The following is a 57671-nucleotide window of genomic DNA, read 5'->3' as shown; positions in this document are numbered from 1 at the left end:
AAATTCAGAAATATATTTATCGAAAAAGTTGAAGACGTTTCGATCATTGTTCTTTTACCATTATTCTTCGTATTTACAGGTTTGCGTACACAAATCGGATTATTGAACGATCCTGAATTATGGAAAATTACAGGTTTGATTATTTTGGTTGCCGTAGTTGGTAAATTCTTCGGAAGTGCTTTGGCTGCCAAATTTATGGGACAAAACTGGAAAGACAGTTTAGCCATTGGAGCTTTAATGAACACGAGAGGTTTAATGGAACTCGTAGTTTTAAATATTGGTTATGATCTTGGAGTATTGTCAACCGAAATCTTTACTATGATGGTAATTATGGCATTGGTAACTACTTTTATGACTGGCCCGGCATTAGATTTTATTGGATTTATTTTCAAAGATAAAATTACAGCAGTTCAGCAAGAAATTGGAAGTAAAAGCAAATACAAGATTCTGCTTTCGTTTGCAACTCCAGAAAAAGGAAAAAAATTACTTCAAATCGCCAATAGTTTAGTTAAGAAACAAGGAGATAATTCTATCGTAACGGCAATGCATTTGTCTTTAAGTACCGAGGTGCATTCTTTTGATGTAAAAGAACATGAGCGCAAAATGCTGCTTCCGGTTGTGGAAGAATCGCAACGGTTAAATCAAAATATACTCAGTCTATTTAAGGTTTCGAATGATATAGATTCTGATATAATTGATACGGCAAATCAAGGAGAATATGATTTATTGCTGGTTGGTTTAGGACAATCTATTTTTGATGGGACTTTGCTTGGAAAAATTCTTGGATTTACCACTAGAATTGTAAATCCAGATCGTTTGATTGATAAGTTTACAGGAAAAGAAGGATTGTTTGAAAATTCTCCTTTTGATGAAAGAACGCGTCATATTATTACAAAATCTAAAATGCCGGTCGGAATTTTTATTGATAAAAATTTTGAAGAAGTCAATCAAGTTTTAATGCCTGTTTTTAGCAAAGAAGATGCTTTTTTAATTGAGTATGCTAAAAAACTAATCAATAATAATGGCTCTCAGATTACGGTTTTAGATGCCGGTGGAGAAGTGAAAAACAATCGTGAAATTCAGGAAACGATTCGTTCTATTGAGCAAATTGCACCAAATCACATTATGATTATGAATGATCGGACTCTGAAAAAAGAATTTTTAGAGAGTCAAGATTTAATGATTATCAGCTTAGATAGCTGGAAAAAATTGATAGAATCTCAAAGCATTTGGTTGAATAATTCGCCTTCAGTTTTGATTCTTAAACCATAAAGATTTAAAATTTCAATAAAAATAAAATCCCAAATTCCAATTGATTGTTGGAGTTTGGGATTTTTCTTTAAGGTAATAGTGAGTTTATTTTGCCATTCCGAGGAACGAGGAATCTTCGTAAGTAATTTAGAATTTAAATCTAAAGTCCCAAATCAAGCATATAAGAAATCTTAACTGCAATATTGTCTTCAAATCTTAATAACTGATTTGGTCCATATCTGTAGAATCCACCTAAACCAATACCTTTAAAAATTCGGTTCAACTCAATTCCTGATTCAAAAAAACCTTTATCGAGCGTTTTGTAAGTTGGGCCAACATGCTGTTCTGGATTTTCCATGCTTCCCCAAGCCATTCTGGTAACTAAAACCAATGACGGGCGAACTTTCTTCATGATTCTAATTCTATCAAAACCATGCTTAATTTGAAACATCAAATATTGGCTTGAAAAGAACTCGTTAAAAAACATCGTTTCAAAAGAGTTTCTACCTGCAAAAGTGATACGCTGAATTACCGTTTCCTTTGTTAAGTTATTCGGAGCTGTGTTGTACAAATGCGTAATAGGAACGTCGCCCATGGCATAACCTGCTTGTAAAAGCAAACTTGTTTTCTGACGGTTTAAATACTGTTTTTCGTATTCGGCTTTAAAATCTATTTTACTAAAAGTGAAATCATTATCAAAAACATTTGGAAGAGACTGCGTGTATTGAAGAGTAAATCTCGGGAACTTTTTATCGCTTTCTGTTCTTCCAGAAGGAGTCTGCATATAATTGCTAAAAGGAGCCCAAACAATAGAAAGCATTGCCGTGGTCATGATGTAGTTCGAATATAATTTTCCGTTTAAGTTGTAGAGGTAATCAAATTTCGGCTCGATATTATTTCTAGAAAGCTCTAAAACGGCTTCAGTTTTAGGAATTACTTTGGTTTGCACATTGGCACGCCATCCTGTATATTCATAAAATGTACTAATATTGATCGGACGTGGATCATAGATTTTAAAAACACGTTTGTCAACTGCAAAAACGGTACTCGCAATTTCTCGGACATCATCTGCATAATAAGCATTGAACCAAGTGTTGGTGTGTTTATCTAATAAAACCCCGCCGCCAGTACTGTATTTGAAAACACCATCTTTTGTTCCGTAAGCAGTATAAGCTTCTAATCGGAAGTTTTTAGAGAAATGATCGTTTGTAATTCCGCCTACGCCAAGACGAAAACCTTCATAATTATTATAACTTATAATCTTTTTCAAATCCAAATCGATAGGGCCAATCGGGTAGAAGCCATTAATGATTTTTCGTCCAATTCCTAAGCGTTTTTCGATTCGATTTCGAATAGAAAGACTGTCTAGCAATTGATATGTTTTTTGGCTTTTTAAATCAAGATTTTCCTTTCGGTAAGCTTCCCAGAAACTTTCTGGTTTTTTGGCCGCATCGTCTTTAATTTCGATATAAAGCGAAGGATCTTTTATCGGGTTATTGGTATTCACGCGAACATCAAAACTATTGCTTTCAGAAAGTAAATAAGTGAAATCTGAAGCCACTTTTTTTCTTTGTTCGAAATTCTCCTCAATATCTCCATCAAATTGAATTGTACCACCTAAAATTCGAATATCATCTTCATTTTTACCTTTTACAATTTTAAAAGTGGTATTACTCTGAAACCATATTTTTTCTTTCGGAATATATTCAAACTCGTGAATTCCGCTAATGTCCAAAACGCCTTTTATACGCATTACAGCTTTCGCGATAGCAAAATTTTCTTTATCGATATATAAAACCCCTTCTAAACCAGAAGCTCTATGGTTTGATTTATTTTTAAAGTAAATCATGTAAGTGTCGCGACCTTTTACGCTAACAGTGTCTAAGAGTTTGTAATTATAATTTAAAGGCGCATTTTTCGAAATCGGATTTTCGTATTTAGTTTCGAATAATTCATATTTAGAATCGTAAATCGAAATGGATTGAAGGTTGAAAGCCAGAACTTCATAAATAGGCTGTTTGAAACCTGCTATTTTGGTTCCCAGAACTGTTTCTTTTAGCTTATTGTTTCCAAACTGATATTGAGAAACTTTCTCCGTTTGAAACAAATGCTGTTTGCTTACAATTTCTTTAAACTTATAATCGGAAGAATCGATGTTTATGATTTTCTTTTTTAAGTCTTTATAAGCGCCAGAAGTATCAATTCGGCCGTCAATAGAATCGGGATTGGCAGTTACAATAAGTTTGTTGTAGGTTTTATATTCAAAATTATTGAGCTTTTTCTGCGGATCGTTTGTCAATTTATTAGCAATAACTTTTTTGATAATTGTTAAAGCAGGATTTTCATTAGAAACAACAACTTCTTTTAAGTCATCTGTCTGTTGCAAAAGCGAAACAGCATAATAGGTTTTGCTATTCAGCAAAGCCATTGTTTTGGTTTTAAAACCAATATAAGAAACCGTTAGTGTTGTTGCAGAAGAACTAATTTTGAAAATAAATTTCCCATCAATATCTGTAATCGTGTTATTGTTTTCTGAGGTAGTAATGGTGGCAAACGGAAGAGGTTTGTTGTTTGAATCGGTTACGATTCCGTTTATTTGAATTTGCGCTTGAAGAGTAAGCGTAAAAAACAAAGTCAAAAAACAAAATAGCTTCATACAGAATGATATAGTTTCAGAAACGAAAAGAATTTAATTTTCGTATGCAAAAATAGCAATAAAAAAATCCGTCTGGCACAATAAACCAAACGGATTTTTTATTTAATATCAATCTAAAGGTTATACCTTCATGATTTCAGCTTCTTTTGCAACTAATAACTCATCAATTTTTTTGATGAAAGCGTTTGTTAAGTTCTGAACTTCTTCTTCTGCAGATTTACAGATATCTTCTGAAGTTCCTTCTTTCTCTAATTTTTTGATATCAGTATTAGCATCTTTACGAGAGTTACGAATACCAATTTTAGCATCTTCAGCTTCAGATTTAGCTTGTTTAGCCAAATCGCGACGACGCTCTTCTGTTAAAGGCGGTACGCTGATGATCACCATATCACCATTGTTCATTGGGTTAAAACCAATGTTAGCGATCATGATAGCTTTTTCAATTGCTTGCAGCATATTTTTTTCAAATGGCTGTAATGTAATTGTTCTAGCATCTGGAACACTGATTTTAGATACTTGAGAAAGCGGCGTTGCAGATCCGTAATAATCTACAAAAACACCTCCAAGCATAGCTGGAGAAGCTTTCCCTGCACGAATATTAAGAAATTCTTTCTCTAAGTGTGCAATAGTACCATTCATTGATTCCTCAGTACTTTCTAAAATAAAGTCTATTTCTTCAGTCATTTTTTTTTGTTTTCAGTTTTCATTCTCAGTTTTCAGCAAAAGTCGGTATGCGACTGTAAACTGTTACTGACGACTATATATTTACTACAGTTCCGATATTTTCGCCTTCGCAGATTTTCAAAAGGTTTCCGATTTTATTCATATCAAAAACAACGATTGGCAATTTATTTTCTTGGCTTAATGTAAAAGCAGTTGTGTCCATTACATTTAATCCTTTTTTAAGGACGTCGTCAAAAGAGATAAAATCAAATTTCACTGCAGAAGCATTTTTCTCTGGATCAGAATCGTAAACACCATCAACACGAGTTCCTTTAAGGATAACATCAGCATTGATTTCGATACCTCTTAAAACTGCTGCTGTATCTGTTGTAAAATATGGATTTCCAGTTCCGGCACCAAAAATTACAATTCTACCTTTTTCAAGGTGGCGGTCAGCTCTTCTTTTAATGTATGGTTCTGCAATAGATTCCATTTTCAAAGCCGTCTGCAGACGCGTTTTCATTCCCTTATCTTCAAGAGCGCCTTGCAAAGCCATTCCGTTAATAACAGTTGCAAGCATTCCCATGTAATCTCCTTGCACTCTGTCCATTCCTGAGCTTGCTCCGGCAACGCCTCTAAAAATATTTCCTCCTCCAATAACAATAGCAATTTCTACTCCTTTGTCGTGAATCTGCTTGATTTCATCAGCATATTCGCCTAATCTTTTCGGGTCAATACCGTATTGTAAATCACCCATTAGGGCTTCGCCGCTAAGTTTTAGAAGAATCCTTTTATATTTCATGTGTGTGTTGCGTTAATTTGTGCAAATATAGACATATTCTGATTTTTAAAAATAATGTTTGCAAAAAATTAATTGCTACTACAATTTTAGGTTTAAAACGGCTTTACAGTTATTTAATTTAAATCTGATAAATGTCATTTCTCCGTCATTTGAAAAATTTGTATTTTTATTGTATCCTAAAAGCGAAACAAATATGAAAAGCATCGTAGCCAAAGCATTATTTAATAGTCATCCTTATGTTGAATATAGAAAAATAGTAACCGATTTATTGTCTGAAGGGAAATCAACAGGAAACGAACAATCAGAAAGTCTTACCAATTATTCTAAATTGAATGAAGCTCGAATGAACAGATTGGAGAAAACAATGACCGTTTCTGATGAGATTGCAACTAAACTTCAAAACTTGGACAATCATTATATTTGGTTAGTTCTTTCAGAAGGCTGGTGCGGAGATGCAGCGCAAATTCTTCCAATTTTAAATAAAATGGCTTTGGCTTCCAATAAAAAAGTTGAACTCAGAATTGCATTTCGCGATGAAAATGATGATTTGATGAATCATTATTTAACTAATGGAGGAAGAGCAATTCCGAAAATAATTGTTATTTGTAAAGAAGCCGGAATTGTGCGTGCCGATTGGGGACCAAGACCAAAAGGCGCAACCGAATTAATGGCAAAACACAAAAGAGAAGTTGGCGCAATCGATGAGAAAATAAAAACCGATTTGCAGTTATGGTACTTAGCAGATAAAGGAATTTCAGTTCAGGAAGAATTAGTCGAAATTATGGAAAACATCAAGTATAATCGCCTTTAATCGGATTAATTCGTTGATAAACAGATATTTTGTTAATAAAATTGTCTTAAAGTCTTTTTGACTTCAATATATTTTTGTAACTTAGTAAAACTAATCCCACATCTATTATAACTTTCAGATTTACTCTTTTTATTGGTGTTTATTTAATGTTTAATAATTAAAATACACTATTATGAAAAAGTTATTCGAAAGGTTTTATGATTTCTTCTCTACATTTTTATTTGGAGGAAAGAATGTGCCTCACTATTGAATTTAAGTAAGTATGAAATAAAATTACTTATTTAAGAAAGAGCCTGGCACATTACTATATAAAAAAGTAATGTGCTTTTTTATTTTAAGCTTTCTTCAAATAAAGTAATATCGATCGCATTTTTCACATCGTAATCGCCAATTTTAGTTCGGCGTAAAACAGTTAAATGCGAACCAGAATTCATTGCTTTTCCGAAATCGTAAGCTAGAGAACGAATGTATGTTCCTTTAGAACAAACCACTCTAAAATCTATTTCTGGCAATGCAATTCTTGTAATTTCAAATTCGTGAATCGTAGTTTTTCTGCTGGCAATTTCTACCGTTTCACCTGCACGTGCGTGTTCGTATAAACGAACGCCATCTTTTTTAATAGCAGAAAAAATAGGTGGTTTCTGGTCGATTTCGCCTAAAAATTGTTTTACCGTTTCATGAATCAAAGCTTCGTCAATATGTTCTGTTAGGAAGGTTTGATCGATTTCGGTTTCTAAATCGTAAGATGGAGTAGTGGCTCCAATATAAAATGTACCCGTATATTCTTTTGCCTGACCTTGAAGCTCTGCAATTCTTTTAGTGAATTTTCCTGTACAGATTAATAAAAGTCCAGTCGCTAATGGATCTAAAGTTCCTGCGTGTCCAATTTTGAACTTTTTTGGAAGTCCAACTTTATTAATTAAAAGGTATTTTAATTTATTGACAGCTTGAAATGAACTCCATTTTAAAGGTTTGTCAATCAATAAAACCTGACCTTCTAAATATTCTTCGGGTGTCATTATATAATAGTAAGCGGATGAATGAAAAAGTGAATCAATAATAAAATGATTCCAGCAATAATTCGGTAATAACCAAAAACTTTGAATCCGTTTTTAGTCAAAAATCCGATGAAAGTTTTTATTGCTAAAAGCGCTACGGCAAAAGCAACAATATTTCCGATAACAAGCATATTTACTTGGTCGTGAGACAATTCGAATCCAGCTTTGTAATAGTCGTAACATTTTTTTGCAGTTGCTCCTAACATAGTTGGAACGGCTAAGAAAAATGAAAATTCTGCAGCTGTAGTTCTTGATAATTTTTGAGACATACCTCCAACAATACTAGCTCCGCTTCGAGAAACTCCAGGAATCATAGCAATACATTGAAATAATCCAATTTTGAAAGCTTGCAAATAACTGATTTCTTGAGAGGTTTCAGCTGTATTTGGATTGTTAAACCATTCGTCAACTTTCAATAAAATAATTCCTCCAATTAAAAGAGAAACCGCAACCGTTACTGGATTTTCTAATAAACCATCAATAAAATCGCTTAGCAATAATCCTAAAACAACTGCTGGAATGAAAGCGACTAAAAGTTTAAAGTAAAAATCAAAAGTTTGAAAGAAACGTTTGAAGTATAAAATTACAACCGAAAGTATCGCGCCAAGCTGAATTACAATGGTAAAAAGTTTAGTGAAATCATCATGAGCGATTCCAAAAAATGAAGAGGCAATAATCATGTGACCTGTTGAAGAAACAGGCAAAAACTCTGTAATTCCTTCAATAATGGCAAGAACAATAGCTTGTAATGTGTTCATTTAGAATTTTAGATTTCAGATTTTAGATTTCAGATTGCCCTTCGACTTCGCTCAGGGGGACAAATGATCTTAAATCTATTTTATTTATTTTGATTTTTTAAATATAGAATAAATCGTGATTCCGAAACCGATTAAAACAGTTGTTGGTGCTAAACGAATACGTCTAAAGCTAAAAATGTCTTCATTAAAAACATTTGGATCTTTACTTCCTCCACCAGACATTAAAATAAATCCAAGTGCTATAACCGCAATTCCGATTAAAAGGATTTTATAATTAATGCCGTCAAAAAGGAATTCTTGTTTTTGAACTTGTTGTTCTTTATTGTTGTCTTTCATTTTTTATTTTTTAACTGTAAACTATAAACTGCGACTGTATACTTTTAGTAAAGATCGTCTGTTCTTAAATTCAAGAAACGTTGTGTTGCAAAATGCGTACTAACCCAAGTAATTAAAACTCCCAATCCGAAAACGGCAACCAAAACTAAACCAGTTAAAGCTTTGTCTTCTAGAATTCCTAAACCAGGGAAATTAGTGTCTACATATAGTAAAAGTGCGATTAAAGCAATAATTGCCAAACCAGCACCAAGCATTCCAAGTTTTATGCTTCGCATTACAAATGGCTTACGAATAAACGCTTTTGTAGCGCCAACCATCTGCATGGTTTTGATGATAAAACGATTTGAATGTATTGATAAACGAAGTGAACTATTGATTAATAAAACAGCAATTACAGTTAAGAAACCGCTGATAATTAAAATCCACATACTTACTTTTCTAATATTGTCGTTTACCAGATTTACCAATTGTTTGTCGTAAACAATATCTGAAATCATAGCGTTTTTGCGAAAGTTACTTTCAATCTTAACGATGCTGTCTCTTTCTACATAGTCTGCTTTTAAGTGAATGTCGTATGAATTCAATAACGGATTTTCTCCCAAAAAGGTTAAGAAATCTTCTCCGATAATATCAGTATGCTCTTTCGCTGCTTTTTCTTTCGTTACATAAACAAAAGATCTCGCAAAAGGAGCTCTTTTAAGTTCAGTGTTAAATGCTTTGATAATACTGTCGTTTGCTTCATTTTTGAAGAAAACCGTCATGGCGATTTTTTCTTTAAAATCGTCGGCCAATTGTTTAGAATTAATGATGAATAATCCTAGTACTCCCAAAAGGAATAAAACCAAGAATACACTTAATACTACCGAAAAATAAGAGGAAATTAACCTGCGTTTTTGAAATTTATCAAAGTTAGAACTCATAGTCTGCTTAAATTATGTGGTAAAAATAATAAAGAATTTCTTTATTTAAAGTTAATAACAAACTTTTATACTATAAATGTACGATTCCCGATGGAATAAAAAGTTAGTTTTAATTGTAAAAAAGTAAAATTAACCGCAAAGTGCGCAAAGATTTTTTCAATTCGAGTGATTTGTAAAAACGCAAAGTTCGCAAAGCTTTCGAATAAAAGCTTTGCGAACTTTGATAAGTGTCAGTAGAAAAAAACTTAGTATCTCAGAATCTTAGAACCTTGAAAAAAACTATTTAAAAAAACGAAGTGTCACAAAAAAGTTACGTCCTTCTTCTGGATAACCTTCTACAAGACTATAATTTCTATCGAAAATATTATTTAGACCAGCGTCAAGACTGAAATTTTTAGAAATTTTTCCTGAAGCATATAGATTTAGAAGTGTATAATCTGGAACTCTTGCGCCATAACTTGTGCTAAAACGTGGCGAATTAAATTCTGCATTAGCAATTAATCGAAGAATTTTAATCGGACTATATTCTAAAGTTCCCATTACTTTCGTGTTCGGAACGTCTGTAAAATGAATATTTGGATTCGTGATGTTTTTTCTTTCGATGTACGTATAATTCAAATTCAGCGATAGATTGTCTAAAATAGTATAATTTAACTGCGCTTCGATTCCTTTATAATCGGCTTCGCCAAAATTCTGCATTTGCGATTTTCCTGGTTCAACATTGCTTACGCTCAAAATAGCATCTGAAAGCGAACTGTAGAAAAGCGCTGTTTGAAAAGTGATTTTCTCGAAAAGACTTGCCGTATAATTCAATTCGTAATTAATGGCTTTTTCAGGTTTTAAATCCGGATTTGGGATCGCAGTTCCCATTCTATAAGAATATCGGTCTTTGATAGTTGCAAATCTAGTTTTCTGAGAAACGGTCGCGCCCAGTTTTTGGTCTTTATTTAATTGATAGAAAAATCCAACTTGCGCATTAAAAGCATCACTTGCTCCCGCATCTGGAAAATCTGAAATTGCTTTTGTCGTACTGTTGTAATCTTCGGCTTCATTGTTTTTTCGAATGTTGTAACTAATTCCTGGAATTACAGTAAATTTTGAACTGACTTTGTAAACATCTTCAATTCCAATTAAAACGGTATTGTCTATAAAATGACGAACGGGCTCGCCAAGATTATTTTCTCTATGAACATCTTCTTTAAAATGAAAAGCAATTTTTAAATCATTTTTCGGAATTATTTTGGTGTTATATTCTAAGTTTCCTCCAAAAGTATAGTCGTTGTAAATGCTTTGAAAAGCATACGGTCTTGTTTGTGTCGAATAAGTGGCGTCGTCGTAACTGTTTAGTGTATTGTTAAATCGGTCAAAATATAATCTCGTTTTGAAACTGTTTTTATCATCAAAAGCAGAATTCGAAATAAAATAAAAACTTTCTTTATCCCAGTTTGGCCATTGCCAGTAACGAGGTCTTAGCAAAAGTGAATTTTGTGTGTCATAACCCGTATAAACTGGATTTCCTTTTTCGCCTTGCTGATTGATGTAGCCAATTGCATATTCGCTTTTTTCATTCGGAGTCCATCCAACTTTGAAGCTAATTTTTTGATCTGTTCGATACGAATTATCTCTTTGTCCGCCGTTTTCATTTGCTGTCGGAATAAAATTCGAAGACATTCTGGTAGAATTTCGATCTAAATAAGAGAAACCTCCTTGAAAATAAAATTTCCCAATGTTCGAACCAATATTTACATTTCCTCGATAACCATTTTCGTTAATCATTCCTAAAGAACCATCGTATTCCAATTTTTTAGAAGGCTTTCTAGAAACCAAATTGATTGCGCCTCCAAGCGAATTTGGGCCATAAAGCACAGATGAAAATCCTTTTGAAACATCGACTGCGGCCAAATCAAAAGTGGTAAATCTCGCCAAATCTACATAACCATCATAAGGAACATAAACTGGAATTCCGTCCATATAAACGGGAACTTGTCTTAAATCGAAACCACGAATGGAAACCATAGATTCATTTCTTGGTCCAGAAGCCGTTAAGCTAACTCCAGGCAACATATTCAAAGCTTTTGAAACCTCCATTTTGTTTTGAGATTCCATAGCTTTTGAAGTTATTCGGTTTAAAGTGTCTTTATTTTGATGATTGGTAATAACGACTTCTCCAAGATTAAAGACGTTTGAAATTTTGAGCGAATCTGCGGTTTTTGAATTGTTTTGCTGTGCAAATCCGATGAGCGGAAAGAGCAGAAAGACTAATAATTTTGGTTTCATAAAAATAGTTTTTTCAGTATGTTTTAAAATGAATACTGCTGGTTGAAAATAGATTTATTGATTATTGCTTTTTTAAATTTTACGTGTTTCCCAAACAAGAGACAAATAATATAATCCGCCAATCGATGGTCCGCCAAGAATTGATGTGTAAGGTTTGTTGAGAATGTTTGTTCCACCCAATTTAGCAGAAATTCCTTTTTTGAAAGCGTAATTTACCTGCGCATCCATTGTCCAATAAGCAGGAACGGTTCCGCTAACCAAGAAAGAAACATAATCAAAGTTGTTTTGATAACGTGCCGTTACACTTGCACCAAGATTTTTCCAGATATTTTGAGCCATTAAAGTTCCGTTTACGTTAAATTCGGGCGTGTTGAAACCGTCTTCTAAACCGTCTTTATCGTCAGTTCGATCTAGTTTAGTGTACGTTAAATTCGTCAACGCACTGAAAGTCTGATCAAATCGATACCTTAAACCTAAACTTCCTCCGTAATTGTAAATTTTACTTTTAGAATTGGTCCATAAACGATAGCGGTTTTGTGTGTTTCTGGAATACAAAGACGTCGGAATCAAGTTTGGATCTTGCGTATTCGGAATGCTGGCTTCAACTTGAGCAATGAAATTTTTGTAAGAGTTGTAATAGAAATCGGCATCAATAAAAAGGTTTTTGTTTAATGCCATTCCTCTAAAACCAACTTCAAACGATTTTACAAATTCAGGTTCCAAATACGTGTACGGATTTTTCTGAATCGTATTTTTATTTTTTTCAATGGCTTGCGCCTGAGTCAAACCAAGTGTATTGACGTCGCTGTTAACTTGCGCCTGAAATTTATCGATTGAAGCTTTGGTAAAAGAATTTTCAAAAACACCATCAGACATAATTCTTAGACCTCCAACGCGTTTTACTCCACCTGAATTCACATTCGAAAATCCTTCAAAAATACTTGGAAAACGATAACCGTTTTGGTAAGAAGCTCTAAAATTCAGACTTTCTTTTGGAGAATAAACCGCTGTAAATTGAGGGGTGAATTTTGCATCAAAATAATCGGCTTTGTCCATTCTGACAGTTGCGCCTAAACGTAATTTATCAGAGAAAAAATCTTTGGTCACTTGCGTGAAAGCGCCAGTTTTTTGATACGTCAGATTTTCATCAGCATGAACGGGATTAATGAAATAATTTCCGTCTGGAACAATAATATAATTTCTGTAATCGACACCGCTCAACAATTTAGCATCGATTTTTTCGAAAAAAGAAACAAAAGCTTTATCCCAATTGATCAATCCTTCGCCATGAACTAAAGTCGATTTTACGCGAAGTGCCGCGCCAATATCCCAATTGTTGATGTCGATTAATTCTGCTTTTTTGGTTTCATAAGCTTCAGTTCCAGGTAAAAATCTCCCAGCATCAGATTGTGTTCTGGCCATTCTGTGCGCATCGGCAATACTTGCTCCACCCGCAACAGCATTTTTATAAGCTGTGCTATAATCGGCAAACCATTTATCATCCGATTTATAAGCGCGATCCATGTTTTCTGCCAAAGAACGCATGTTGTATGAATCTCCAGTATTTTCAGTCGTTGCATAAGCTTTCACTTGAAAAATCGGCGTATGATAATCGGCAGCAAATTGATTTAAAGTATAATTGTCCAATCTAAATCGGTTCGAACGCTGATAAATCGTATTGATAAGAGCAGTTTTATAAGTTACAGAAAGTTCATGATCTTTTTTTGGACGAAAATACAAGCCTAAATCTGCTTTGTAGTTTTTAATTCCATAATCTGAAATGTCAGTTTCGCGATAACCTGTTCTGGCAACAACATAATTTTTGCCATTCAGATTTAATGTTTTACGGTTTGCCGATTCATTTCCGTAACCGTTTACTTCATCATAAGCAGGATTATCTGCTCCAAATAAACCAGTTGAAGCGTTGGCGTTTGGTGCTAAATCGGTTCTGTCATCGGCAACCCAATCTGTTCCGCCAGTTGTCGAAGCATTCACTTTAAAAGCAAATTTTTCGCTTAGCACTTTGGCAAATCTCATATTAAACTGAGAGTATATTTTTGGCGAAAATCGATCCACATTGCCAACATGATTGACACCTGTCAATTGCTGAATACTCACGCCTTCATACTCAAAAGGATTTTTGGTTTGAATATTTGCCAAACCGTTAATAGCGTTCATTCCGTAAAGTGCGGCTGCAGTTCCGGGAATAATTTCGATTTTGTCAATATCCAAATCATTTGCGCCAAGTGCATTTGCAATTGGTGCTCCAAGATGTGGAGCCTGATTGTCGATTCCATCTACTAATTGAGCAAATCTCACGTTGGTAGAATTGGCAAAACCTCTTGTATTGATGACTTTAAACCCCAAACTTGGCGTAATAATCTGAACGCCTTTTACATTTTCGAGCGCTTCATAAATGCTTGGCGATCCCATTGCTTTGGCTTCCGCCGATTTTAACTGTTCGATACTAATAGGGGAATGCATTAATTTTTCAGAACGGCGTGATGCTGTAATGACAATTTCGTTCAATTCTTCTTTTTTAATGCTGTCCCGTATTTTCGTGTTTTGGACTTGAGAAAAACTTTTAAGGCCTATAAAAACAAAAATTAAATACAGTTTTTGGTTCATGGTTTTTGGCTGTTAATTTCAGTATGTTTTAAAATGAATACTGATGGTTGAAAAAATGGTTTTTTGGTTAGTTGTTTTTTTTATAAATAAATTGAGTTTAAAATTTTAAATTTTGGGTTTCTTTCTGAGCAAAATCTTTAATTCGTTTTTCGACCTCATAAAAAACTTCGATAGCTTTTTCTCCAGCTTCGGTCAACTTTGCGCCACCACCGCCTTTTCCGCCCAATAATTTTTCTACTAATGGTTTTTCTGCACGCTGATTCATTTCTTCAACCAATTGCCAAGCCTGACGATACGCCATTTTCATTTCTTTCGCAGCATTCGTAATCGATCCCGTTTTCTTGATGTTTTCAAGAAGCCAGATTTTTCCAATTCCGAGAAATGCACCTTCGGCTTCTTCAATCCAAACACGGACTTCAATCGAATATTTTTTATTGCTGCTCATTTAATTATTGCTTATTTGTAAAAATAGCTAATTTTTGTAAAATGATTCTCTCATTATATTGAAAGATAATCTAAAAACAATTTAAAACTACGTAATATTAATGCAAACATAAGTATTTTTACGTAATTTGAAATACGTAATTTGTTATTTTATTTGTTTGTCAATGAAATAGCTTTGGTACAATGCGCAATAAATGTAAATTTGCGCCATAATTCACAAAGTGAGAAAACCTTAGAGCCTTTGTCACTTTGCAACTTTGAACCTTAAAAAATGAAATACAATCCAAACGAAATAGACGCCAAATGGCAGAAGTATTGGGCAGAAAATGAAACTTTTGCTGCCAAAAACAATTCTGAAAAACCGAAGCATTATGTTTTAGACATGTTTCCTTATCCGTCAGGAGCAGGACTGCATGTTGGGCATCCGCTGGGTTATATTGCTTCAGATGTTTATTCTCGTTTCAAAAGACACCAAGGATTCAATGTTTTACACCCGATGGGATACGATAGTTTCGGATTGCCAGCAGAGCAATATGCAATTCAAACAGGTCAACGTCCAGAAGATACAACTCGCGTAAATATTGACGGTGGAGTAGATAAAGAAGGAAAACAAATCGCTGGTTACAGAAAACAATTAGATAAAATCGGATTCTCTTTTGACTGGGGACGTGAAGTTCGTACCTCAAATCCGGATTATTACAAACATACACAATGGATCTTTATTCAATTGTTCAATTCTTGGTACAATAAAAATTCAGATAAAGCCGAAGATATTTCGACTTTGGTTTCCATTTTTGAAAAAGAAGGAAATGCAAATGTAAACGCAGTTTCGGATGAAAATATTATTGCTTTTTCGTCAAGCGAATGGAACTCGTTTTCGGATGACGAACAAGAAAAAATATTACTTCAATACAGATTAACATATTTGGCAGAAACAGAAGTAAACTGGTGTCCTGGTTTAGGAACTGTTTTGGCAAATGATGAAATCGTAAACGGAGTTTCTGAGCGTGGAGGCTTTCCTGTTATAAGAAAAAAAATGACACAGTGGAGCATGAGAATTTCTGCTTATGCCGAACGTTTGCTTGATGGCTTAAATTCAATTGATTGGAGTGAATCGATCAAAGAATCACAAAGAAACTGGATTGGAAAATCAGTTGGGGCGATGGTTACTTTTAAAGTGAAAAATCACGACGAAGTAATTGATGTATTTACTACAAGACCTGATACTATTTTTGGAGTAACGTTTATGACTTTAGCGCCAGAGCATGATTTGGTTGCGAAAATTACAACTCCAGAACAAAAAGCAGAAGTTGAAGCGTATATCGAAAAAACTTCGAAACGTTCTGAGCGTGAGCGTATGGCTGATGTAAAAACTATTTCTGGAGTATTTACTGGAGCTTATGCTGAGCATCCGTTCACAAAAGAACCAATTCCGGTTTGGATTGGAGATTATGTTTTGGCAGGTTACGGAACAGGAGCGGTTATGGCGGTTCCTTGCGGTGACGAAAGAGATTATGCTTTTGCTAATTTCTTTAAAGGTCAAAACGGAATGCAGGAAATCAAAAATATCTTCGCAAATGTGGATATTTCTGAAGCTGCTTACGGATCAAAAGACAACGTTGAAATCGCAAATTCTGATTTCTTAAACGGATTAAATTATAAAGAAGGAACTAAAAAAGCAATCGCTAAACTAGAAGAAATTGGTCAGGGAACTGGAAAAACTAATTACCGTTTGCGTGATGCTGTTTTCTCTCGTCAGCGTTATTGGGGTGAGCCATTCCCAGTTTATTATGTGAATGGACTTCCAAAAATGATTGATGCTCAACACTTGCCAATTATTTTGCCAGAAGTGGAGAAATATTTGCCAACTGAAGACGGATTGCCACCATTAGGGAACGCTGCAGTTTGGGCTTGGGATACTAACCAAAACAAAGTTGTGAATACTGATTTGGTTGACAATGTTTCGATTTTTCCTTTAGAATTAAACACAATGCCAGGTTGGGCAGGAAGTTCATGGTATTGGATGCGTTACATGGACGCGCACAACGAAAATGAATTTGCAAGCAAAGAAGCTTTGGCTTACTGGGAAAGTGTAGATTTATACATCGGAGGAAGTGAGCACGCAACAGGTCACTTATTGTATTCTCGTTTCTGGAACAAATTCTTGAAAGATAAAGGTTTGGCTCCAACTGAAGAGCCATTCAAAAAACTGATCAATCAGGGAATGATTTTAGGAACGACGGCTTATGTTTATAGACTTAACTTTGATGATTATACAGAAAGCATCGGAAATGCAATAGCAGAAATTAAATTTAGCGATGCAGAAAAAGAAAAGGTACAGGAGTTTGTAGAAAAATATAGCAACAAAGTTTTTATTTCTTTAAATTATGGAAAAAGTGCCCTATTTCCTTCTGGCGATTTTGGTAAAGGAGAATTGATAATTTCTTCTTTTTTTCCAGATATTGATGATGCATTGAAATTGAAATTTCCTGATTATGCAGACATAATTAGTAATGGTGTATCTTTTAACATTGTTAAAATTAGAACAGATGTTAATTTTGTAAATGCTTCTGATGAATTAGATATTAATAAATTTAAAAATTGGCGAGAAGAGTATAAAAATGCGGAATTTGTTTGCGAGGAAAACGGAAAATACATTGTAGGTCGTGAGGTTGAGAAAATGTCAAAATCATACTATAATGTGGTAACTCCAGATGATATTTGCGCAGAATATGGTGCTGATACATTGCGTTTATACGAAATGTTCTTAGGCCCATTAGAGCAAGCAAAACCTTGGAATACGGCTGGAATTTCAGGAGTTTTTGGTTTCCTTAAAAAATTATGGAGATTGTATTTTGATGATAATGGTTTAATCGTAAACAACGACGAACCAACAAAAGACAACTTGAAATCGTTACACAAAACAATCAAAAAAGTAGCAGAAGATATCGAGAATTTCTCTTTCAATACTTCGGTTTCTCAGTTTATGATTTGTGTAAACGAATTGTCTTCTCAAAATTGTCATTCAAGAGCGATTTTAGAGCCTTTAGCAATTTTGGTTTCGCCATACGCTCCGCACATTGCTGAAGAATTATGGTCGCAATTAGGACACACAACGTCAATTTCTGATGTTGCGTTCCCAATTTTTGAAGAAAAACATTTAGTTGAAACTAATAAAGAATATCCAGTTTCTTTCAACGGAAAAATGCGTTTCACAATCGAATTGCCTTTGGATTTAACCAAAGAACAAATCGAAGAAATCGTTATGAAAGACGAAAGAACTCAAAAACAATTAGACGGTAGAACACCAAATAAAGTGATTATTGTTCCTGGAAAAATCATCAATTTGGTTGGCTAACCAAATAAATTCCATCCCGATAGCTATCGGGATTAAATCCCAAATTCCAATTTTACGATTGGAGTTTGGGATTTTTTTTTCGCCACGAATTGTACTAATTTCCACAAATTAAATTCGAGCCATTCGTGAAATTCGTGGCAAAAACTTTGCGTCCTTGCGCCTTTGCGAGCAAAAAACTTCGCGGTATTTGCGGTTAAAAACACCCGCAAACATTGGGATTTGGAATTTTTTTATTGAAATTTTAAATTCCGTTGTAACATTTTAATAGTTGTCGTATCAAAAGCACGGATCCGATTTAATTAACAACTTAAAACTATTAAAAATGAAAAAGTATATCATCTTAATTATTGCATTTTTATTCTCAGCTTTATGCTTAAATGTTTTCGGACAAACCAAACAATTTCCGTTTGAAGTTTTAAAAACTGGAAGCGGAGAACAATCCATTATTTTTATTCCTGGTTTTGCATCTTCTGGTGATGTTTGGAACGAAACCAGAGCAACATTCGAAAATGAATTTACTTGTTACACGCTTACAATGGCAGGTTTTGCTGGAAGAAAACCACAACCGAATGCTTCGTTCGAGAACTGGAAAACTGGAATTGCCAATTATATCAAAGACAATAATATTCAAAAACCAATTTTAATCGGTCACAGTATGGGCGGCGGATTAGCGCTTGCTGTTGCGGCAGATTTTCCAGATTTGATTAGTAAAATTGTGGTTGTAGATGCAATTCCTTGTCTAGCAGCTTTAAACGATCCAACTTTTAAATCCAAGATAAATAACGATTGTTCGGGAGCTGTAAACCAGATGACGGGAATGAGCAATGATCAATTTTATGATATGCAAAAAAAGACGATGCCAAGCCTTTTAGCAGATACATCAAAGTTGGATATGGTGGTAGATTGGAGTGTGAAATCAGATCGAACAACTTTTGGGCAGATGTATTGCGACTTTTTCAATATTGATTTAAGAGAAAGAATCGCACAGATTAAATGTCCAGCATTAATTTTATTAGAATCTTATTTTATAAATTTAAAACCAGCTATCGAAGGGCAGTATAAAAACTTAAAAACTGCTAATTTTCAATATGCTACAGCTGGTCTTCATTTTATTATGTACGATGACACCGCTTGGTATTTAGGGCAATTAAGCACTTTTTTAAAATAGTAAGAATGGAATTTGAACAAATCTACAAAACGTATTGGGATCGAATTTTCAGGCTTTGCATGGGTTTTGTGAACGATTACGATGTTGCACAAGATTTAGCTCAGGAAACGTTTATAATTGTCTGGCAAAAGCTGAAAACTTTTAGAAACGAGTCATCACTTGGAACTTGGATTTTTAGAATTGCTTCCAATAATTGCTTGAGACAAATTGAAAAACAGAAACGTTTTCCAAAATCAGAACTTCCCATTCATCTTTCAGAAGAAAAACAAACTTCAATAGAACCTCAGATTCAATTCTTGTATAAATGTATTGCTGAGCTTCCAGAAACCGATCGTATCATTATTTCGTTAGAATTAGAAGATATCAAGCAAACGGAAATTGCAAAAATCGTCGGACTTTCTGAAGCGAATGTTAGAGTGAAAATTCACAGAATTAAAGAAAAACTGACTCAAAAATTTAAAGAAAATGAACAACGATAGCCATATAGATTTTAAAGATTTATGGAAAAAACAATCCGTAAGTCAGCCAGACATGAACGATTTGCTGGCGCGATTAAGTAAGTTTAAAAAAACGGCTTTGCGCTGTTTGTGGTTAACTAATATTACGCTTTTGGCAACAAGTGCTCTTATAATTTTTATTTGGATCTATTTTCAGCCTCAGTTTATTTCTACTAAAATAGGAATCGTGCTTACCATTCTTGCTATGCTGGTTTATGTATTTGTTTATAATAAATTGTTGAGCGATTATAAAGACGTCGATTCTACGCATAACAATCAAGAGTATTTGCAGAAATTGATTTTAATTAAAAAGAAACAGCAGTTTTTACAAACCAAAATGATGAGTTTTTATTTTATCGTACTTACACTTGGCATTTGTTTATATCTGTATGAATATGCGAGCAGATTGAGTCTTGCAGGAGCGAGCTTGATGTACGGAATAACATTGTTTTGGATGCTTTTTAATTGGTTTTACCTTCGTCCAAAGCAAGTCAAAAAACAGCAAGATAAAATAGATAGTCTAATTGGAAAATTTGAAGAGGTTAGCAGTCAATTAAACGAATAAAAAAAAGCTTCGTGAAAAACGAAGCTTTTTTACCAAAAACAAAAAAATTTAAATTCTAAATTTTTAATTAATTATTGTCCAAAAACAAAAGATCCTGGAGCTGCTACAATAATTCCATCATTAGTTGCTGTTGCAGTAGTTTCTTTTTGAACTTTTCCTCCAACAATAATCTTAACAGTTAAAGTTTGACCTGGAGTTCCACCGTGTCCACTTACTGTAATTCCTCCTCCATAAGTATCTGCAGAAGCTGTGAACTCTTTACTCCAAGGCAATGAAGTAATATCTACGTTTTGTCCGCTATTTCCAGATTCAATGTAGTTCGCGCTAAGTGTTCCAGAGTAATTACCAGTCACTTCATATTTTATATCTCTTGAGCTAGATCCTTTATCGTCATTATCACTGCTACAAGAAACTGCTGTAAAAGCTAGAGTCAATACAATTGCTAAAGTTTTCAAAATTGATTTCATAATATATTCTTTTGATTAATATTCAGATATATAACAAAATTAGTTTCTTAGTCTTGAGAGGTCAATACCTGATAAAGTGTATTTTTTTTTACCTGATATCAGGTAAAAGCAAGCAATTTCTTTTTGAAAGTCGTTAAGCTTTAATAACTTTGAGTAAATGCCCAGATTTATGAAGAAACTCTACGCCTACTTATTTTTTTTATTTTTCACTGCAATTTCGCATTCACAAGTAATTCTTTCATTAGATGACGATTCTGTTTATATTGACAGTATTGTTAAAATCACAAAAAACACAAAATCGGACAGTGTCAAAAGTTTGAATAGTTTCAGATTGTCAAAACTATTTTTGATGGCTCAAGACGCTAAAAAATCGAAAGAATATCTTGAACAAGCAAATCGTTTAAAAGTTAAGTTTCCTTTTTTGAGAGACGCTTCTATTTTTTATAATGCTTACAGTTTTATCGAAAAAGGCGATTTGGAGGGTTTTGAAAAAGCTTTGTTAGACGCAAACAAGAAACTCAAAAAATATCGTAATAAAGAAGCGTATAAACTTCGCGCCGTTATACTTCAGAATTACGGCATAATGCAGCAGCGCAAGAATAATGAAAACGCGTATATGAAATTGCTGGTCAATGAAGCGATTCCGATTGCTAAAAGAAGTGGTGATTACGAATTGATCAGTGCTTTAAATAAAGCCGTTGCCATTATTTTTATGAATAATGAGGAACGCGAAAAAGCGGCCGAATATCTGGACCAAGCGCAAAAATATATTGAAAGTGCCACGAAAAAATCGGCAACTTTAGCAGAGTCTAAGATGGAAACTTATATCATAAACGCTGAGAATTTAGTAGAACTAAAGCATTTTTATGATGCCAAAGAGATTCTTGATAAAGCATATTTAATCTTAGAAAAATACCCGACATCAAACTTAAACGATTCTTATTTTTATTCGGAAGGGATTTATTATGCCAAACAAAATAAGCATAGCGAAGCATTAGAAAGTTTTGATAAAGGAATAAAATCTGCGGAAAGCCATCATAATGCAATTGCGGTAAACCGATTGAAATTTGCAGAATATGGAGTGCTTTTTAAACTTAAAAATTACGATAAGGCCAAAAGCAATTTAGAATATTTAATAGCAAAAACACCTTTTATAGTAGACAAGAAAAACTATTATAAAGAATTGTCAAAGGTTTTTAATGCGACTAAAGAATATCCGAAAGCTTATTATTATTCGAATAAATACAATGTTATTAATGATAGTTTGAATGATGCGAAACTGAAAAATGAAATTGTAGAACTTGAAGCAAAATATAAAAAAGCAGAAAGTGAAAAGAAAATTGGTTTGCTGCAGTCTGAAAACGAAAAAGCAGTTCTGCAGGTTAATAACAACCGTTTGAATATGATGCTTTTTGCGGTGCTTTCGTTTGTGTTATTTTTGACGGTTTTGTTTTTGTGGAGCTGGAATAATTATCAGAAAAAGATAAGTTTTCAAAAAGAAGTCAATCATAAACAAGAATTGGAAGCTTTAGAAAACGAGCAAAAATTATCTATTTCTAATGCTTTGATTGAAGGGGAAGAAATCGAAAGAAAAAGAATTGCAAGAGATTTGCACGACGGACTAGGAAGTATGCTTTCTGGTTTGAAAATTCATTTGAATCTTGCTGAACGCGAAAACAACGAAAACGGGCCAAACATAAACGGAATGCTAAATGATTCGATAAAAGAACTTCGCAATATTTCTCAGAATTTAATGCCTGAAAGTTTGATGAAATTAGGACTCGAGCATGCGCTTAGAGATTTGTGCGCTTCACATTCTACTGCCGAAACCACAATCGAATTTCAATATTTAATTAAAAAAACAACTTTGCCGCAGCATTTTAAAATAATGATTTTCAGAATCATTCAAGAACTTTTAAATAATGCTTTAAAATATGCAAAAGCCTCTCAAATTCTAGTTTCTTGCTCGCAGAATAAAGATGTTTTTTTTATTACGGTCGAAGATAACGGAATTGGTTTTAATGTTGAATATGCTGAAAAAAGAGACGGAATGGGCTTGCGAAATATTAAAAATCGTGTGGCTTTTTTAAATGGAAAATTAGAAATAGATTCTGTTCTGGACAAAGGAACTTCGACTTACATCGAATTAAAATATAACCCAAATCATAATTATGAAGTATAAAACGGTAATAGTAGACGATCATCCAATTGTGATTTCTGGAATTGCAGGATTATTGTCGGACCTAGATAATATAGAGATTGTAGAAAAATTCGAATCGGGAATTGCACTTTTAGATTATATCGAAGACAATAACGTAGACTTGATTTTAATGGATATTTTTCTCCCTGTAATAAATGGAGTCGATTTGTGTAAAACAATCAAGCAAAAACATCCTAAAATTGTAACTATAGGTATGAGCAGCCAGTCTGAAAGAAGTTTGGTGATGCAGTTTATTCAGAATGGCGGAAACGGATATATTCTTAAAAATGCTTCTTTTGAAGAATTTAAAGAATGCATTTACAAAGCAATTGACGGCGAAATTGTTTTTAGCGAAGAAGTGAAAACTATAATCAGTCAGCCTTTGTCTGAAGATTTAGAAAGGATTCCAGCTTTGAGTAGAAGAGAGCGAGATATTGCATTATTGCTTTCACAAGGAAAATCAACTCAGGAAATAGCTGACGATTTATTTTTAAGTTTTTTAACTGTTCAAACGCACCGACGAAATATTCTTCAAAAATATAAAATGAAAAATGTGGCAGAATTAATTGCTTTTCTGCTCAAAAACAACATGCTGAATTAAGTCAAAAGTGGTATAAAAATGTCAAAATGACATTTTGTTAAAATGGTTCACATTTTGCAGTTTGTTTTGTAAATTTAAACATCAATCTAAAAAAACAGAAAAAAATGGGATCAGGATATTTAATTATTGCTGGAGCTATAATGTTGTTCAGCTGGCTGGTAAGCTCGCAGCTGAAGAGCAAATTTGAATTGTATTCGAAATTGCAATTGAGAAACGGAATGAGCGGACGCGAAATCGCCGAAAAAATGCTTGCTGATAACGGAATTACAGATGTTCGCGTTATCTCAACACCAGGCCAGTTAACAGATCATTATAATCCATCAGATAAAACAGTAAATTTAAGCGAAGCAGTTTACAATCATCGTAATGCAGCCGCGGCGGCAGTTGCAGCGCACGAATGCGGTCATGCTGTTCAACATGCAATTGGTTACGAATGGCTAACAATGCGCTCTAAGTTAGTACCGATTGTTAGCGTAGCTTCTAATTTTGTACAATGGATATTACTTGCAGGAATTCTTATGATTAAAGTTTTCCCTGGATTGCTATTGGTCGGAATTGTGATTTTTGCAGCAACAACTTTGTTTACGATTATTACGCTTCCGGTAGAATACGATGCAAGTAACCGTGCTTTGGCTTGGTTGGAAAACAAACATATGCTTACGCAAGAAGAACAAGCAGGCGCAAAAGATGCCCTAAAATGGGCGGCAAGAACTTATGTAGTAGCGGCAATTGGTTCAATCGCAACGTTGCTGTACTATATTTCGATTTATTCTGGAAGCAGGAGAAACTAATTAGTTAATTGAGATAATTAGTCAATTAGATAATTTATGGCAAACCCGACAGGTTTTTAAAACTTGTCGGGTTTTGTTTTTAATATATAATGTATTTTAATAAATTATAAAATATAGCCCATAAAGCAGCTACTATAAATATGGCATTTACATATTTTTTATTTCCTGATTTGAAAAATTTGTAAAGGAGAAATATGCTGTAGATTATGCTTAGAGGAATCGATAATAAGAAAAAAAGATCACTGATGTTTGGTACATGAGCATGGCTGGCAGGCTGGAATGTTTTTATAAGAGCGAACACTATAAAATACGCTATAGCGAATATTAATGTTTTAATTTCAGGGCGGTTATTGAACATAGGTTAAAAATTATCTAATTATCAAATTGACATATTTTCTAATTCTAAAGCTGAATTTGTCTGTCAATTTGCTGGTCTAACGAAATGAAAGTCTCTGTTCTTGAAACTCCTTCAATGGCTTGAATTTTTGTATTTAAAAGCTGCATCAAATGTTCGTTGTCGCGACAGATAATTTTAATCAAAACCGACCAGTTTCCTGTGGTATAATGGCATTCTAAAACTTCTGGGATTTTTCTGAGTTCTTTTACAGCTTCTGAGTTTCTTGAAGCTTTGTCCAGATAAACTCCAACAAAAGCCATGGTGTTATAACCCAAAACTTTTGGATTAACGGTAAACTTAGATCCAGAAATAACGCCAGATTGTTCGAGTTTTTTTAATCTCTGGTGAATTGCAGCTCCAGAAATTCCGATTTTATTTGCGATTTGCAAGATTGGTTTTCGGGCATCGTCCATTAAATAACGAAGGATTTCTTTGTCGATTCCGTCAATTTCAATTAAAAGGGAGTTGATTTTCATAACTTATAATTTGAAACTATTTTTGAGATTTGGGTTGTGAATAGAAATCAAATGTAGTTAAATTGCTCTAAAAAAGGAAATACCAATATTTAAATTCTAAATTCCAAACTCGTCGTGATTAATTTGGAATTTTTAAATTGTATCTTAATATAAACATAGCCCAAGGTTTCAACCTTGGGAAACGTTCGGAATTCCGTAAAAACAAAAATTCCAAACTCCAAATGGTTAGTTTGGAATTTGGAATTTCAAAAGTTGTATATTTTAAAAGGTTATTTTCCTTTGTTGGCTTCTGCTACGTATTTTTCTAAAGCCATTGTCATAGAAGGAGTTTCAGGAGTTGGAGCAAGAATATCAATTCTTAAACCATGATCTAAAGCTTCTTTTTGCGTTGTGCTTCCGAATACGGCAATTCTGGTATCGTTTTGTTTAAAGTCTGGGAAGTTTTTAAACAATGATTTGATTCCTGTTGGGCTGAAGAAAGCTAAAACGTCATAATAAACGTCTGCTAAATCAGATAAATCACTCATTACAGTTCTGTAAAAAATAGCTTGTGCCCAATCTACTTTTAAACTGTTTAATGTAACAGGAGCATCTGCATTTAATTGGTCAGATGCAGGAAGCAAAAACTTCTCGTCTTTGTACTTCTTAATTAGCGGAGATAAATCTGCAAAATCTTTTGCTCCAACGTAAATCTTACGTTTTCTGTACACAACATACTTTTGAAGGTAAAACGCAACCGCCTCAGATTGACAAAAATATTTCAACCCTTCTGGAACTTTGTAACGCATTTCATCAGCAACTCTAAAAAAATGATCTACAGCATTTCGACTTGTTAAAATGATCGCAGTGTAATGATTAAGATCGATTTTTTGTAATCGAATCTCTTTTGCGCTAACCCCTTCTACATGAATAAATGGTCTGAAATCAATTTTTATTTTGTGTTTTTGTTGGAGCTCAAAGTAAGGAGAATTCTCCACTTTAGGTTCAGGCTGTGACACCAAAATTGTTTTCACTTTCATATTATAAATATTTTCTAAGCACTCCCTTTTGTAATCCAATAATAAAGAAAATAATAAGGGGCTATTTCAAGAGCGCAAAGATATAAAATAAAATAAAATAACTTGCCGATAATTACGTTTTGATACGTTTTAATTGAAATAAAGTAGGAGTATACGCTAATACACAAGGAAATACCGATGATTGCTAACGGAATAATCTGTGGAATATTGTTATAATAAAACAAAACTGCGTTGATTGGAAGGATTAAAACGCCAATATAAGTCCTGTAAGTTACTTTTTGCAGGTTGAATAGCTCTACAAAGTCGTCAATATTGAATGAAGCTGCTACAATTTTTTCGATTAAATATTTTCCTAAAATGAAATAAAGCAGAAAAGTAGCAATCTGAATAAACAAAATCCAGTCGGTTTTTGATGCATGACCAAAAATATTCATCGTAAGCAGAATAAAAAAGGCAAAAGATACAACTTGCACAAAAAACAAACCAACTGTAAAGCTGTTTTTCATGTGGCTATTGTCTCGATAAATTTTAGCGTATTTATCAGAAAAAATAAGTTTACTAAATTCACTAAATCTTGTTTCGTAAGCAGATTTTGTCATGGCAACAACGGCAAAGGTCACCACAAATAAAAGTGTAGCCCAGTCTTTGTTTTCAATTATTCGAGGATGAAGTTGTTCAATCATAGCGATACAAAATTAGTAATTTTTTGATGCAATACTTTTATTATATATTTATTATGAATCAAATGCTATAAAAAGTTTACTTTTGCGGTGAAATTACCGAGAAAAAAATGAATGATAGCATTGTCATAATTCCCACATATAACGAAATTGAAAACGTAGAAAGTATAGTAAGAGCTGTACTTTCGCAGCATAAACCTTTTCATCTGTTAATTATAGATGATAATTCTCCAGATCAAACCGCTAAAAAAGTGATCGCTTTACAGGAAGAATTTCCAGGAAAACTTTTTTTAGAGCAAAGAGCAAAAAAATCTGGATTGGGAACCGCTTATGTTCATGGCTTTAAATGGGCTTTGGAACGTGACTATCAATTTATTTTTGAAATGGATGCCGATTTTTCGCATAACCCGAACGATTTGGAAAAATTGTATGACGCTTGCCATTTTGGAGGAGCAGATCTTGCCATCGGTTCTCGTTATGTAACGGGAGTAAATGTTGTAAACTGGCCTTTAAGCCGTGTTTTGATGTCTTATTTCGCATCTGTTTACGTAAAATTTATTACTGGAATGAAAATTCACGATGCAACAGCAGGTTTTGTTTGTTACAAAAGAGAGGTTTTAGAAAAAATCAATCTGAACAAAATAAAATTTGTTGGATATGCGTTTCAAATCGAGATGAAGTACAGAACCTATTGTGCTAAATTCCAAATTACCGAAGTCCCAATTATTTTTACAGATAGAACAAAAGGAGTTTCTAAAATGAGTAATGCCATTATTAAAGAAGCTATACTTGGAGTGATTTCGCTTAGATTAAGAAAATTAGTCAATTCATTATAAACCAACCGAAATGAACAGGATTTTAATAAAGAATGCCAAAATTGTAAACGAAGGGACAATTTTTGAAGGTGATGTTTTAATTGAAAACGATTTGATTGTTGAAATTGCAGACAGCATTTCATTAAAAACTTCAGATTGTATTGTAATTGATGCTGAAGGGAATTATTTAATGCCGGGCGCGATAGACGACCAAGTGCATTTTAGAGAACCAGGTTTAACGCATAAAGGAGATATCGAATCAGAATCTCGCGCTGCAGTTGCGGGTGGAATTACTTCTTTCATCGAACAGCCAAATACGGTTCCGAATGCGGTTACGCAGGAAATATTAGAAGATAAATATCAAATTGCTTCTCAAAAATCATTTGCGAATTATTCGTTTATGATGGGAGCAACCAACGATAATTTGGAAGAAGTTTTAAAAACAAATCCAAAAAATGTTGCCGGAATTAAAATTTTCTTAGGTTCGTCAACAGGAAATATGTTGGTTGATAATGAAGCGGTTTTAGAAAAGATTTTTTCAAGTACGCCAATGTTAATTGCAGTTCACTGCGAAGATGAAACTACTATTAAAAATAATCTTGCCGCTTTTAGAGAACAATATGGTGACGATGTTCCGGTAACGGCGCACAACTTAATCAGAAGTGCTGAGGCTTGTTATATTTCTTCTTCAAAAGCCGTAGCTTTAGCAAAACGTACTGGAGCTAGATTGCATATTTTCCATCTTTCTACTGCGAAAGAAATGGAATTGTTTACGAATAAAATTCCGTTAGAAGATAAAAAAATCACGGCTGAGGTTTGTGTACACCACCTTTGGTTTACAGATGAAGATTATAAAACAAAAGGAAATTTCATTAAATGGAATCCTGCGGTTAAAACTGCCGAAGATCGTGCAGAACTTTGGAAAGCTTTAAATGACGGAAGAATTGATGTAATTGCAACAGATCACGCGCCTCATACAAAAGAAGAAAAAATGCAATCTTATTTGAATGCGCCTTCTGGAGGGCCACTTGTTCAACATGCAGTTGTAGCAATGTTCGAAGCGCATCATCAAGGGAAAATTACGGTGGAGAAAATCGTGGAGAAAATGTGCCACAATCCAGCTAAGATTTTCAAAATTGAAAAAAGAGGTTTTATCAGAGAAGGATACCACGCCGATTTAGTAATCGTAAATCCGAGTTTGCCTTGGAGCGTGAAATCAGAAAATATTTTATACAAATGCGGATGGTCTCCGTTTGAAGGATATACTTTTAAATCTAGAATTACGCATACTTTTGTAAACGGTGAATTGGTTTATAATAACTTCAAAGTAAAAGATACCAAAGCGGGTAAAAGATTATTGTTTGACAGATAAAAAGTAACTATGAAGAATTTTATAGTAATAATATTGGTTTTATTTCTTTCTATAAGCTGTAAAAAGGAGATTGTAAAACAGCCTGCAAAGCTTATTGAGAAAGGTAAGATGATTGATATTATGTATGATTTATCTCTTTTGGAAGCAATGAGATATCAGAAACCATTGTCTTTGGACTCGATAGAAAATGATCCGACGAAGTTTATTCTAAAAAAATATAAAGTAGACAGTCTTCAATTTGCTCAAAACAATATGTATTATGCTTCAGATTATGAAAGTTATAAAGACATGTTTGATGAGGTAAATAAAAGAATTTCTGTAGTTCAAAGAGCAGCAGATTCTTTAGCCAAAATTGATGAGAAAAAAGCAGCTAAGGAAAGCAAAAAGAAGGCTGCTAAAGGAGCTTCAAAAGATTCTATTCAAAAACCAGCTCCTAAAGTTAATGACGATTCTATAAGAAGAGCTCGCATGCAGATGAGAGACAGAACGAAAAAACTATAGTTTAGCGCTGTCTTTAATATATTGATGAATATCAGTGAAAACCGTTCCTAGGGCGGTTTTTATTTTTTCATTACTATACAAATTCTTGGAGTACGAAGCTTTTGCTGTCGCTTTTGTAATGCTTCTTTTTCTGAAAAATAAAGTAGAAAATATTCCGTCAGCAATCCATAATACATTCATCAGGAAAGGCTTTGCATGAATATGCGGTCTTTTTACTTTTAAAGCATCTGAAACGGTGTTTAAAAGGTCTTTAAAAACAATGTTGTCTGAGATAAGGGTGAAACGTTCGTTTTTTATTTCACTTTTCATCAAATTAAAACTCGTTTTGACAACATCATCAACCGAGATAAAACCAGTGCTTCCGAGTGTGTAGAACTGAAGTCCTTTGGAAACTTTTCGATAGATTTCGCTACTTCCTTCGTCAAAAATATCCATCATTTTTGGCGGGCCTAAAATAACTCCCGGATTTACAATAATGACATTTAAGCCTTCTTGATGTCCGCGCCAGACTTCCATTTCTGCACCATATTTAGAAATGGCGTAATCGCTATGCGGTTTTTCAGGATTCCAATCTGTTTCTTCTGTAATGTGTGTTTCGTGCGGAGCAATATCTCCTAAAGCAGCAATCGAACTGATGTAGCAAAACTTTTCTACTTCTTTGGCAATAGCAAAATTCACGATGTTGGCGGTTCCTTCGATATTGGTTTTTCTAAGGATTTCTTCGTCTTTTGGTTCAAACGAAATAAAAGCTGCGCAATGATATACTTGTTTGATATCGATAAAAGCAATTTCAAGAGAAGGTATGTCTAGAATATTGGCTTCAAGCCAATTAATTTTTTTAAACAAATCCGCTTTTTTATAAAAATCAAAAACCGATTTTGTTTTCTGAATATTGTTTTTGGTTCTATAAATTGCCCGAACATTTTCTCCATTTTCAATTAAATGAAGTAATAAATGTGCGCCGACTAAACCAGTTCCTCCAGTTACTAATACCATTTTGTAAAGATATGTTTTTGCTTGGAAGGTGCAAAGTTGGAGAGGGACAAAGTTGCAAAGGTTTTTTTTGGTTTTTTTTGCCGCAAAGGCGCGAAGGCGCAAAGTTTTTGTTTTTTAATCTCTGTGTCTTTATGACTTGGAGGTAAAGCTATTTTTCAATCTTAGTGTCTTAGCGCCTTAGTGGCAGAACTTTTTGTGTTTGACAATGCCATTGATTATATTTGCGCAAATTATTTAAAAAAATGAAGAATCTAGTTGAAGAATTAAAATGGCGCGGGTTATACCATGATAGTATGCCTGGAACGGAAGAACAATTGCTAAAAGAAGCAACCACTGCCTATATCGGTTTTGATCCAACGGCAGATTCACTGCACATCGGAAGTATGGTTCAGATTATTTTATTGGTTCACTTAAAGAATTTCGGACACAGACCGATCGCTTTAGTTGGTGGAGCAACAGGAATGATTGGAGATCCTTCTGGTAAATCTGATGAAAGAAACTTGCTTGATGAAGTAGCTTTGGCTAAAAACGTAGCTGGAATCAAAAGCGTTTTGTCTCGTTTCTTAGATTTTAATTCAACCGAAGCAAATGCACCTGTAATGGTGAATAACTACGATTGGATGAAAGAATTCTCTTTTATCGATTTTGCACGTGAAGTTGGAAAAAGAATCACCGTAAATTATATGATGGCTAAAGATTCTGTAAAAAAGAGATTTAGCGGAGAAGGTGAGGGAATGTCTTTTACAGAATTTACATATCAATTAATTCAAGGTTACGATTTTTATCATTTATATAAAAACAACAATTGTATTCTGCAAATGGGAGGTTCTGACCAATGGGGTAATATTACCACAGGTACAGAATTAGTGCGTAGAATGGGAGGTGAAAATGCAAAAGCTTATGCTTTAACAACTCCTTTAATTACAAAAGCGGACGGATCTAAATTCGGAAAATCTGAAGGTGGAAATGTTTGGTTGGATGCTGATAAAACGTCGGTTTACAAATTCTACCAATTTTGGGTAAACACTACAGATGCAGATGCTGAGAAATATATTAAAATCTTTACTTTCTTAGATAAAGAAGTAATTGATGCATTAATTGAAGAGCACAAAACAGCTCCGCATTTAAGGGTTTTACAAAAGAAATTAGCAGAAGAAATCACTGTTTTGGTTCACAATAGAGAAGAATTAGAAAAGGCAATTCAGGCTTCGAATATTTTGTTTGGAAATTCAACCGCAGAAGATTTGAAAAAACTGGATGAAACGACTTTCTTAGAAGTTTTTGATGGAGTTCCTCAAGCTGAAATCGCAAAAGCGGATTTGGAAAATGGATTGGAAATTATTACAGTTTTAAACGAAAAAACAGGTTTCTTTAAATCAAACGGAGAAGCGAGACGTGCTTTAACTGCAAACTCAATTTCTGTAAACAGAGAAAAAATAAAAGAAGATTTCGTTTTAACGGCAAATGATTTAATTAATAATCAATTTGTGTTATTGCAAAGCGGAAAGAAAAATTACTTTGTTATTCGAGTTGTATAACTTCGAAAGCAAAATATTTTTGATTTGAAATAAAAAAGGCATCCTAAAACTGGATGCCTTTCTTTTTATAATAGTAAAATTTATTTTTTTAGAACTTTTCTAGTCTCACCTTTTGATTTGATGATGTAAATTCCAGTTTTTAACGAATCAAGAGATTTATCCTCTTCTTCTTTCGAATTAACTTCTTTTGTCAATACTTTTTGTCCATCAAAATTGTAAACATTTATTGAATATGGTTGTACAATTTCTTCAATATCCGAACTTGATTGTGCTGTTCTTGCAAAAGGATTAACGAAAGTTACAGGTATAGGCGTTATATTGTTGTTTTCATTTGATTCTGTATTTGTTTTAGAATCATCAACTGAAATAAGGATATTTCGGTTTCCAGTAACTGTTAGGCCGCCAAAATCAGAAGAGAAAATTGATCTAGATACAGAAATTGACGCTCCAGGATTTATTGCACCTATTGAGATTGCTCCAGCTGTAGATTTTATATCAGCAGAATCAAGAACACCGTCTGAAGACAAATAAAATTGAAGTGTAGAAGGAGTTGAGGCAGCGCTTCCTGTATTTTTAACAGTTATTACTTGTAAATTCATAATTCCAGATTGATTGTTTATTGTGTGTCTTTTGCTTCCTAAATCACTTAAAGCAGCACTACAATCAAAACAGTTGCTAAAAATAATCGTGTTAGTTGGATCAATAGTTAAATCTGGTTTTCCTGTTGGTGTCGTTGTTTGGTTAATAATGAATGAAGATGTAGAAGATACTATGTTGTTGCTGGTATTTGTCTCTCCACTATTAACTAATTGCATAATTGCATAATAAGTTCCGGCACTAATATTTGCAGGAACAGTTAGAGATGGTGTTCCATATTTAATTTCATTTGGATTTAGTGGGTCTATAGTGATATCTTTGATTAATATATCATCGGCACTAAGAGTTGCGTTGCCTTTAGAAAAATAAATTAAACAATGAGTCGGTGAAAATGCTCTACCGCCAATGTTTTTAATTGAATAAACTGCTGTAAAAGTTGTTCCAGTAGTCATTGTTGCAGACCCGCAATCTACAGCGTTAGCTTGTAAATCTGGTTTTGGACAATTTAGTGTAGCAGGAGCATAAACGGCGTTACCTACCGTGGGGTCAAATTCATAATCAGCATCACCATTTTCTGGACTTGATCCGTCTATCAAATAATAATTTGGACCTTTTCCAAAATCCATAAAATAAACACTGCCTACGGTTAAAGATTGTGTGATCTTAATATTTACTTTTTCTCTGGTAGTATTTGCTGTTAGATTTGCGCAGTAGTTACTTTGTGCTTCCTCTATGGTCGATCCTAATAATATTGGTCTGATGAATTTCCACGATAAAGAATTGCATAAATCAGTGATTGGCGCACCAAAATTAGGAGGAGTGTCTATTTCGTCTCCTTTATCAACTCCTGAATCTCCAGCATAGGTTACTTTGTAATATCTCGTACCATAATTTGGAGGTAATCCTAAGTCTACTTTGTAAATTTTGCCAACTTCCAGTTTGAAGTTTTGTTTTAGATTGACATCTAAAACTCTTAAAGGTTGAAAGTGGTGCGTACATTCAATTGAAATGGCCCATTCTATCGTGGTGCCTAAATCTTGTAATTCGTGATATCTGTAATTTGGATTTTGTGACCATGCTGTTAAGTTTAATAAACTAAGCATGAGTAATAAGGTAATTTTTTTCATACTAATTATATTTAAAGTTTACATTAAAAGTATCTTTTTAATATAATTGTAGTATTTTTTCTATATTATCTATTGGTTAATAAATTGTGTAAATTCTTACGAATTAAAAGAAGGAACAATTTGTTTGACTAAAGAACCATCAAATTACAACCACGAATATCAGAGTTATCAAAACGCCCTAATACTTCAAAAGAGTTGTTAGAATATTTTTTGCCTAAATCCTGCGTAGCGATAAAAGAACACGAATTGATATTGGCTAAATCAATCACATTAATTCCGCCTGTTTTTCCGTCTTTCACGTAAGTGAGAGCATCTTCTGGATCACGTACTAAAATATGCATCCAAGAAGGGCATTCGAAAATACCATCGCCTAAAGAATACGCTTGCGCTAAAAGTTCGGTCATTCCGTATTCTGAATGAATAGATGAAACGCCAAAACCTTTGCATAAAATATCGTGCAATTCTTCACGAATCATTTCTTTGCGTTTTCCTTTCATTCCTCCGGTTTCCATGATAATGGTATTTTGAAGGTTGAATTGATGTTTTTCTATTAAATCTAATAAAGCGTAAGTGACACCGATTAAGATTACATTTTGGCCTGCTTCGTCGAGTTCAAGAAGCTTTTTGATTAAGTCGTCGTGATTGTGCAAATAAAACCCGCTTTCAGGCTGATTGGAGAGTTTTATTAAATCTTCTACCATGTAAATTAACGAAGAGCCTTCGCGTTCTAAATAAGACGGCAAAAGGGCTAAAACAACATAATCTTCGATATTGCCGTAAAACTGAGAAAATCCTTTGCGGTAGCTTTCTTCATATAAAGAAACATCGGTCACTAAATGTCTGCTGGTAATCATTCCGGTTGTACCGCTGCTGGTAAAAGTTACTTGTGCAGGATCTGTATTAGAAACTACATTGTGACTTTTGAAAAACTGAATGGGTAAAAAAGGAATTTGCTGCAGCGATTTTACCTGTTGCGGATTAACTTTTAAAAAATCACAAAAGTCGCGATAGACTTTGTTGTTCTCGTGCTGAAAACGAAACACTTTTAGTGCTATTTTTTCAAATTGTTTCTGACTTGAAATGGTAAAGATATCGCTGGCTGTGATCAAAACTTTTTTTTGCAAAGATATTTATTTTTTAGTTTTCAGTCGCAGTCTCAGTCACAGTTTTCAGTCACAGTTTTCAGCAAAATTTATAACTGAAAACTGTGACTGCGACTGAAAATTAAAAAAAGCTCCAAACGGAGCTTTTTTATCTTATAATGAGTTTTCGGGTTGCCGATGCATTTTGTTCGCTTATTTTGATGATGTAAACACCTGGCGGCAATTCTGAAACACTTAGCTCTCTTGAGACTAAATGTGCTTGCAAAACTTTTTTGCCTAAGATGTCAAACACAATAATTTCTTTCTCCAAATCGTTTTTAGATGATATATACACTTTTCCGTTTGTCACTGGGTTAGGATACAAGCTTAAACCCTCAATAGAAGTAGATTCCTGAGTTTTTGGTAATTGCTTGCCGTCTTGCGCTGAAACGCTTACAGTGAAGAAAAATGCCAATAAGAAAGTAATATAAAAGTAGTTTTTTGCCATCGCGTATATTTGATTACTGTAAATATACAAAAAAAAATACAAAAAGTACGCCAAAAAAAAACATCCTAAAGATTTAGGATGTTTTTAACATTATGTTTTTGAAGTGATTAGAAACCTACTGTCCATCCAGCAGCCCATGTTGGTTGAGCAACACCAGCTCCAGCTCCAGTTGCAGTAGCAGATTCTACTGATACAGCTGATACGTCAGCAGCAGTTCCGTCTGTTTTCTTTCCTTTAGTTTTTGCAGGTACATCAGCAACGTAAAGTACGTTTGTAACTTTTAAAGCTGATGGTACGAAAGCGATAGTTTCATCGTTTTCAACATCGATACCAGTTTTCCATCCGCTTAAAACTACGTTAGAAACTTGACCTTTAGTTCCTCTTCTGAATTTGATACCTTGGTTTTCAGTGTATACAGTTGCATCTGCAGCACTTCCAGGTCCAACAAGAGTCATGTTAGTGATTGTTGGGTTAGCGATTGGAGTATTAGCGTATCCTAATTCGAAGTTATCAGCTTCAATTCCTCTGTTTCCTTTTCCGAAAGCTAATTTACCATACCAGTTAGTGTTTGTTCCAGACCATCCTTCAGTCCAGTCAAATTGATCATCTTCGTTACCGATAGCAACTAAGTTAGAAGTATTTACAGTTCCACCGAAGAATTCGAATCCGTCATCAGAACCGTGGAAAGCTTGTACGTTTTCAACAACTGTACCTGAACCAACTCCGAAGAAAGAAAGTGCGTTGAATTCTTTTTCAGTGTTGAAAGCAGCTCCAGCGTATTCAATTCTTAAGAATTTAATTACTCCAGAATTATCGTTAGCTACAGTTCCACCGTAAGTTAAGTCAGCAACTTCAGATTGAGCTGTACTTGCACCACCAGTTACACGGTTGATTGGAGCTTTTCCACAGATTACTAATCCACCCCAGTCTCCAGGAGCTTTAGTAGCTAAACCAGATGTCATAACAACAGGTTTTGCAGCTGTACCGTTTACGTTGATTTTACCTCCTTGTGCAATTGCAATATAAGCAGATGTTCCTCCAACTCCTTGAATTACAGTTCCAGCAGGAATAGTAAGAGTAGCGCCAGAGTTAACTTGAATTTTTCCTGTTAGTTTGTAAGTTGTTCCTGCATCAAGAACTACTTCTCCGTCAGTGATTGTTCCTTTAAAATCATTTGCATTTACAACAAATGAAGATGTTGGTTTGTTGTCGTCACTTGATGAACAGCTTGTTAGTAAACCTGCAGATAAAGTAACAATTCCAATTAATTTTACAATTGAGTTTTTCATAATTGTGTTGATAATTTTGTGTTTAATTTCTTGAGGCAAAGATGGTTTAGAAATCCTTTTTAGATGTTAAGAAACCGTGATTGTTAGTTTAACAAAAACTTTATTTAATATTAAGAGAATGTTAGGTTTGTAAACTGAAAATAAACTGTTTTTACTAGCCTAGAACCCGCGCGGTTTTGCAATTATAGAAATAAAAAAAGGCCAGTTGTTAAACTGGCCTTTTTTCTATTATTGTTTAATATTGATTAGAAAGTGTAGTTAAGTTTGAAGCTTAATCCTAATCCTTTTTTGTATGATAAAACATTTACATCTCCAGAAGCATTTTCTTGTACTCTGTTGATTTTTGGATCAAGAATGTTTTTTACAACAAAATCTAATCCTAAGTTTTTGTTCAATTTAGATTTAGCAATAAAGTCTAATGAACCAAAAGCTTTGTCAACTAAGTCACCTCTTCCGTTTGTTCCGATAGCGTTGATACGGTCTGAGAAATAAGAATATGCAACAGTTGTGTTTAAACTTTTATCGTTTTCCCATTCAGCTAAGTAAGAAAGGTCAGCATTTAATAATAAATCTGAAGCTCCAGTAAATTGGCTTTTTTTGTTAGTGAAAACAACTTGGTAATCTGTCTCTCTGTCTACTTTATCTGAGTTTAACTCTTGGCTTGTATGTAAGTAAGATGCGTTAATACCAGCAGATAATTTTTTAGTGTTTACATCGTCAAAAGTGAAAAGCGTTTTGCGGTATTCTACTTCAGCTCCAGCTACATATCCGTAATCTCCAGTGTTGATGTAAGAGATATCATTTGAAGAAGAAGCAATTGTAACTTCGTTCATTGGGTTAACAATATATTTTCCAAAAGCTGTAAACGAAATTAACTCATCGCTTTTTGGGAACATTTCCCATTTAAGATCTAAGTTATAATCATCAGATTCGTATAAGTAAGGGTTACCCACTTTTACTTGCAAAACTTCTTCGTAAACAAATAAAGCTCTTTCTTTAAATTGAGGCAATGTGTATGTTTTGCTGAAACCAAAACGTAAATTTTGTTTTTCGTTCAATTCATATTTCATTGTTAAGCTTGGCAAGAAGGCAAATTTGCTTAATTCGTCACTTCCAACATCTCCTAATTGAGTATTCCAATCTACATTTTGAACAATAGATTCAGCACGTAAACCTAAAACTCCTGTGAATTTTGAATTGAATTTGTATTCTGTGTTCAAGTAACCTCCAAAGATTGTTTGTTTACCATCGTAAGTTTGAGGATCTAAAGCATTTGATACTTGAGAGTTTCCTCTAAAAGTAGAAATGTTGAAATATCCGCTATTTAAGTTCGCTTCGTTGTAAAACAAATCTAAGTTGTTCGGGTCAACAATTGTGTTTGTGTAACCTGGCTGAGATAAGAAGTTGAACTGAGAAGCTTCAAAGTTTCTGTTTTTAATTCTTCCGCTTGCTCCTAATGTGAATTTTCCTTTGTACTCATCATCAGAATTTTTGTTGAATTTATAGTCTACAGAAAGATTTCCTGCTAACTCATCTTCTTTAAGTTTTTGGAAATATCTGTGGTTATCTGGTCTAGAGATAGAAGATAATACATAACCAGCAGCTTCATTTCTAAAAGTATTTTGAGCTCTGTCTGGCATAGAACCATCAATGATGTTGTAAGATGCTCCCCAGTTTAATTTAGATCTGTCGCTTAATTTGTGATCTCCAAGTAATTGGTTGATCCAAAGACTATTTTTCTCGTAGTTAAAACGACGAATTAAACCGTTTCCGTTGTTAGCAAGATCGACAATGTATCCTGCATATTCTTCTTTAGATTGAGATGAAGTATTGATGTATACTGTATTAAAACTTACTTTGTTGTCTGAATTAATTTTGTAACCAACATTCAATAAACCTGTAGAATTTGTTTGGTAACCCATGTCAGTGTAAGAGTAGAAATCTTTGTTTGCAACTCCTGCACCGTTTACACCACCTTTTGCTGTAGCGTTACGGATTGAATTGTATTCGTTGCTGAAATTAGCTGTAGCGAAGAAGCTTAATTTTCCTCCGTCACCAACATTGAAAGATTTTCCTCCAGAAATTCCTATCGAACCAGCAAACGGATTTTTACCATCCATTTGTAAAGTGTTGTAGTTGTATTGAGTAAGAGGGCTGTTTGGAATTGATGGATTGCTGAAACCAAAACTGTTGATTCCTCTTTGTAATTTAAAATCTTTTTCAGCCAATGCATTTGTGTTTACATTAGAACCCATTTCGATTTTAAAATATCCGTTTCCTTTGTAATCTTTAGAAATGATGTCTACGTTACCTCCAGCAAAATCTCCGTATAATTTACTGCTGTAAACTTTGTCAATAGAAACATATTCTAAAATATCTGTAGAGAAAATTTCAAGATTGATGTTTTTCTTTTCAGGATCGTTTGAAGGAATTGGCAATCCGTTCATTGTTGTAGAATTGTAACGGTCACCTAAACCTCTTACGAAAATGTTTCCAGTACCTTCTTGTTTTGTAATACCAGTAGTTTTAGAAACCGCAGCTGCAACATCACTAACTCCTTTTCGAGAAAGTTCTTGTGCACCGATAGATTGTTTAATATCTACAGCATTTTTTTGTTCTAAAAGTAAAGCAGATTCTTTTTGCTTGCTTCCAGTTGAAGCTTGAACTACTACATCTTTAAGAGTATAACTTCCTGCTGAAAGCCCTTGATTAACTGTTACAGTTTCATTTGCTTTTACAGCCACAGGAGCTTCTACAGATTCATATCCTAAAAAACTAAAAATTAAAGTATAGTTTCCAGGATTTACGCTTAAGGAATATTTTCCATCTACGTCGGTATTTACGCTAATATTTGTACCTTTAACTAAAACATTAGCAAATGGTAGCGATGCGTTGTTCATATCTTTATCAGTTAGAACCCCAGAAATCGTACCTTTGTTTTGCGCGATCGAAATCGTACAGATAAATAATGCAATAAAGAGAAATCTTAAATTGAATTTCATTTTTTTTCAGTGTTGTGTTTGTGTCTTAATATTTTTGTGCAAAGAAAGAACCGCTCTGTGAAGTCCATGTTACCGACTTGTTATGTTTTTGTGTTGTTAAGATTATCAAATTGTTACGAGATTAAATTACGGTTAACACCATTTTTTAAAGGTTCTTTTGTTAGTATATTTACCCTGTGAAATAAGAAATATCGAATGTTTAATGAAGAAGTTTCGATATAAAAATCTCAATTTTTGCTATTTATGAAAAAAACACAAACTAAGATTTTATTAGTTGACGACGAACCAGATATCTTAGAAATCGTTGGCTATAACCTTGCTCAGGAAGGCTACCAGATTGTTACAGCTTCTAACGGAAAAGATGCTATAGCAAAAGCACAGAAAGAGCTGCCAGAATTAATCATTATGGACGTGATGATGGCAGAAATGGACGGAATGGAGGCTTGCGAGCATATTAGAAAAATTCCAGAATTAAATAATGTTATCATAACATTCCTTACAGCAAGAAGTGAAGATTATTCTCAAGTAGCTGGTTTTGACGCTGGTGCAGACGACTACATTACAAAGCCAATTAAACCGAAATTGTTGGTCTCAAAAGTAAAGGCTTTGTTAAGAAGGTTAAAAGAACAAGAAGTTGTTACAGATACTTTAAACGTAGGCGGAATCGAGATTAACCGTGAGGAATACAAAATCATAAAAGGTAATGTAGAAATTGCTTTACCAAGAAAAGAATTCGAATTATTTTATCTATTAGCTTCAAAACCAGGTAAAGTTTTTAAAAGAGACGAAATCTTGGATAAAGTTTGGGGTAATGAAGTTGTGGTTGGAGGAAGAACAATCGACGTTCACATCAGAAAACTTCGTGAGAAAATTGGCGAAGACCTTTTCAAAACAATAAAAGGAGTAGGTTATAAATTTGAAGTTTAATAACTCCCTATAAAATTGAACCATATAAGTGATATAAGTTCATTTAATTATGGTTTGCTTTCAAAATAAAAAGCTCATTTTTGTCAAAGTTTTAACTTTGATAAAGATGGGCTTTTCAAAGTTATTATTTGTTCCTAAAAAGAGTTAGTTTTGAATGAACTTATATCACTTATATGGTGAGAAAAAGTTTTAATGGTTTATTATTTTAAATATTTCAATGAAAATCAATTTTAAAAAAACATACAAATTTGCTATTAAATCGGCATTGTATATCAGTCTATTTGCAACAGCATTTGTGCTCATGCTCATGTCTTTGTTCTACAAAAACCAATTAAAACATCAAGTAGCATTTGGAATAATTTTCATTATTGTCATATATATATTCTCTTTCTTGGTTTTACAATACCGTGTAGAACGTTTTATTTATAGAAGAGTAAAGAAAATTTACGATGAGGTTTCGTTATTAGAATCGACAACACTTATCAATCAACCGATTAATACGGATATGGAAACACTTTCGCGTGAAGTGAAAAAGTTTGCGACCGATAAAAAACTCGAAATCGAAATGCTCGAAATTCGAGAACAATATAGAAGAGAGTTTTTAGGAAACGTTTCGCACGAATTAAAAACGCCTTTATTTACCGTTCAAGGTTACGTTTCTACTTTGCTAGATGGCGCAATGGATGATAAAAATATTAGAAAAAAATATTTAAAACGTGCCGAAAAAGGAGTAGAGCGTCTTATATATATCGTAGAAGATTTGGATATGATTACCAAATTAGAATCAGGCGATTTAGATTTGAATATGACTGATTTTGATGTTGTTGAATTAATTCAGAATGTTTTTGAACTGCTGGAAATGAAGGCAGACAAAAAGAAAATCAAGTTAGCTTTTGAAAGCAAAAATGTTCAGTCGGTTATCATTAGAGGAGATCAAGATAGAATTCAGCAAGTGCTGGAAAATCTAATTGTAAACTCTATCAAATACGGAAAAGAAGGTGGTTTGACAGAAGTTGGTGTTGTCAACTTAACGAAGAAAAAAGTCTTAATTCGTATTAGTGATAATGGAGAAGGGGTTGAAAAACAAAACATTCCGAGACTTTTTGAGCGTTTTTATAGAGTAGATAAAAGCGGAACAAGATCTGAAGGCGGTTCTGGTTTAGGATTGGCAATTGTGAAGCATATTATTGAAGCTCATAAAGAGAAAGTTTACGTAGAAAGTGAGTTCGGAATTGGTTCTGAGTTCTCTTTTACACTTGAAAAAGCAAATAAATTGGCAAAAGCTGAGGTTAAATAAATGTAAGCTCGAATGAGTTAAAAGCCCTGAAACAGGGGGGTTTAACAATAAATCAACATACGGATTTTCGCCGTAACATTAAATTTTTATTATAGTAACATCTGGTTAATGATTTCTTAACATAGGTGCTCCATCTTTGCATCCTGAAATTAAGGGAATTATAGAACTAATGATAAAAAGAAAACTATTAGCGGTTTTATTACTGTTAACTTGCGCTGCCAATGCGCAAGAAACAAATAAGCAAGAGCTGAATAAACAGGATGTAAAAAACGAGGTAATGCGTATTTTAGATTCTATAAACAAAGCAAAGCTTCCGGATACCAAATCTGGAGGAGGTGTTGAAGAACATTGGTACGACAGAATCTCTTTGAGAGGTTATGCTCAAATCAGATACAACGGTTTGCTTTCTACAAATGATAAAGTTTCCTGCGAACAATGTGATAGATCTTGGGGAACAACTTCTACAGATCCAGATGCAAAAGCAAACAACGGACTTTTTATTCGTCGTGCTCGTTTAGTGTTTTCTGGGCAAGTTCACCCAAATGTATTTTTCTATTTTCAGCCAGATTTCGCGAGTTCGCCGTCAAGCGGAGTGAATAACTTCGTGCAGATTCGTGACTTGTATTTTGATCTTTCTTTCGATAAGAAAAAAGAATATCGCGTGCGTGTCGGACAAAGTAAAATTCCGTACGGATTTGAAAATATGCAGTCAAGTTCACAACGTTTAACTTTAGACCGTGCCGATGCAATTAACTCTTCAATTTTAAATGAGCGTGATTTAGGAATCTTCTTTTACTGGGCTCCAGCCGAAATTAGACAGCGTTTTGAAATGTTAGTGAAAGACGGTTACAAAGGCTCTGGAGATTTTGGGGTTTTTGCTTTAGGAGTTTACAACGGTCAGATTGCAAATAAGTTAGATGCAAATAGAGATTTAAATGTCGTGGCCAGAGTAACGTACCCTTTTGTTATTGGAAGCCAAATTATAGAACCTGGAATTCAAGCTTACACTGGTAAGTGGGCATTTACAGGAGAAGTTTCTCCAGGAGTTACTGTCAACGATCCACAATATGTAAAAGATCAGAGAGTTGGTGCGACTTTCGTTTTATATCCAAGACCATTCGGAATCCAAACGGAATACAACATTGGAACTGGACCTCGATACAATACACTTACCAATACAATCGACCAAACCGATTTGAACGGAGGTTATGTTTTGTTAAACTATAAATGGGATATCAAAAAACAGCACATTTATCCTTTCGCTAAATTCCAATATTATGATGGAGGGAAAAAATATGAGAAAGATGCTAGAAGCTATGTAGTTAGAGATTTCGAATTTGGTATTGAATGGCAGCCAATCAAAGCATTTGAATTTACAGCTGAATACGTAGTAGCCGACAGAACTTTTGAAGATAGCGTATTGCCAATAAACAGACAGCAAGGTAATGTACTTAGAATGCAAGTGCAGTTTAACTTCTAAAAATCAGGACGCGGATAAAACGGATTTTATCTATTATCTTTTCCTATAAAAAAACCTCCAGTTAAAGCTGGAGGTTTTTCATTTTTTATATAGGGGGATCAGTGTTTATCTGTGTTTTTTGCGAAAGCAAATCCATTTCATCCGTGTTCAATTATGCAGTTTTGTCTTCAAAAACTTTAAATAAAGAATCCCAGTCGATAGTATTTTCAAATTGAGATAATCCTTTAAATGATTTTACTTTTGATAAATCTTCAATGCTAAAGTCGTCTTGCATTGCATAAGGCACAAGATTTTCTTCCTGAAGTTTTATCGCCAAATATTCTTGTTCATACTGACCTGGAGTCGGAATAAAAAAGGCTTTTTTACCCAATTTTGCTAAATCCATTACAGTCGTATAGCCAGAACGGCACAACACAAATTCACTTTCGTTAAAAGTTTGTTCCAACTGTTTAGAATTCATGAAATTATAATAGGTAACATTTCCAGCCTGCCATTTTTCTTGAGATTTTTCTACAATTCCTTGTACAAAAACTACTTTTCCAGGATATTTTGCTGCTTCTTTCTGCAGTTTTTCATCCAAGAAAGTACGTTGCGGTTCAGGTCCAGATAATATAATCATCAAATCATATATTTTCGGAGTGTCCTTTTTCTTCATGCGACTCAACGGACCGATATACTTTAAGTTTAGTTCATTCGATTTTAAATGACCTAAATCTCCCGTCAAGTTTGTTTTTTCATTTGAATCAGGAACCCAGCATTCATTGTATTTTTTAATGAAATACTGATGACATTTACTCGTAAACCAAGTTGTGTTTCCTGTCATTACGTTCAATTGGTGCGTAATAAAAACAGAAGGCACTTTCCTGCTGAAAACTCCCAATCTATTGTCTGAGATTATACCATCAATGCCATGTTTTTTAATCCAATGATTGATCATTTTTTTCTCATCCAAAACGGCAGTAATCATTTTAGGAAGATTTTTAATCAGCTTCCATTTAAAGTTTTTACCATTCTTTGCATATTCAATATGGTAAGAAGGCAACTCTAAAGTTTGTATATAAGGAAATTCTTTTCGCAATAAAGCCAAAGCAACTCCATCAGAAGCAATAATCGGAATATAATTATTCTCTTGAAGCGCCTTGATAATAGGAATGCATCTAGTTGCATGCCCAAGTCCCCAATTTAATGGTGCAATTAAAATAGTTTTGTTAGCAGAATAATCAATGCTCATTTTTAACACGTTTTAAAAACGAAGATAGAGAAATATGTTTTTTATGCTATTTCGAGGGCATTACTAAATTATTAACTCTATATTTAAAGAATTGCTAGGAAATTCGAGGGGTGTTTCGAAAATAGTTTCGTTTTACTAAATAAGATTACCTCTATGTTAAGCGATTTTTGATTTTTATACAAAACAATTTGTAGGTTTAATTGGGATAATAAAAAAAACCGAACAAAAGTTCGGTTAATTTATTGATCTCAGTATCTTAGAAACTCAGCATCTTAGTAGCTTAGAATCTCAGAACCTTAATCCTGAATATACGTTTTATTACCATTTTTATTAATATAGTACTTACCGCCTCTTGGTCCAGTATATACTTTTTTACCATTGTATTCTCCAGTAACTTTGTCTGGTACAGAAGGTGCTTTTTCGTTAGTTTCTTTTAAAGTTTTAGTAGCCGATTTTTTTGCAGAAGTGGCATCTTTCTTAGCAGCGTCAGCTTTTGCAGTCGATTTTTTAGCATCGGCTTTAGCTTTATCAGCAGAGCTTTTCGCTTTGTCGGCTGTACTTTTTGCTTTGTCAGATTCTACAGTAGCTTTTTTTGCATCAGCTTTAGCTTTAGCAGCTTCTTTGTCGGCAGTCTTTTTTGCAGCGTCAGCAGATTCTTTCTTTGCTTTAGACGAAGCAGCCTTTGCGTCATCTGCTGCTTTTTTAGATTTTGTGGCTTCTTTTTTGGCATCAGCCGAAGCTTTGTCTGCAGTAGTTTTGGCTTTTTTTGCAGAAGCTTCTGTTTTACTTTTCGTAGTTTTTGCAGTTGTTTCTTGTGCGTAAAAATTAGAAGAGAAAACAACCATCAAACAGAACAATACTAATTTTTTCATAGGGTTAAATATTTAAATTTCAATTAAAATTAAACAATTTATTGTCACCTTTTTCGCAACCCATTAAAAATATGCACGAAGCTGAACGTTTCCTGTATGAATGGTAGATCCTGTCTCGCTTTTACGTCCTTGGTAATTTAAATTAACATCCAAAAAAGACGTAAGGTTCTTCTGCAGAAGCACTTTCCAAACCAGATTTGATCCTGCTTGAAGTCCTTCCAACATCTGAAAACCTACCGATGAAAATTCATTTCCATTAAATTTATTCTGGTAAAAAGAAAATTCTCCATTTACGGTTACTTTCTTTTCGCCCGCATAAGAAAAAGAAGTTCCAAGTCTACTTTGGTCTAAAGTTTCAAAATTTCCAATTTGGTTTTTCTTATTTTGAAGCTCATAAAAGAAATCCAATTTGGTGTTTTTAGAAAATAAATAACTCACTTTTGGCGCCAATTGCCAACCTTGAATGTCATAATTTTTCTCAACAAAGTCTTTAGAAACCAAATCGGTTTTTATGGTTTTGGTAAACAAATTAAACAGCCAGCTTTTTTGGTATAAATGTGTGTATTGAATTTGATGCGAATAATTCTGTACGTTTTGCGACCCGATGGAAAGCAGACTTTTGCCTTTGTTTACCAAATAAGAATAGGTAACAGAATGTTTTTGCTTGCCTCGATTGTAAAATAAACTGTTTCTAAAACTCGAATTCAAACCTAAAATATTTTCCTCAGACGAATCAAACGGATTCAATTCTAGTTTCTCGCCTTCGCTTTTCACCTTTCGATCCATTATAAAAGAGGTCTGATTGTAAAAATATGAAAGGAGTTTTTTGAAGCCTTTTTCATTTTGCCATTGCAGCGGATTCAAAGTCAAAGATTGCGAAAACTTATTTTGGTTGGTTTTAATGTAAACCTGATTCGGCAAAAAGACTCTGACATATCGCGCCTGATCTTGGTAAACTGCAACTTCAAATTCTTCCAATTCCTGAATTCCGTTTCCGTTATAATCATTCCAAGTGTAAACTCCTTGTCCCGTCGGAACTTCAACATAGGTAAATTCTTGTTGCGCAATAGTTCCAGAACTGGTTTCGTAAGCAGTTCCAATCTGCATAAATTGATTGAAAAAACGATCGTTATATAGAATTCTCGAATTTAAAGAAGGTTCGTTTTGTCTCAATTTATCCGTAAAATCTAAATTTCGATAACTTGCATAAACGGCTAAATCTGTCTTTTTGGTTTGAATTAATTTTGACCTTAAATAATAGGTCTGCGAATTATTGACGTGCTGTAATAATCCGTTTTGCAAACTATCATTGCGCCTTTGCAGAAAACCAACTTCCACAAAAACTTTGGTGCTGTCGCCGCGTCCAGTAAATACACCATATTCTGTAAATCTTTGGCTTAAAGCCGAAAACTGATTAGTAACTTTATCCTTTTCTTGGTTATTTTCTAGTTGCATACTCCCGCCAACCCAGTTTTTGCCAAAATGATATTTGGTTCTGGTTTGGTTTCTAATGAATTTTGAAGTCGAAGCCGTCGCATCAGAATTCAAGAAACTTCCGCTGTTTTCAATTGTCCAATTTTTCAGTTTGAATAACGCATTTGTGGTATGTCGCACACCTGTATAGCTTTCGCTAAAATCTAATTTTTCAAATTGATAAGTGAATAAACCAATATTTGAGGTTTTATTTTTCGAAAACAAATCAAAATTTAAACCCGTTACCAAAAGGCTTTGATTGCCCAAAAGAGTTCCCGTTAAATTCCAATCGCGATTAAACTCAATATTATACAAACGTTCAACCGATTTAAAATCCTGTTGTACATATTGATAATTCGCGAAAGCGTCTAAACTCCAATCTCTAGAAAAAAGACGTTTTTTAAGATTGGTTTTAAAAGCAACTCCTTCATTATTAGAATCATTAATGTCAGAAAATAAGTTCTGGTCATTATTGCTGACAGCCAATTCAAAGTCAACCAATGTTTTTTCATTCGGATTATATTTTCCTAAAAATGTTGCCACTTGAAGTTTCATCGGCGCAACCAACTGAACAATAGGTTCGTAATTTCCTTGCAAAACACCATTTACAGGTTCTACATATTGATAAATACGCTCAACAGAATTATTATTTTGAATGATATAATTTCCACCATTTGCGCCAACTTGACTAAATCTTACATTGTACAAAACATCAGCCGAATTATTCGAATATTCGTAGGCTTCAACGGAATTGACGAGTATTTTTCTATACAAAATTTTATTCTCAGCGTAAGTATCTTCGTAGGCTGAAGGCGCTTTCATCAAATTCACATCATCGCCTGCCTGGCTTAAAATCTGAACTTGCTCTGGAGAAAGATTTTGTTGCAAAGGCTGATTTTTCATATCATTTTCAGAATACAAATAACCGCCAAAACTCCAATTTTTATTCTCATGCGTTGCACCCGCGTAAGTAACCAATCGGTTATAATTTCGTTCAGAATATTGGTATTCGACATTAATACGCATTTCAGAAGTAATCGTAAAAAGCGATGTAAAAACAATTTCTCCTGCATTGTAGTCAATCACATAATCGTTGTTTTCGCCACGTTTTAGCAAAACACCATTTACGTAAACACGTTCTGAACCCGAAATCACGAGAACGTACAATTCGCCATTTTGGCCTTTCAATTTGTACGGACCTTGATTTCCTTCCTGACCTGTAAAAGTACTTTTAGCATATTGTCCTTTTACAAAAGCAACCGAAGCAAAAACATTGGTTTTACTTTCTTCTGTATCAAAATCAAAGTTTGCAGAAAGTCCCTGAACCTTTTTATTGAAGCCTAAAAATTGGGTTTTCCTATTTTCTAAAAAGACGTCGCCGGCGCGAATGTTCCAGTCATCGCTGAAAAGTTCAATAAAAATATTATCAAACTGATCGAGTTTCTGCGAATACCCGCCGTCTTGCAACGGAATATTATTATCCTGAAGCGAAGCTCTCAAACTTACTTTGTCTGAAAGTTTTCCTGTAATCTGTAAATCCAAATTAGAGTTTAAAACCGTACTCTGATTATTACCAACCGTAACGCCTCTAGTAATGCTTCCAGAAGTTTCAAGACCATCAAAAGGAGTTACTTTTTTTGCATTTGAAGTATTGTCTATTCTGTAGAGTTTATCTGTTCCGACATCGCCGCTAACAATTTGCTCCGATTTATAAAGGCTATATTCTTTGGTTAAGAAGTCAGGATAATTAAGATAATTAACGATTAAAGTATCTGAAGCCGATTGGAATTTTTCATTTAAAAGCAAATATCCTTTTTGAAAATCGACCTTATAAAAAGTCGAATCAATTGGCTCGTTTTTAGTGTTCAGAATTTGAAAAAATCCAGAGTTGATGGACATTTTTTCAAGGTGAATAGTATCTTTTGAAACAATTACTTTTTTGGTTTTGTACAGCGATTCGGTATCCTGAGCCTGAAGCGCAGAAAACCAGAAGAAAACCGTTAAAAACAGTAATTTTTTCAACATAAATACTTTAACTCTAAAAAGTCAAAAGTAGTATTTATAATCAAGAAATTGCGAGGCTTTTATTTATTGGAAAAGGAAGCACTTTTCGGCTTTTTAAATTGAAGAATAAAAAATAATTGCAGAAAAATTCTCATAATTAGCCAATCTTTTTTTTAGCTTTGTTTAGTGTTTAACTAACTTAAATTATGGATACTAGCAAAGAACTTTTATTCTTTTTTAGTGCTTTGGGAGCTTTCAACGGAATTATTCTCGGAGTTTATTTCTTCTTTTTTACGAAGAAAAAATATTTGACGAATTATTTTCTGGGCGCACTTTTGTTTGCGTTAAGCATCCGAATTGCAAAATCTGTATTTGTTTATTTCCATCCCGAACTTCCAAAAATGTATCTCCAATTCGGACTTACAGCTTGCTTTTTTATTGGACCTTGTTTGTATTATTTCGTAAAATCGGCCGTCGATGAAGTTCATATAATGCCAAAATCATGGAAATTTATCTTAGCATTTTGGGGAACTTTAATTGTAGCGATTGGCATTTTATATCCGTATGAAATCTATCCAAAACTTTGGAGAGGTTATTTAATAAGAATCATTTACTTCCAATGGTTTGTTTACATTGCATTTGCGGGTTATGAACTTCGTGCAGTTTTGAAAAAAATCTTGAATAGAAAAGAAAAAACTACGCCTTCTGAAATGTGGTTCGGAATGCTGTTTTTGGGTAATTTTCTTTTATTCCTATTTTATTTTTTGGCGATTTTGGGAGCTCCTGCGGCAACTTATATTAGCGGAGCAGTGGTTTTTTCATTCATTTTATACTTAGGAATTTCGATTCTTTTGTACCGAAAAAAAACAGATGATTTGTTTTTATTGAATGGAAAGATTTCAAATAAAAAAATAGATTCGGGAGAAGCGGCAATCTGGTTGGAAAAACTAGAGAATGTTATGTTTGAAAAGAGTCTGTATAAAAATCCAAACCTGACGCTTCAAGATTTGTCTCAGGAGATTAATATTTCGAGTCATCAATTGTCGCAGTTTTTGAATAATAATTTAGGAAAGAATTTTACCAGTTTTGTAAACGAATTTAGAATCAACGAAGCTTGTAAAATTATCACTTCTACCAATAAATTGACTTTAGAATCTATTGGCTACGATGTTGGTTTTAATTCTAAATCAACCTTTTTTGCGGCATTTAAAAAACACACAGGAACGACACCTCTTAGTTACCAAATTCAAGCTTTGCAGTCTTAAAGTAGAGTATGAATTTATAAATCAGTACTCCTGATTTCACTTTCTAAAACCTTATTGACAGATTTTCAGATGACTTTTGTTTCAAATAAAGTCAAACCGCTAATCTTAAAAGTTTATGAAATTTAGTATTGTAGTTGCCATTTCTATTTACTGTCTGATTTCTTCATCAATCGAAGTAAAGGCACAATCTGTAAAAAATAATCGAGATAAATCCTATGTTGAAGAGGATAAACTAATTGGAAAAATAACATGGTCTAATCAGGATTCGATAGCCAAGGAGAAAGATCAGAATCAGTTAAAAGTAGTTGTTAAATGCGAACCTTCATTAGTAAAATGTGGCACAAACGAAACGGTTGCCGAAGGAAAAGTTGCAATCAATAACATTGCAAAAAAAAATGAAAACGATATTACAGACAAGCCGGCATGTAAGGGCAACTAAATTCTGTTTTTTCATTTTAATAATCCTGCTAATTTTTTCTTCTTTTCAGTTGTGTATAAGTTATAAGAATTGCAACTGTAGATAAAAAAGGACCTATGACCAATCTAAAATCAGAATAAGAAATCTCTTTTAGGTCTTTGGTAAGCAACGGACTTAAAGATATACTGATGTATAATAAACCAAGGATAATAAAAACAAGTAAAAAGCTTTTCCTGCTCATTTTAAGTTATAATTAGTAGATGAAAAAATGTAATTCGTTGACAATTAATTTGTCTTGAAATACTTTTTTCAAAAAAATGAAGAGTAAATGTAAGCAAAAAATAAATTGGTTACAGAAAATTCTTTCGAAATAAAAAAGGCTTCACTAATATGTGAAGCCTTTTTCAATAATGTTTGAATTAGATAATTACCTTTTATGGAGCAATATTAGATTAATTCTTTAGTTACAATCTGCATGGTTTCGCGGCTAACTTGTTTCAATAAAACTTCTTTGTTAGCTTCAACAGTTTGCGCTGCCTCTTCTGTAAAGTGACGGATTGTATATAAGGTTACATTTTCGCTGTATTCTACTTTGAATTTTTTAGAAAGAATAGCGTTCAATTCTGGGAAATTTCCAAATTTATCTTCCACGCAAACAGAGAAACTAATTGCAGAGTTCTGAATTAAGTTTACTTTGATTTTAAATTCGTGGAATAATCCGAAAATCTCACTGATGTTTTCTTCCATAATGAAAGAGAAATCAATAGAAGAAAGCGAAATTAAAAGCTGTTCTCTTTTTACGATAAAACATGGATATTGTGGTTCTAAGTCAACACCTTTAGAAACGCAAGTTCCTTTTAATAAAGGATTCACAAATGATTTTACGTATAAAGGAATTTCTTTTTTCTGTAAAGGTTGTAATGTTTTTGGGTGAATAACCGTTGCGCCATAAAATGCCAATTCGATTGCTTCACGATATGAAATTTGGTTTAACAAACTCGCATTTTCAAAATAACGTGGATCCGCATTCATAACTCCAGGAACGTCTTTCCAGATTGTTACGCTTTCTGCATTTAAGCAGTAAGCGAAAATTCCAGCAGTATAATCAGAACCTTCACGGCCAAGAGTTGTTGTAAAGTTGTTTTCGTCAGCACCTAAGAAACCTTGCGTGATATTCAATTGTTTTCTAGGTACATTTTTACTGATGTTTTGCTGAGTCGTTTCCCAATCAACTTCTGCATCTCTGTAGTTTGCATTGGTTTTAATGAAGTTACGAACATCAAGCCATTGCGTTTGAATTCCCATGAAATTCATAAAATGACTTAAAATATTAGTCGAAATCAATTCACCAAAACTTACCACTTGGTCGTAAACGAAGTTGTAATTTGGAGATTTATTGTGCGCTAAGAAATATTCCAATTCAGCAAACTGTTCATTTACAGCTGTAAAAACTGCATGTTTCTCATCTTCAAATAAATCTAATAAGATTTGATTATGGTATTTTTTGATTTCCTGAACAGAAGAATTCAGTTCTGTCGATTTTTCAAAGTAATTCTTGATTACAACTTCAAGAGCATTTGTTGTTTTTCCCATAGCCGAAACTACAAGAATTACGTCTTCGTAACCTACTTTTTGCAAAACGTCGTATACGTTTTTAATTCCATCTGCATCTTTTACTGATGCTCCTCCAAATTTAAATACTCTCATTTTTTAATTTATAGATTTTTGATTTTAGATTTCAGATTGGGGCGAAATCTTAATTAATTTATTTTTTTTCTACCACTAATTCCACGAATTAATTTGTGTGAATTTGTGTAATTCGTGGCAAACTATTTTTTTACAATTTATCTAAGAATGCATTAACACCTGCTTCATCCATTTGAACTACTCTCCATTCATCAAGAACTTTTGCGCCCGAACTTTCGTAGAATTTTACTGCGGGTGTGTTCCAATCCAAAACATTCCATTCTACTCTTCTGACATTATCTCTTTTTCCTTGTTTCATGATTTCAGAATAAAGAGCAGAACCTAAACCAGTGCCGCGCATTTTTTCTTTTACAATCAAATCTTCAAGATGAATTGTTTTTCCTTTCCAGGTAGAATAGCGATAATAATATAACGCAATTCCAACAATTTCTTTTTGTTTTTCCTCGTTTTCAATCTCTGCGACAAAAACGTGAAATAATGGTTTTTCACCAAAACCGTCACGTATCAAATCTTCCTCTGTTATGACAACCGCATCAGGTTCTTTTTCGAATATTGCCAGCTCCTGAATAAGCCCTAACACCGATTTCATGTCTTCAGGATTTCCTTTTCTAATATTCATATATTCCTATTTTTAACTATTTAATATCTAAAAAAGCTTCGTTTTATGAGTCGCTTTTTGAAGATTATTAGCAAATATACAATAGTAACAAACTAACAAAATAATTTTTAAATCATTCTCACAAAATAGACGATATTTGTGACTTAAAAATAAAACTATAACGATTTAGCAATGGAAGAACGCAATAAAACACTGGGAGAGTTTATTATTGAGCACCAAAAAGCATTTCAGTATTCGTCGGGAGAACTTTCCCGAATTATTAACTCGATACGTTTGGCAGCAAAGGTTGTCAATCATAAAGTTAATCAAGCAGGTTTAGTAGACATTATTGGCGCCGCTGGCGAACAGAATGTTCAAGGAGAAGACCAGCAAAAATTAGATGTCTATGCAAACGAAGTATTTATCCAGACGTTAATAAACCGTGAGATTGTCTGTGGTATTGCTTCTGAAGAAAACGACGATTTTATTACAGTTCAGGGGAGCGACAACTGTCATAATAATAAGTACGTGATCTTAATGGATCCGCTTGACGGATCTTCAAACATTGATGTAAATGTTTCTGTGGGAACTATTTTTTCTGTTTTCAGAAGAATTACTCCAATAGGAACTCCGGTAACTAGCGAGGATTTTTTACAACCGGGAATCAATCAAGTTGCAGCAGGCTATGTAATTTATGGAACTTCAACAATGCTTGTCTATACTACTGGACATGGGGTGAATGGTTTTACACTAAATCCTGCGATCGGTACATTTTACCTTTCGCACCCAAACATGAAATTTCCAAAAAATGGAAATATTTACTCGGTAAACGAGGGGAATTATGTTCATTTTCCGCAGGGCGTAAAAAATTACATCAAATACTGCCAGCGTGAAGAAGAAGACAGACCATACACTTCGAGATACATCGGAAGTTTGGTAGCCGATTTTCATCGAAATATGATTAAAGGCGGAGTTTACATTTATCCGACAAGTTCAAAAGCACCAAAAGGAAAATTACGTTTGTTATACGAATGTAATCCAATGGCGTTTTTAGCAGAACAAGCGGGAGGAAAAGCAACAGATGGTTTTGGTCGAATTATGGAAATCCAGCCGACCGAACTTCATCAAAGAGTGCCTTTTTTCTGTGGAAGTTATAATATGGTAGAAAAAGCAGAGGAATTTATGGCTGAAGCTAATTAAAGTTTACAGTCGCAGTCTCAGTTTTTAGTCCAAACTTTAAAAAAGAAACCCGACAAGTTTTGAAAAACTTGTCGGGTTTATAATTTTAACGCGAGTTTTAATTTTTTTTTCGGCATCAAATAAACTGTAAACTGAGACCGAAAACTGAAAACTATTATTTGTGCATATGTTGCATTTCGTAAATAAAAGTATCGGCATCAACTTTTTTATCAACCAATGATAAAGCTTTTGCAATAATGTAATCTACGTTGCTTGGCGTAAATCCAAGTGCAACACTTATCTTTTTTAGAAGCACTTCTTGTTTGTCTTCTAGATGATGATCAACATGGACCATTCGAGTTAGGTCATACAGACGCTCTAAACGTTGAACATACGAATACGGCGGATTAATAGGATACTTTAAAGGATCGCTAAGAATTTCTTCGTACTCAGACTCTGTAATTTCTAAACGAGCAGCCAATTTGTCTAAGAAGTTTTTTTCTTCTGGATAAACAACTCCGTCAGCTAACGCTACACGAACGATAGCAGAGAAGTGTCCTTTGTTTCTTTGTTTGAATTCGCTATCAAATAATTCTGAAAATGACATAATTATAGTATTTGTGTTAAACAAAGATATATTTTATTTTAATTTAACAATTTTAAAGTTCTCATAAATTTAACTTCTTGACTTGTTGTTTTAAGAAATGACATCACTTATTCTTCAAAATAAATCGTAAGTTTACAACCCCTAATTATTTAATTGCAATATACCTATGTCACAATTTTGGATTTATTTTCAAATAGGATTAAAACACGTTTTAGATATCAATGCTTACGATCACGTTCTTTTTTTAATCGCCTTAACTGTTCCGTATTTATTTAAAGACTGGAAAAGAATTTTCTTGTTGGTTTCTCTTTTTACAATTGGCCATACTTTGGCTTTGATTTTGTCTGTTTACGGCATTATTGCCATAAAAGTGAATATTGTAGAATTCCTGATTCCGATTACAATTCTTGTAACCGCTCTTTATCATTTGTTTACAGCAGGAAAGACTTCAAAAAATGATGGCGTAAATCTGGTATTTTTCATAACTTTATTCTTTGGAATTATTCATGGACTAGGTTTTTCTAATTATTTCAAAACAATTTTAGGAGGTTCTGCAACCTCAAAATTGTTGCCTTTAGGAGAATTTGCCTTAGGAATTGAAGCTGCACAATTAGTAGTAGTTTTTGTTGTTCTGGTAATTTCATATATAGTGCAGACGGTTTTCCGTTTTTCAAAACGCGACTGGGCACTTGTAATGTCGGCTTTTATTATTGGAGTTGTAATTCCGATGATTATTGAAAGCCCAATTTGGAACAGATAAATTTAAATGGAAGTAAAAAAGCTGAATAAATACGATAAAGCATATCTGCGAATTGCAAAAGAGTGGAGCCTGCTTTCTTACTGTAAACGTAAACAAGTTGGTGCAATTATTGTAAAAGACAGAATGATCATTTCTGATGGTTACAACGGTACACCATCTGGTTTCGAAAATTGCTGTGAAGACGAAGACGGATTAACACGTTGGGATGTTTTGCACGCTGAAGCGAATGCCATCCTGAAAGTAGCCAGATCTACTCAGTCTTGTGAAGGCGCAACGTTGTATATCACGCTTTCGCCTTGTAAAGAATGCAGCAAATTAATACATCAGTCAGGAATAAAAAGAGTGGTGTATAAAGATGGATATCGTGATGATTCAGGAATTCAATTTTTAATAAAAGCAGGCATAGAAGTAGAACATATTCCTGTTTTAGAAGAGTAATGAAATTTAATCCAAAATATTTGCCAATAGTAATAGGAGCGACTTTTGCTCTTGGAACAATTGCGGGAAGCCTTATGAATGCTCCTGCAAGTGACCAGCTTTTGGCTAAAAATTACTCAAAAACCAAACTTAACAAACTCATTGATTTTATCAATACAGAATATGTTGATAGCGTCAATACCGATTCGATTGTAAATCTTACGGTCGATAATATTCTTTCCAAATTAGATCCGCATTCTGTTTATATTCCGCCAAGCGAACAGGCTGAGGTTGCCGAAAGTATGAAAGGTGATTTCGTCGGAATCGGAATCAATTTCTACATGTATAAAGATTCGGTTGCGATTATAAAACCAGTTGAAAATGGCCCTTCAGCAAAAGCTGGAATAAAATCTGGCGATCGAATTTTATTCGCAGGAAAAACTAAATTGTACGGTAGAAAACTGCCTTCTGATAGTTTGTTTTCTAAATTAAAAGGTCTCCAAGGTTCAGAAATAGAATTGACTGTTTTTAGAAAATCAGAACAAAAGAAACTGAAGTTTAAAGTAAAACGAGATGTTATTCCAATTAAGAGTGTTGATGCTTCTTTATTAGTTGGAGATAATGTAGGTTATATCAAAATAAATCGTTTTGCAGAAACTACTTTCAACGAATTCAAAACAGGTTTAACGAGATTAAAACAAAAAGGAATTCAATCGCTTGTAATCGACCTTCGTGATAATGGCGGTGGTTATATGGAAGAGGCAATTGCCATTGCCGATGAGTTTTTGAAAGATAAACAATTAATCGTTTTCACGAAAAGCAAAAACGGTTCTACAGAAAAAACATACGCGACAAAAGCAGGAAGTTTTGAAACTGGGAAAGTTTATGTCTTAATTAATGAAAACAGCGCTTCTGCGAGTGAAATCTTAGCGGGAGCAATTCAAGATAATGACCGTGGAACTATCGTTGGACGTCGTTCTTTCGGAAAAGGTCTAGTTCAAAGAGAAATGGATTTTAATGACGGATCTGCAGTAAGATTAACTGTAGCGCGTTATTATACTCCGACAGGAAGATCAATTCAAAAGCCTTATAAAAAAGGAAATGAAGCCTATTTTAAAGAATCCGAATCTAGAATTGCAACAGGAGAATTATACGCAAAAGACAGCATAAAAGTAGCTGATTCGTTAAAATTCAAAACACCAAAAGGTAAAATTGTTTATGGCGGTGGAGGAATCGTTCCTGATGTTTTTGTTCCGATGGAAGCAGAGCACGGAAATGAAAATGTTGGATATTTGCTGCAAACAGGTATTGTTGGTCATTTTGTTTTTGAAGAATTAGACAAAAATAGAAATGCTTTTGCAGGAGATAGTTTTGCTGCATTTTTAGCTAAAATGAAAACTTCAGACGCGTATTTCAAAAAATTCAAGAATTATATCTTGATGACAGGTTTGGATTTGAAATTGGATAAAACGAAAGCGCTTGTAAATCGTTATATCACAGCTGAATTTGCCCGACAGTTGTATGGAGAATTGTATTATTATGATGTAATCTTAAAAGAAGATGCGATGATAAAAACAATTCTGACTCCGAAGAAATAACTTCAATCTTTATATCATGAAAATAGAAACCGTTGTTAATGCAGAAATCGAACTTCTAACTGCCATTAAAAAATCGGATGTTTTGGCTTTGGATACCATCCTTCATGATGATCTATTGTTCAACATGCCCGACGGACAAACGATAACCAAAGAGTTTGATTTGCAAGTGTACCGTTCTGGGAGGATGA

The 57671-nt window shown here is 33.8% G+C and carries 49 protein-coding genes (1 of these 49 running past the window's edge); 23 read left to right on the top strand and 26 right to left on the bottom strand.

Annotation, left to right across the window (positions count from 1 at the left end; genetic code table 11):
• Positions 1-1272, top strand: the 3' portion of a protein-coding gene (locus ACE01P_RS08600) for a cation:proton antiporter (protein WP_379696258.1). Its footprint begins 999 nt before the window's first position; 1272 of the gene's 2271 nt are visible here — the last part of the coding sequence; the start codon falls outside the window, past its left edge; its stop codon occupies positions 1270-1272.
• A 139-nt stretch (positions 1273-1411) separates the two neighbouring features.
• On the opposite strand, the gene ACE01P_RS08595 is transcribed toward ACE01P_RS08600, so the two are convergent.
• The 3 genes from ACE01P_RS08595 to pyrH form a co-directional block, all read right to left on the bottom strand.
• Positions 1412-3907, bottom strand: coding sequence for a DUF5686 family protein (locus ACE01P_RS08595; protein WP_379696256.1), 2496 nt, complete (start codon positions 3905-3907; stop codon positions 1412-1414).
• A 120-nt stretch (positions 3908-4027) separates the two neighbouring features.
• Complete coding sequence (gene frr, locus ACE01P_RS08590; protein WP_379696253.1) at positions 4028-4591, bottom strand: ribosome recycling factor; 564 nt, start codon at positions 4589-4591, stop codon at positions 4028-4030.
• A 73-nt stretch (positions 4592-4664) separates the two neighbouring features.
• Positions 4665-5372, bottom strand: a complete 708-nt coding sequence (gene pyrH / locus ACE01P_RS08585; protein ID WP_111425130.1) for a UMP kinase — start codon at positions 5370-5372, stop codon at positions 4665-4667.
• A 193-nt stretch (positions 5373-5565) separates the two neighbouring features.
• On the opposite strand from pyrH, the gene ACE01P_RS08580 reads away from it, so the two are divergent.
• The gene (locus ACE01P_RS08580; protein ID WP_379696249.1) at positions 5566-6183 is read left to right on the top strand and encodes a thioredoxin family protein; all 618 of its coding nucleotides are present in this window, start codon (positions 5566-5568) and stop codon (positions 6181-6183) included.
• Between the two features lie 329 nt (positions 6184-6512).
• Here the strand turns inward: ACE01P_RS08580 and truB are convergent, their stop codons facing one another.
• The 7 genes from truB to ACE01P_RS08545 all read right to left on the bottom strand — a co-directional run bounded on the left by truB (position 6513) and on the right by ACE01P_RS08545 (position 14605).
• On the bottom strand, positions 6513-7202 hold the full coding sequence (gene truB, locus ACE01P_RS08575) for a tRNA pseudouridine(55) synthase TruB (RefSeq protein ID WP_379696246.1): 690 nt from the start codon (positions 7200-7202) through the stop codon (positions 6513-6515).
• The gene (locus ACE01P_RS08570; protein ID WP_379696244.1) at positions 7202-7999 is read right to left on the bottom strand and encodes an undecaprenyl-diphosphate phosphatase; all 798 of its coding nucleotides are present in this window, start codon (positions 7997-7999) and stop codon (positions 7202-7204) included. Before ACE01P_RS08570 ends, truB begins: the two co-directional genes overlap by 1 nt.
• Before the next feature lie 84 nt (positions 8000-8083).
• Entirely contained in the window at positions 8084-8335 is a 252-nt protein-coding gene (locus ACE01P_RS08565) for a DUF3098 domain-containing protein (protein ID WP_379696241.1), read from the bottom strand.
• A 44-nt stretch (positions 8336-8379) separates the two neighbouring features.
• Positions 8380-9255, bottom strand: a complete 876-nt coding sequence (locus ACE01P_RS08560; RefSeq protein WP_379696238.1) for a cell division protein FtsX — start codon at positions 9253-9255, stop codon at positions 8380-8382.
• Between the two features lie 279 nt (positions 9256-9534).
• Complete coding sequence (locus ACE01P_RS08555) at positions 9535-11532, bottom strand: TonB-dependent receptor plug domain-containing protein (RefSeq protein WP_379696236.1); 1998 nt, start codon at positions 11530-11532, stop codon at positions 9535-9537.
• 72 nt (positions 11533-11604) lie between these two features.
• Positions 11605-14160, bottom strand: a complete 2556-nt coding sequence (locus ACE01P_RS08550; protein WP_379696233.1) for a TonB-dependent receptor — start codon at positions 14158-14160, stop codon at positions 11605-11607.
• A gap of 97 nt (positions 14161-14257) precedes the next feature.
• Positions 14258-14605 (bottom strand): winged helix-turn-helix domain-containing protein, encoded by a 348-nt coding sequence (locus ACE01P_RS08545; protein WP_379696231.1) that lies wholly within the window; start codon positions 14603-14605, stop codon positions 14258-14260.
• 270 nt (positions 14606-14875) lie between these two features.
• Between ACE01P_RS08545 and ACE01P_RS08540 the strand changes: the two genes are divergently transcribed.
• The 4 genes from ACE01P_RS08540 to ACE01P_RS08525 all read left to right on the top strand — a co-directional run bounded on the left by ACE01P_RS08540 (position 14876) and on the right by ACE01P_RS08525 (position 20192).
• Complete coding sequence (locus ACE01P_RS08540) at positions 14876-17962, top strand: leucine--tRNA ligase (protein ID WP_379696228.1); 3087 nt, start codon at positions 14876-14878, stop codon at positions 17960-17962.
• A 322-nt stretch (positions 17963-18284) separates the two neighbouring features.
• Entirely contained in the window at positions 18285-19130 is an 846-nt protein-coding gene (locus ACE01P_RS08535) for an alpha/beta fold hydrolase (RefSeq protein WP_379696225.1), read from the top strand.
• A gap of 5 nt (positions 19131-19135) precedes the next feature.
• Positions 19136-19609 (top strand): RNA polymerase sigma factor, encoded by a 474-nt coding sequence (locus tag ACE01P_RS08530; RefSeq protein WP_379696222.1) that lies wholly within the window; start codon positions 19136-19138, stop codon positions 19607-19609.
• On the top strand, positions 19596-20192 hold the full coding sequence (locus ACE01P_RS08525) for a hypothetical protein (protein ID WP_379696219.1): 597 nt from the start codon (positions 19596-19598) through the stop codon (positions 20190-20192). Before ACE01P_RS08530 ends, ACE01P_RS08525 begins: the two co-directional genes overlap by 14 nt.
• A gap of 71 nt (positions 20193-20263) precedes the next feature.
• Here ACE01P_RS08525 and ACE01P_RS08520 read toward each other — a convergent pair whose 3' ends face one another.
• Positions 20264-20659: an MmpS family transport accessory protein gene (locus tag ACE01P_RS08520; RefSeq protein ID WP_379696216.1), complete on the bottom strand. Its 396-nt coding sequence runs from the start codon at positions 20657-20659 to the stop codon at positions 20264-20266.
• A 169-nt stretch (positions 20660-20828) separates the two neighbouring features.
• Between ACE01P_RS08520 and ACE01P_RS08515 the strand changes: the two genes are divergently transcribed.
• The 3 genes from ACE01P_RS08515 (at position 20829) to ACE01P_RS08505 (ending at position 24251) form a co-directional block, all read left to right on the top strand.
• On the top strand, positions 20829-22841 hold the full coding sequence (locus ACE01P_RS08515) for an ATP-binding protein (RefSeq protein WP_379696213.1): 2013 nt from the start codon (positions 20829-20831) through the stop codon (positions 22839-22841).
• The gene (locus ACE01P_RS08510) at positions 22831-23460 is read left to right on the top strand and encodes a response regulator (protein WP_379696211.1); all 630 of its coding nucleotides are present in this window, start codon (positions 22831-22833) and stop codon (positions 23458-23460) included. The genes ACE01P_RS08515 and ACE01P_RS08510 overlap by 11 nt, the downstream gene beginning before the upstream one ends.
• A 104-nt stretch (positions 23461-23564) precedes the next feature.
• On the top strand, positions 23565-24251 hold the full coding sequence (locus tag ACE01P_RS08505) for a zinc metallopeptidase (RefSeq protein ID WP_308852342.1): 687 nt from the start codon (positions 23565-23567) through the stop codon (positions 24249-24251).
• A gap of 402 nt (positions 24252-24653) precedes the next feature.
• Here ACE01P_RS08505 and ACE01P_RS08500 read toward each other — a convergent pair whose 3' ends face one another.
• The 3 genes from ACE01P_RS08500 to ACE01P_RS08490 form a co-directional block, all read right to left on the bottom strand.
• Positions 24654-25124, bottom strand: coding sequence for an Lrp/AsnC family transcriptional regulator (locus ACE01P_RS08500; RefSeq protein ID WP_008465121.1), 471 nt, complete (start codon positions 25122-25124; stop codon positions 24654-24656).
• Between the two features lie 269 nt (positions 25125-25393).
• Complete coding sequence (locus tag ACE01P_RS08495) at positions 25394-26143, bottom strand: uroporphyrinogen-III synthase (protein WP_109190797.1); 750 nt, start codon at positions 26141-26143, stop codon at positions 25394-25396.
• A gap of 14 nt (positions 26144-26157) precedes the next feature.
• Entirely contained in the window at positions 26158-26826 is a 669-nt protein-coding gene (locus ACE01P_RS08490) for a DUF4271 domain-containing protein (RefSeq protein ID WP_379696208.1), read from the bottom strand.
• Positions 26827-26933: 107 nt separating this feature from the next.
• Here ACE01P_RS08490 and ACE01P_RS08485 point away from each other — a divergent pair, with 107 nt between their 5' ends.
• Genes ACE01P_RS08485 through ACE01P_RS08475 form a run of 3 tightly spaced genes read left to right on the top strand, consistent with a single transcriptional unit; the run spans position 26934 to position 29511 of the window.
• Positions 26934-27659, top strand: a complete 726-nt coding sequence (locus tag ACE01P_RS08485) for a polyprenol monophosphomannose synthase (RefSeq protein WP_379696206.1) — start codon at positions 26934-26936, stop codon at positions 27657-27659.
• Between the two features lie 10 nt (positions 27660-27669).
• Positions 27670-29010 carry a dihydroorotase gene (locus ACE01P_RS08480; protein ID WP_379696204.1) on the top strand — a complete coding sequence of 447 codons (1341 nt, stop codon included), beginning with the start codon at positions 27670-27672 and terminating at the stop codon, positions 29008-29010.
• A gap of 9 nt (positions 29011-29019) precedes the next feature.
• Entirely contained in the window at positions 29020-29511 is a 492-nt protein-coding gene (locus ACE01P_RS08475; RefSeq protein ID WP_379696202.1) for a DUF4296 domain-containing protein, read from the top strand.
• Here the strand turns inward: ACE01P_RS08475 and ACE01P_RS08470 are convergent.
• On the bottom strand, positions 29506-30507 hold the full coding sequence (locus ACE01P_RS08470; RefSeq protein ID WP_379696200.1) for an NAD-dependent epimerase/dehydratase family protein: 1002 nt from the start codon (positions 30505-30507) through the stop codon (positions 29506-29508). The two genes, ACE01P_RS08475 and ACE01P_RS08470, sit on opposite strands and share 6 nt — an antisense overlap.
• Before the next feature lie 242 nt (positions 30508-30749).
• On the opposite strand from ACE01P_RS08470, the gene tyrS reads away from it, so the two are divergent.
• Complete coding sequence (gene tyrS / locus ACE01P_RS08465) at positions 30750-32045, top strand: tyrosine--tRNA ligase (protein WP_379696198.1); 1296 nt, start codon at positions 30750-30752, stop codon at positions 32043-32045.
• 80 nt (positions 32046-32125) lie between these two features.
• Here tyrS and ACE01P_RS08460 read toward each other — a convergent pair whose 3' ends face one another.
• The 5 genes from ACE01P_RS08460 to ACE01P_RS08440 form a co-directional block, all read right to left on the bottom strand.
• On the bottom strand, positions 32126-33769 hold the full coding sequence (locus ACE01P_RS08460) for a CARDB domain-containing protein (RefSeq protein ID WP_379696196.1): 1644 nt from the start codon (positions 33767-33769) through the stop codon (positions 32126-32128).
• Between the two features lie 128 nt (positions 33770-33897).
• Entirely contained in the window at positions 33898-34878 is a 981-nt protein-coding gene (locus tag ACE01P_RS08455; protein WP_379696700.1) for an acyl transferase, read from the bottom strand.
• A 142-nt stretch (positions 34879-35020) separates the two neighbouring features.
• Entirely contained in the window at positions 35021-35359 is a 339-nt protein-coding gene (locus tag ACE01P_RS08450) for a T9SS type A sorting domain-containing protein (protein ID WP_379696194.1), read from the bottom strand.
• 107 nt (positions 35360-35466) lie between these two features.
• Positions 35467-36648 (bottom strand): hypothetical protein, encoded by a 1182-nt coding sequence (locus tag ACE01P_RS08445; RefSeq protein WP_379696192.1) that lies wholly within the window; start codon positions 36646-36648, stop codon positions 35467-35469.
• Between the two features lie 245 nt (positions 36649-36893).
• On the bottom strand, positions 36894-39650 hold the full coding sequence (locus ACE01P_RS08440; protein WP_379696190.1) for a TonB-dependent receptor domain-containing protein: 2757 nt from the start codon (positions 39648-39650) through the stop codon (positions 36894-36896).
• A 243-nt stretch (positions 39651-39893) separates the two neighbouring features.
• Between ACE01P_RS08440 and ACE01P_RS08435 the strand changes: the two genes are divergently transcribed.
• The 3 genes from ACE01P_RS08435 (at position 39894) to ACE01P_RS08425 (ending at position 43354) form a co-directional block, all read left to right on the top strand.
• Positions 39894-40577, top strand: a complete 684-nt coding sequence (locus ACE01P_RS08435; RefSeq protein WP_008465097.1) for a response regulator transcription factor — start codon at positions 39894-39896, stop codon at positions 40575-40577.
• Between the two features lie 217 nt (positions 40578-40794).
• Positions 40795-41874: a sensor histidine kinase gene (locus tag ACE01P_RS08430; RefSeq protein WP_379696187.1), complete on the top strand. Its 1080-nt coding sequence runs from the start codon at positions 40795-40797 to the stop codon at positions 41872-41874.
• A gap of 169 nt (positions 41875-42043) precedes the next feature.
• Positions 42044-43354: a porin gene (locus ACE01P_RS08425; protein ID WP_379696185.1), complete on the top strand. Its 1311-nt coding sequence runs from the start codon at positions 42044-42046 to the stop codon at positions 43352-43354.
• A 151-nt stretch (positions 43355-43505) separates the two neighbouring features.
• Here ACE01P_RS08425 and ACE01P_RS08420 read toward each other — a convergent pair whose 3' ends face one another.
• From ACE01P_RS08420 to ACE01P_RS08410, 3 genes are all read right to left on the bottom strand, one after another.
• Positions 43506-44585, bottom strand: a complete 1080-nt coding sequence (locus tag ACE01P_RS08420; protein ID WP_379696183.1) for a glycosyltransferase — start codon at positions 44583-44585, stop codon at positions 43506-43508.
• Positions 44586-44881: 296 nt separating this feature from the next.
• A complete protein-coding gene (locus tag ACE01P_RS08415; protein WP_379696181.1) occupies positions 44882-45457 on the bottom strand; it encodes a hypothetical protein in 576 nt (191 codons plus the stop codon).
• Between the two features lie 63 nt (positions 45458-45520).
• Complete coding sequence (locus ACE01P_RS08410; RefSeq protein WP_379696179.1) at positions 45521-48955, bottom strand: hypothetical protein; 3435 nt, start codon at positions 48953-48955, stop codon at positions 45521-45523.
• A gap of 185 nt (positions 48956-49140) precedes the next feature.
• Here ACE01P_RS08410 and ACE01P_RS08405 point away from each other — a divergent pair, with 185 nt between their 5' ends.
• Positions 49141-50199: a helix-turn-helix domain-containing protein gene (locus ACE01P_RS08405; RefSeq protein WP_379696177.1), complete on the top strand. Its 1059-nt coding sequence runs from the start codon at positions 49141-49143 to the stop codon at positions 50197-50199.
• Between the two features lie 115 nt (positions 50200-50314).
• Positions 50315-50638, top strand: a complete 324-nt coding sequence (locus ACE01P_RS08400) for a hypothetical protein (protein ID WP_379696175.1) — start codon at positions 50315-50317, stop codon at positions 50636-50638.
• Between the two features lie 426 nt (positions 50639-51064).
• On the opposite strand, the gene ACE01P_RS08395 is transcribed toward ACE01P_RS08400, so the two are convergent.
• Both ACE01P_RS08395 and ACE01P_RS08390 read right to left on the bottom strand, forming a co-directional pair.
• Positions 51065-52324 (bottom strand): aspartate kinase, encoded by a 1260-nt coding sequence (locus tag ACE01P_RS08395; RefSeq protein WP_379696173.1) that lies wholly within the window; start codon positions 52322-52324, stop codon positions 51065-51067.
• Positions 52325-52454: 130 nt separating this feature from the next.
• On the bottom strand, positions 52455-52943 hold the full coding sequence (locus ACE01P_RS08390; protein ID WP_379696171.1) for a GNAT family N-acetyltransferase: 489 nt from the start codon (positions 52941-52943) through the stop codon (positions 52455-52457).
• A 171-nt stretch (positions 52944-53114) separates the two neighbouring features.
• On the opposite strand from ACE01P_RS08390, the gene fbp reads away from it, so the two are divergent.
• On the top strand, positions 53115-54122 hold the full coding sequence (gene fbp, locus ACE01P_RS08385; protein ID WP_379696169.1) for a class 1 fructose-bisphosphatase: 1008 nt from the start codon (positions 53115-53117) through the stop codon (positions 54120-54122).
• A gap of 154 nt (positions 54123-54276) precedes the next feature.
• Here the strand turns inward: fbp and ACE01P_RS08380 are convergent, their stop codons facing one another.
• Positions 54277-54708 (bottom strand): TerB family tellurite resistance protein, encoded by a 432-nt coding sequence (locus ACE01P_RS08380; protein ID WP_379696167.1) that lies wholly within the window; start codon positions 54706-54708, stop codon positions 54277-54279.
• A gap of 166 nt (positions 54709-54874) precedes the next feature.
• On the opposite strand from ACE01P_RS08380, the gene ACE01P_RS08375 reads away from it, so the two are divergent.
• From ACE01P_RS08375 to ACE01P_RS08360, 4 genes are all read left to right on the top strand, one after another.
• Entirely contained in the window at positions 54875-55468 is a 594-nt protein-coding gene (locus tag ACE01P_RS08375; protein ID WP_057115093.1) for a HupE/UreJ family protein, read from the top strand.
• 6 nt (positions 55469-55474) lie between these two features.
• Positions 55475-55906 carry a dCMP deaminase family protein gene (locus tag ACE01P_RS08370; RefSeq protein ID WP_095928260.1) on the top strand — a complete coding sequence of 144 codons (432 nt, stop codon included), beginning with the start codon at positions 55475-55477 and terminating at the stop codon, positions 55904-55906.
• Positions 55906-57483: a S41 family peptidase gene (locus ACE01P_RS08365; RefSeq protein WP_379696164.1), complete on the top strand. Its 1578-nt coding sequence runs from the start codon at positions 55906-55908 to the stop codon at positions 57481-57483. Before ACE01P_RS08370 ends, ACE01P_RS08365 begins: the two co-directional genes overlap by 1 nt.
• A 16-nt stretch (positions 57484-57499) precedes the next feature.
• A partial coding sequence (locus ACE01P_RS08360) for a nuclear transport factor 2 family protein (RefSeq protein WP_379696697.1) occupies positions 57500-57671 on the top strand: 172 nt, incomplete at its 3' end.

The sequence above is a fragment of the Flavobacterium sp. HJSW_4 genome, from assembly GCF_042436695.1.
Taxonomy (GTDB): Bacteria; Bacteroidota; Bacteroidia; order Flavobacteriales; family Flavobacteriaceae; genus Flavobacterium.
Note: the sequence above shows the minus strand (reverse complement) of the source record. Positions and strands in the feature narration are given on the sequence as shown.

Coding starts and splice junctions, on each gene's coding strand:
- ACE01P_RS08595 (WP_379696256.1), bottom strand. CDS start 3,907: ATGAAGCTATTTTGTTTTTTGACTTTGTTTTTTACGCTTACTCTTCAA.
- frr (WP_379696253.1), bottom strand. CDS start 4,591: ATGACTGAAGAAATAGACTTTATTTTAGAAAGTACTGAGGAATCAATG.
- pyrH (WP_111425130.1), bottom strand. CDS start 5,372: ATGAAATATAAAAGGATTCTTCTAAAACTTAGCGGCGAAGCCCTAATG.
- ACE01P_RS08580 (WP_379696249.1), top strand. CDS start 5,566: ATGAAAAGCATCGTAGCCAAAGCATTATTTAATAGTCATCCTTATGTT.
- truB (WP_379696246.1), bottom strand. CDS start 7,202: ATGACACCCGAAGAATATTTAGAAGGTCAGGTTTTATTGATTGACAAA.
- ACE01P_RS08570 (WP_379696244.1), bottom strand. CDS start 7,999: ATGAACACATTACAAGCTATTGTTCTTGCCATTATTGAAGGAATTACA.
- ACE01P_RS08565 (WP_379696241.1), bottom strand. CDS start 8,335: ATGAAAGACAACAATAAAGAACAACAAGTTCAAAAACAAGAATTCCTT.
- ACE01P_RS08560 (WP_379696238.1), bottom strand. CDS start 9,255: ATGAGTTCTAACTTTGATAAATTTCAAAAACGCAGGTTAATTTCCTCT.
- ACE01P_RS08555 (WP_379696236.1), bottom strand. CDS start 11,532: ATGAAACCAAAATTATTAGTCTTTCTGCTCTTTCCGCTCATCGGATTT.
- ACE01P_RS08550 (WP_379696233.1), bottom strand. CDS start 14,160: ATGAACCAAAAACTGTATTTAATTTTTGTTTTTATAGGCCTTAAAAGT.
- ACE01P_RS08545 (WP_379696231.1), bottom strand. CDS start 14,605: ATGAGCAGCAATAAAAAATATTCGATTGAAGTCCGTGTTTGGATTGAA.
- ACE01P_RS08540 (WP_379696228.1), top strand. CDS start 14,876: ATGAAATACAATCCAAACGAAATAGACGCCAAATGGCAGAAGTATTGG.
- ACE01P_RS08535 (WP_379696225.1), top strand. CDS start 18,285: ATGAAAAAGTATATCATCTTAATTATTGCATTTTTATTCTCAGCTTTA.
- ACE01P_RS08530 (WP_379696222.1), top strand. CDS start 19,136: ATGGAATTTGAACAAATCTACAAAACGTATTGGGATCGAATTTTCAGG.
- ACE01P_RS08525 (WP_379696219.1), top strand. CDS start 19,596: ATGAACAACGATAGCCATATAGATTTTAAAGATTTATGGAAAAAACAA.
- ACE01P_RS08520 (WP_379696216.1), bottom strand. CDS start 20,659: ATGAAATCAATTTTGAAAACTTTAGCAATTGTATTGACTCTAGCTTTT.
- ACE01P_RS08515 (WP_379696213.1), top strand. CDS start 20,829: ATGAAGAAACTCTACGCCTACTTATTTTTTTTATTTTTCACTGCAATT.
- ACE01P_RS08510 (WP_379696211.1), top strand. CDS start 22,831: ATGAAGTATAAAACGGTAATAGTAGACGATCATCCAATTGTGATTTCT.
- ACE01P_RS08505 (WP_308852342.1), top strand. CDS start 23,565: ATGGGATCAGGATATTTAATTATTGCTGGAGCTATAATGTTGTTCAGC.
- ACE01P_RS08500 (WP_008465121.1), bottom strand. CDS start 25,124: ATGAAAATCAACTCCCTTTTAATTGAAATTGACGGAATCGACAAAGAA.
- ACE01P_RS08495 (WP_109190797.1), bottom strand. CDS start 26,143: ATGAAAGTGAAAACAATTTTGGTGTCACAGCCTGAACCTAAAGTGGAG.
- ACE01P_RS08490 (WP_379696208.1), bottom strand. CDS start 26,826: ATGATTGAACAACTTCATCCTCGAATAATTGAAAACAAAGACTGGGCT.
- ACE01P_RS08485 (WP_379696206.1), top strand. CDS start 26,934: ATGAATGATAGCATTGTCATAATTCCCACATATAACGAAATTGAAAAC.
- ACE01P_RS08480 (WP_379696204.1), top strand. CDS start 27,670: ATGAACAGGATTTTAATAAAGAATGCCAAAATTGTAAACGAAGGGACA.
- ACE01P_RS08475 (WP_379696202.1), top strand. CDS start 29,020: ATGAAGAATTTTATAGTAATAATATTGGTTTTATTTCTTTCTATAAGC.
- ACE01P_RS08470 (WP_379696200.1), bottom strand. CDS start 30,507: ATGGTATTAGTAACTGGAGGAACTGGTTTAGTCGGCGCACATTTATTA.
- tyrS (WP_379696198.1), top strand. CDS start 30,750: ATGAAGAATCTAGTTGAAGAATTAAAATGGCGCGGGTTATACCATGAT.
- ACE01P_RS08460 (WP_379696196.1), bottom strand. CDS start 33,769: ATGAAAAAAATTACCTTATTACTCATGCTTAGTTTATTAAACTTAACA.
- ACE01P_RS08450 (WP_379696194.1), bottom strand. CDS start 35,359: ATGGCAAAAAACTACTTTTATATTACTTTCTTATTGGCATTTTTCTTC.
- ACE01P_RS08445 (WP_379696192.1), bottom strand. CDS start 36,648: ATGAAAAACTCAATTGTAAAATTAATTGGAATTGTTACTTTATCTGCA.
- ACE01P_RS08440 (WP_379696190.1), bottom strand. CDS start 39,650: ATGAAATTCAATTTAAGATTTCTCTTTATTGCATTATTTATCTGTACG.
- ACE01P_RS08435 (WP_008465097.1), top strand. CDS start 39,894: ATGAAAAAAACACAAACTAAGATTTTATTAGTTGACGACGAACCAGAT.
- ACE01P_RS08430 (WP_379696187.1), top strand. CDS start 40,795: ATGAAAATCAATTTTAAAAAAACATACAAATTTGCTATTAAATCGGCA.
- ACE01P_RS08425 (WP_379696185.1), top strand. CDS start 42,044: ATGATAAAAAGAAAACTATTAGCGGTTTTATTACTGTTAACTTGCGCT.
- ACE01P_RS08420 (WP_379696183.1), bottom strand. CDS start 44,585: ATGAGCATTGATTATTCTGCTAACAAAACTATTTTAATTGCACCATTA.
- ACE01P_RS08415 (WP_379696181.1), bottom strand. CDS start 45,457: ATGAAAAAATTAGTATTGTTCTGTTTGATGGTTGTTTTCTCTTCTAAT.
- ACE01P_RS08410 (WP_379696179.1), bottom strand. CDS start 48,955: ATGTTGAAAAAATTACTGTTTTTAACGGTTTTCTTCTGGTTTTCTGCG.
- ACE01P_RS08405 (WP_379696177.1), top strand. CDS start 49,141: ATGGATACTAGCAAAGAACTTTTATTCTTTTTTAGTGCTTTGGGAGCT.
- ACE01P_RS08400 (WP_379696175.1), top strand. CDS start 50,315: ATGAAATTTAGTATTGTAGTTGCCATTTCTATTTACTGTCTGATTTCT.
- ACE01P_RS08395 (WP_379696173.1), bottom strand. CDS start 52,324: ATGAGAGTATTTAAATTTGGAGGAGCATCAGTAAAAGATGCAGATGGA.
- ACE01P_RS08390 (WP_379696171.1), bottom strand. CDS start 52,943: ATGAATATTAGAAAAGGAAATCCTGAAGACATGAAATCGGTGTTAGGG.
- fbp (WP_379696169.1), top strand. CDS start 53,115: ATGGAAGAACGCAATAAAACACTGGGAGAGTTTATTATTGAGCACCAA.
- ACE01P_RS08380 (WP_379696167.1), bottom strand. CDS start 54,708: ATGTCATTTTCAGAATTATTTGATAGCGAATTCAAACAAAGAAACAAA.
- ACE01P_RS08375 (WP_057115093.1), top strand. CDS start 54,875: ATGTCACAATTTTGGATTTATTTTCAAATAGGATTAAAACACGTTTTA.
- ACE01P_RS08370 (WP_095928260.1), top strand. CDS start 55,475: ATGGAAGTAAAAAAGCTGAATAAATACGATAAAGCATATCTGCGAATT.
- ACE01P_RS08365 (WP_379696164.1), top strand. CDS start 55,906: ATGAAATTTAATCCAAAATATTTGCCAATAGTAATAGGAGCGACTTTT.